The sequence below is a fragment of the Actinomadura kijaniata NBRC 14229 genome, from assembly GCF_001552175.1.
Classification (GTDB): Bacteria; Actinomycetota; Actinomycetes; order Streptosporangiales; family Streptosporangiaceae; genus Spirillospora; species Spirillospora kijaniata.
In genome coordinates this window covers 1-43,606 of sequence record NZ_BCQR01000101.1, presented here as the reverse complement: position 1 = coordinate 43,606, position 43,606 = coordinate 1, and the positions used below count along the sequence as shown (strand labels likewise).

The window sequence follows — 43,606 nt, the reverse complement described above, 5'->3', positions numbered from 1 at the left end:
GGGCCCCGGCGCGGCCGCCGCGAGCGTCGGGGCGTCCCCGGCGGCGACCGCCGCCTGGCTCGACCCCGCCGCGCCCCATCCCGCCGCGCTGCGCTACCTGGAGGAGTGCGTCCGCCCGTACGGCGGCCCGGTGCCCGTCGCCGCCCCGATCACCCATTTCGAACGCGGCTGGGTGCTGGGCTGGCTGGTCCGCGCCGGGTTCCCGGTGGAGGTGCCCGCCACGCTGGTCGCCGAGATGCGGACGGCGCTGGGCCCGGCGGGCGCCCCCGGCGGGCCGGGGCTGCCCCACGACGCCGACTCCTCCTCGGGGCTGCTGTACACGCTGTCGCTGCTCGGCTCCCCGCACCCGCCCGACCTGCTGTGGAACTACGAGACCGACACGCACTTCTTCACCTGGCGCGGCGAGAACGGCCGGTCGGTCACGACCAACGCGCACGTGCTGGAGGCGTTCGGCCACTACCTGCGCAGCACCGGTGGCGGGGAACCGGCCGCCCACTACGCGGCGACGGTCGCGAAGGTCACCTCCTGGCTGTGCTCGGCGCAGGAGGACGACGGCCGCTGGCAGGACCGCTGGCACGTCTCGCCGTACTACGCGACGTTCTGCGTCGCGCTCGCGCTCGACGGGTTCGGCGGCGCGGCGGCGGTCCCGGCGGTCGAACGCGCCGTCCGCTGGATTCTGGACACCCGTAACGCCGACGGATCCTGGGGCGTCCTGGGCGGGTCGGCCGAGGAGACCGCCTACGCCGTGCAGACGCTGTCGCTCGCGCGCGGCGTCCCCGCCGGGGCTCGGCGGGCGGTGCGGGAGGCGGTCGCGTCCGGCACGGCGTTCCTGCGCGCGGTCCCGCTCACCAGCGACATCGATGCCGATCGGCCGCCGCTGTGGCACGACAAGGACCTCTACCGGCCTCTCGCGATCGTGCGGGCCGCCGTTCTGGGGGCGCTGCGACTGGGCGGAAGAATCATCTGAACGCGAGGCGGAAGGGAAGCGACGTTTTCACAAACGCGCATTACCGGAACACGTGGCGTAACCATTCGCCTTGAGACGGAATGATCCCGTTGGTAAGGTTCATCGGTGCGCGAATGCGGTGAATCGCCGCCGCGCCCCCACCCCGCCGCCACGTGTCTCGCAACCGGTTCCACCCGCCGCGCGCCGACACCATGACAATTCGTTGGGGCGAAAAGCGATGTGTTTCCGCGACTTCCGACCGCGGGCGAAGGACACGGTGCCGCCGGTGTCGGCGAGCGTCCCGTGGACGTCCGCGGCCCGGGTGACCCCGCGCGGGGGAGCGGCCCCGTCGCGGCGCGCACACCGCCCCGGCCCCGTCCGGCCCGCCACCTCCGGCGGGCCGTCCCGCCGGGTCGCGCGGCACGGGACCGGGCCGTGCGGAACCGGGCCACACCGGGTCGAGCACCCCGACGCCGAGGAGACGCGGTCACCCGTGCCCCAGGACTCCACCCCCTCCGGGCTGCCCGTCCGGGTGCCGCAGGCCGGCCTGGCGCCGGCGCTGCGCACCGACGAGCCGCCCACCGCCGCGCGGCCCGAGCCCGAGGCCGAACCGCCCCGCTCCCCCGCCGAGGTGCGGCGGATCATGGGCTCCTACCAGCGCGGCACCCGTCTCGGCCGGTCCGCCGCCCGCCGCGCGGCGGACTCCGGCCCGTTCCAGGGCACCACCACTCCGGAAGGCGAGGACGATCAGTGATGCAGAAGACGGGCGCGTCGGCGGACCTGAGCTGGCTGCTGGACGACCTGGTCGCCCGGGTCCCGCACGCCGACAACGCCGTCGTCCTGTCGGCCGACGGCCTGCTGATGGCCGCGTCGGCCGGCATGAGCGCCGACGACGGCGAACACCTGGCGGCGGTCGCCGCGGGCATCCAGAGCCTGGCCAAGGGCGCCGGGACGCGGTTCGGCGGCGGCCCGGTCCGGCAGACCATCGTCGAGATGCGGTCGGCGTTCCTGCTGGTCACCGTGGCCGGCAAGGGCGCGTGCCTGGCGGTGCTGGCCGACGCGGAGGCCGATGTGGGCCTGATCGCCTACGAGATGGCGGTGCTGGTCAACAGCATGGGCGAGCACCTGTCCACCCCGACGCGCGCCGAGATCGCGGACGCGGAGCGGCCCGTCTCATGATGCCGCCGGAGGATCCGACACCCTACCCCCCGAGGGGGGACGTCCCGCCGGACCGGGAGCGGTGGCCCGAGACCCCGCCGGAGTGGCGGGAGCGCCCGGCTCCCGACCTCCCCGCGTTCGAGCAGCGCGCGTACGAGCCGAACGCGTTCGAGCCCCCCGGGCCGGAGGGGCCGCCGGACGAGCCGGCCGGCCCGATGCTCCGCCCGTACGTGATGACCGGCGGCCGCATCGAGCCGACCCGCGGCGAGTTCGACCTGATCACGCTGGTGCTCGCGACCGGCCCGGAGCCGGAGAACTCCGTCGGCCTCGGCCCCGAGCACCTGGCGATCTGGCGGCTGTGCCAGCAGGTCATGTCGGTCGCCGAGATCACCGGCCATCTCGACCTGCCGGTCGCCACGGTCCGGGTGCTGCTGGGCGACCTGCTCGACCACGGGCTCATCGCCCTCCAGGAACCCGAACCCGAGGCGGACATGCACGACCTCCAGCTCTACAAGGCGGTGATCGATGGGCTTCGGGCGCTCTAGGCCGGCCGACGGGCCGCGCATCCCCACCGCGGTCAAGATCGTGATCGCGGGCGGTTTCGGCGTCGGCAAGACCACCATGGTCGGCACGGTGTCGGAGACGCGGCCGCTGCGCACCGAGGAGATCCTCACCGACGCGAGCGTCGGCGTGGACGACGTCTCCGGGGTCGAGGCCAAGTCGACCACCACGGTCGCGATGGACTTCGGCCGCATCACCATCCGCGACGAGTACATCCTGTACCTGTTCGGCACCCCCGGGCAGGAGCGGTTCTGGTTCATGTGGGACGAGGTCGCGCTCGGCGCGCTCGGAGCGGTCGTGCTGGCCGACACCCGCCGCCTGGCCGACTGCTTCCCGTCGGTCGACTACTTCGAGCGGCGCGGCACGCCGTTCGTCGTGGCGGTCAACTGCTTCGAGGGCGCGCGACGGTACGACCTGGCGGAGATCCAGGCGGCGCTGAACCTGGGGCCGAACGTCCCGGTGATGCTCTGCGACGCCCGCAGCCTGGAGTCCTGCAAGGAGGTCCTCATCACCATGGTGCTGCACGCCATGAAGGCGCGGGGCCTGACGCCCGAGCCCCAGGAGGCCTGACCGCCCCGGACACGACGACGGCCCCCGCCCGTACGGGTGGGGGCCGGTCACGGTCAGGGGGTCAGCCGGTGCGCGACACCACGTAGTCGCACAGGCCGACCAGCGCCGCCCGGGCCGGGATGTCCGGCAGGGTCAGCAGCTCGTCGCGGGCGTCCTCCGCCCAGCCCCGCAGGTCCGCGCGGGCGCGGTCCATCGCCGGGTGGGCGCGCAGCAGCCGCAGGGCCTCGGCGTGCAGGTCGTCGTCGGTCAGGTCCGCGACCAGCAGCTCGCGCAGCCGCGCGTCGTCGGGTCCGGAGCCGACGCCCGCCAGCACGTGGTGCATCGGCAGGGTGCGGATGCCCTCGCGCAGGTCGGTGCCCGGGGTCTTGCCGGACTGCTCGGCCTCCGAGGCGATGTCCAGGATGTCGTCCGACAGCTGGAACGCGACGCCGATCTTCTCGCAGGCGGAGGTGACCGTGTCCACGATCCGCTGGTCCGCCCCCGACAGCAGGGCGCCGAACTGGCCCGACACCGCGATCAGCGAGCCGGTCTTGTCGGCCATCACCTGGAGGTAGTGCTTGAGCGGGTCGGCGCCCCCGGCGGGGCCGACCGTCTCCTGGATCTGGCCGCGCACCAGGCGGGCGAACGCGCGGGCCTGGATGCGCACCGCCTCCGGGCCGAGGTCGGCCAGCAGGTCGGAGGCGCGGGCGAACAGGTAGTCGCCGGTGAGGATCGCGACGGTGTTGGTCCACCGCGAGTTGGCGGAGGGCTGGCCCCGGCGGACCGGGGCCTCGTCCATCACGTCGTCGTGGTACAGCGTCGCGAGGTGGGTCAGCTCGACGACGACGGCGGCCGGGACCACGCCCGGCGCGGCCGGGTCGCCGAACTGGGCGGCCAGCAGCACCAGCATCGGCCGGAACCGCTTGCCGCCCGCCTCGACCAGGTGCTTGGAGGCCTGGGTGAGCAGCGGGTCCTCGCTCTGGACCGCCTCCAGGAGCACCCGCTCCACCGAGTCCAGTCCCACGCGGACGTCCGCCGCCAGGGACGCGTCGATCGGCAATCCGAACGGCCCCGTCGCCTGCTCCGCGGAAGCGCTACTCACCCAAACCCCCTACCGGGCCTACCGGACGAACATCTGTGACGTGGCGGTCCCCGCCAGGTCCAGGACAGGCTGGGGGAGCACGCCGAGTACCACAGTAGCCGTCAGCCCGAGCGCCACCGCAGCCGCGGTCGCCGGGGCGGCGACCACAGTCGGCCCGTCGGCCTCCGGCTCGCTGAAGAACATGACGACGATCACACGGACGTAGAAGAACGCCGCGATCGCCGACGACAGCACGCCCACCACGACCAGCGGGGTCGCGCCACCCTCGATCGCCGCCTTGAACACCGCGAACTTGCCGGTGAAGCCGCTCGTCAGCGGGATGCCCGCGAAGGCCAGCAGGAAGAACGCGAAGACGCTCGCCACCACCGGGCTGCGCTTGCCCAGCCCCGCCCACCGCGACAGGTGCGCGGCCTCGCCGCCCGAGTCCCGGACCATGGTCACCACGGCGAACGCGCCGATCGTGGTGAACCCGTAGGCCACCAGGTAGAACAGCGTGCTCGACAGACCCTCGCGGGAGGTGGCGACCAGACCGGTCAGCAGGAAGCCCGCGTGCGCGATCGACGAGTACGCCAGCAGCCGCTTGATGTCGGTCTGCGTGATCGCGATCACGGCGCCGATCACCATTGTGAGAATGGCCACACCCCACATCGCGGGCCGCCAGTCCCACTCCATCTTCTCCAGGCCGACGTAGTAGACGCGCAGCAGCGCGCCGAACGCCGACACCAGCGTGCAGGACGCCATCAGCGCGGTGACCGGGGTCGGGGCGCCCTGGTACACGTCGGGCTTCCACATGTGGAACGGCACCGCGCCGATCTTGAACAGCAGGCCGACGGTCAGCAGCGCCACGCCCGCCAGCAGCAGCGTCTCGCTGCCGGCGTCCCGGGTGATCTGCGCGGCGATCACCGACAGCCGCACCGAGCCGGCGTAGCCGTACAGCAGCGCCGCGCCGTACAGGAAGAACGCCGAGGAGAACGCGCCCAGCAGGAAGTACTTGACCGCCGCCTCCTGCGACAGCAGGCGGCGCCGCCGCGCCAGCCCGCACAGCAGGTACAGCGGCAGCGACAGCACCTCCAGCGCGACGAACATGGTGAGCAGGTCGTTGGACGCCGGGAACATCAGCATCCCGCCGACCGCGAACATCATCAGCGGGTACACCTCGGTCTGGGTGATGCCCGCCGCCATGGTCTCCTGCTCGGCGTCGCTGCCGGGCAGCGCCGACGCCTGCGCGGTGAAGTGGCTCTGCCGCCGTTCCACGATCAGCAGCAGGCTGACCAGCGCCAGCACCAGGATGGTGCCCTGGAGGAACAGGGTGGGGCCGTCCACGCCGAGCGCGCCCTCGGCGGCGACGTGGAACGGCGTCCCCCGCCAGGCCAGGGCGATCGTCCAGACGAACCCGCCGAGCAGACCGAGCACGGCCAGCGGGATCTGGACCGTGTTGCGCCAGGTGCGGCCGACGAACGCCTCGACCAGCACCCCGGCGACGGCGACGCCGAACACCAGCAGCATCGGGCCGAGCTGCCCGTACTCGATGTGCGGGGCGGGGATCTCCGCCGCCAGCACTCCTTGATTCAGCGGACTCACGGACGGGCTCCGTTCTCAGCGACGTTGCCGATCTTCGGCTGCGGGTCGCGCTGGCCCACGCGTTCCAGCGTCACCTTCACCGACGGGTTGATCACGTTGAGCACCGGCTGCGGGGCGAAGCCCAGCACGACGATCAACGCGATGACGGGGCCGACCGCCCACTTCTCCCGGGCCGACAGGTCGGGCAGGCCCTGGACCTTCTCCACGGCCGGGCCGCCCATGGTGCGCTGGTACGTCCACAGGATGTAGATCGCGGCCAGCACGACGCCGGAGGTGGCGATCAGCGCCGGGACGGGGTGGCGGGTGAACGTCCCGGTCAGCACCATGAACTCGGACACGAACGGCGCCAGGCCCGGCAGCGACAGCCCGGCCAGGCCGGAGACCAGGAACGTCCCGGCCAGCACCGGCGTGACCTTCTGCATGCCGCCGAAGTCCGGGATCCGCGCCGACCTGCGCCGCGCGATCATGAACCCGACGACCAGGAACAGCGCGCCGGTCGCGAAGCCGTGGTTCACCATGTACAGCGCCGCGCCGGACTGCCCGGCGGTGGTCATCGCGAAGATGCCCAGCACGATGAACCCGAAGTGCGACACCGAGGTGTAGGCGACCAGCCGCTTGAGGTCGACCTGCCCGATCGCCAGGATCGCGCCGTAGACGATGCTCAGCACCGCGAACGCGATGACGACCGGCGCGGCCCACTTCGCGGCCCCCGGGAACAGCTCCAGGCAGAACCGCAGCATGCCGTAGGTGCCGACCTTGTCCAGCACGCCGACGATCAGCACCAGGGCGGGCGCCGGGGACTGCTGGGCCGCGTCGGGCAGCCAGGTGTGCACCGGCACCATCGGCGCCTTGATCGCGAACGCGACGAAGAAGCCGAGGAACAGCCACTTGGCGGTGGTCGGGTCGATGTTCATCCTGGCCAGCTCGGTGAACAGGAACGTGCCCTGCCCGAGCCCGCCCTGCGCGACCGGCTTGGCCGACAGCGGGAACAGCCAGATGACGGCGACCAGCATCAGCAGGCCGCCGAACAGCGAGTACAGCAGGAACTTCACGGCCGCGTAGGACCGCCGCGGCCCGCCGTAGTACCCGATGATGAAGTACACCGGGATCAGCATCGCCTCGAAGAAGACGTAGAAGAGGAAGACGTCGGTCGCCGCGAAGACGCCGATCATCATCGCCTCCAGCGTCAGCAGCAGCGCGAAGTAGGTCTTCGCGCCGCTCCTGGCCGGAGCGTCCACGCCTCCCGAGCGGCCCGCCCCGTCCCAGGAGGCGAGGATGACCAGCGGGACGAGGATCACCGACAGCGCGACCATCGTCAGCGCGACGCCGTCCACGCCGACCGCCCAGTGGACCCCGAACTGCTTGATCCACCAGTACTGCTCGGTGAACTGGAACCGCTCGCCGTCGGGGTCGAACGCGGCCGCCATCGTCAGGGCCAGCGCCCCGACCACGAGCGACACGCCCAGCGCCGTCTGCTTGGCGAGCGCCTCGCGCCCGCGCGGCAGCAGCGCCACGCCCACCGCGCCGAGCAACGGCAGCGCGATGAGCAGGCTCAGCCAGGGAAAGTCCTGCATCAGACGTTCACCACCAGCAGCGCCGCCACGATGACCGCGGCACCAAAGAACATGGACAAGGCATAGGACCGGACGAAGCCGGTCTGGACGCGGCGGATCCGGCCCGACGTCCCGCCGACCCCGGCCGCGAGTCCGTTGACCAGGCCGTCGACGCCGCGGCCCTCGAACCACACCGCCAGGCGGGTCAGCCACTGGCCGGGCCGCATCAGCAGGGACTCGTTGAGCGCGTCGCCGTACAGGTCCCGGCGGGCCGCGACGGTGACGAACGAGCCCTTGGGGGCCTCGCGCGGAACGGCCCGCGCGCCGTACTGGCGCCAGGCCAGCCCGACGCCGACCAGCATCAGCACGAACGTGGCGATGCCCGCCGGGGTGACCGGGTTGAAGCCGTGGTGCTCCTTGGGCTCGCCCACGACCGGGGCGAGGAAGTCGGAGAACCCGCCCAGGATCAGGAACCCGCCGCCGAAGACCGAGCCGACCGCCAGCACGATCAGCGGAACGGTCATCACCTTCGGCGACTCGTGCGGGTGGACGCCCTCCTCCCAGCGCTTGGTGCCGTAGAAGGTCATGAACATGACCCGCGACATGTAGAACGCCGTGATCCCCGCGCCGACCAGCGCGCAGGACCCCAGGATGATCCCGGAGGTGCCCTCCTTGCTGAACGCCGCCTCGATGATGCCGTCCTTGGTGAACCAGCCCGACAGCCCCGGGAACCCGATGATCGCCAGGTAGCCCAGCCCGAACGTCGCCCAGGTGATCTTCATCAGACCGCGCAGCGCGCCGTAGTGCCGCATGTTCACGTCGTCGTTCATGCCGTGCATGACCGATCCGGCGCCGAGGAACAGGCCCGCCTTGAAGAAGCCGTGCGCGATCAGGTGCGCGATGGCGAACGCGTACCCGACCGGGCCGAGCCCCGCCGCCAGCGTCATGTAGCCGATCTGCGACATCGTCGAACCGGCCAGGGCCTTCTTGATGTCGTCCTTGCCGCAACCGATGATCGCACCGGCCAGCAGCGTCGCCGCGCCGACGATCGTCACGACCAGCTGCGCGGTCTCCGACATCTCGAAGATCGGGCCGGAGCGGACGATCAGGTAGACGCCGGCGGTCACCATCGTCGCGGCGTGGATCAGCGCCGACACCGGGGTCGGGCCCTCCATCGCGTCCAGCAGCCAGGACTGGAGCGGAAGCTGCGCCGACTTGCCGCACGCGCCGACCAGCAGCAGCAGGCCGATCGCGGTCGCCGTGCCGGAGCTCAGCCGGGACGCCCCGCCGACGTGCTCGGCGCCGGTGCCGAGGATCTGCTCGAACCCGACCGACCCGAACGTCGCGAACATCAGCATGATCGCCGCGAGGAACCCGAAGTCGCCGACCCGGTTGACCACGAACGCCTTCTTGGCCGCCGTCGCCGCCGTCGGCTTGTGCTGCCAGAACCCGATCAGCAGGTAGGAGGCGAGACCCACGCCCTCCCAGCCGATGAACGTGACGACGTAGTTGCCGCCCAGCACCAGCAGCAGCATCGCCGCCACGAACAGGTTCAGGTACGCGAAGAACCGCCGCCGGTCCGGGTCGTGCGCCATGTAGCCGACCGAGTAGATGTGGATCAGCGATCCGACACCGGTGATCAGCAGCACGAAGCTGATCGACAGCGGGTCGACCAGCAGGTCCACGTCGACCTTCAGCGAGCCCGCCTGGAACAGCTCCCAGAGCCGGACGGTGCGCCGCCGTTCCTCGCCCGGCGTGTAGCCGAGCATCTGCGCGAACATCGCCACGCCGACCCCGAAGGAGGCCAGCGACATCGCGCACCCGAGCAGATGGCCCCACCTGTCGGTGCGGCGTCCGCCGAGCAGCAGGACCGCCGCCCCCGCCAGGGGCAGGGCGATCAGAAGCCAGGCCAGGGCCTGGATACCTTCAGCCTTCACCCCGCGCCCCTTTAGTACTTCAGCAGGTTCGCGTCATCGACCGACGACGACCTGCGGGTTCGGAAGATGGTCATGATGATCGCGAGGCCGACCACGACCTCGGCGGCGGCCACCACCATCACGAAGAACGCGATGATCTGGCCGTCGAGGTTGCCGTGCATCCGCGCGAACGACACGAACGCCAGGTTGGTGGCGTTCAGCATCAGCTCGACGCACATGAACACGACGATCGCGTTGCGCCGGACCAGCACGCCGATCGCGCCGATGGTGAACAGCAGGGCCGACAGCGCCAGGTAGTGCCCCGGACTCATTCCTTCGCCTCGCCTTCGGTCGCGCCGCCGCCCGCGACGGGGGTGGCGGACTTGACGACGCGGCCCTCGGCCCCGGCGTCCCCGCCCTCCCGCGTCGCGGCCCGCACGGCCGCGATGTCCTCTTCGAGCGCGTGCTCCTCGGTCTCGCCGTACAGGTCGGCGTGGCGCTCGGCCGTGTCGGTGCGGGCCGCGATGACCGGGTTGACCGACAGCTCCGACGGGGTGCCGTCGGGCAGCAGGGCGGGCATGTCCACGGCGTTGTGCCGCGCGTAGGTGCCGGGCCCCGGCAGCGGGCCGGGGTGGCCGCCCTTGGCGAACCGCGCCACCGCCAGGTCCCGCTGGGTCGGCTTGGGCGTGGGGCGCTCGCGGTGCGCCAGCACCATCGCGCCCAGCGCCGCGGTGATCAGCAGGGCGCTGGTCACCTCGAACGCGAACACGTACTTGCCGAACAGCAGCACCGCGATGCCCTTGACGTTGCCGTCGTAGCGGGCGTTGGCGGCCTGGAGCCCGACCGAGTCGCCGAGCGCGGCGTTCCCGAGCCCGGCCACCAGCAGCACCGCGAACCCGAGGCCCGCGACCGCCGCCCAGAACCGCTGGCCCCGGATCGTCTCCACCAGCGAGTCGGTGGAGGCGACGCCCACCAGCATCAGCACGAACAGGAACAGCATCAGCACCGCGCCGGTGTAGACGATGACCTGCACGAACGCCAGGAACGGCGCGTCCTGCACCGCGTACAGCGCCGCCAGCGACAGCATCACCACCGCCAGCAGCAGCGCCGAGTGCACCGCCCGCCGCATGAAGATCATGCCGAGGGCCGCGCAGACCGACACGGCCGCCAGCAGCCAGAAGAGGAACGGCTCCCCCGGCTGCGCGTCGGCGACCTGCGCGAGAACCTGCGATCTCACTTCTTTCCACCCCGCTCACGCCTGGTGGCCTTCGTGACGCTCGCCCGCGCGCCGTCCTCGGACGGGATGGTCGGCGCGCTCTCCTCCGGCTGGAGACCGAGGCGGTAGTACTCCTCCTCGGTCTCGCCCAGCCGCATCGCGTGCGGCGGGGCCTCCATGCCCTCGCGCAGCGGGGCCAGCAGCATGTCCTTGGTGTAGATCAGGGACTCGCGGCTGTCGTCGGCCAGCTCGTACTCGTTGGTCATCGTCAGCGCCCGCGTCGGGCACGCCTCGATGCACAGCCCGCACAGGATGCAGCGCAGGTAGTTGATCTGGTAGACGCGGCCGTAGCGCTCACCGGGCGAGTACCGCTCGTCCTCGGTGTTGTCGGCCCCCTCGACGTAGATCGCGTCGGCCGGGCACGCCCACGCGCACAGCTCGCACCCGACGCACTTCTCCAGTCCGTCGGGCCACCGGTTGAGCTGGTGGCGGCCGTGGAACCGGGGCGCGGTCGGCTTCTTCACCTCGGGGTACTGAACGGTCTCGCTCTTCATGAACATCTGGTGGAACGAGACCCCGAACCCCTTCACCGGGTTCAGGAAGTCAGTGAATCCCATTCTGGACGACCTCCTTCCGGGAAGCTTCGGTCTGGCGCCGCGGCACCGCGGCCACGGGTCCGCCGTGGTAGTGCGGCGCGTCCATCGGCGGAACGGGGAAGCCCCCGGCCGACGATCCGCCCACCACGTCGGTGGGCCGGTCCTGCGCCGGATCCGGGACGATCTTCTTGTCCTTGCCGCCGCGCAGCGTCTCCCACAACACGGTGACCAGGAGCACCACGCCGATGGCGATGGCCGAGTAGAGCATGATCCGGTTCATCGCCAGGCCCTCGTTGCGGAGCGCCCGGATGGTCGCGACCAGCAGGATCCAGCCGAGCGAGAACGGCATCAGGACCTTCCAGCCGAGCTTCATCAGCTGGTCGTAGCGGACGCGGGGCAGCGACCCGCGCAGCCAGATGAAGAAGAAGATGAACGCCCAGAGCTTCACCATGAACCACAGCACCGGCCACCAGCCGTGGTTGGCGCCCTCCCAGAACGTGGAGATCGGCGCCGGGGCGCGCCAACCGCCCAGGAACAGGGTGGTGGCCAGCGCCGACAGGGTGGCCAGGTTGATGTACTCGGCCAGGAAGAACATCGCGAACTTCAGCGACGAGTACTCGGTGTGGAAGCCGCCGACCAGCTCGCCCTCGCCCTCGGGCAGGTCGAACGGGATGCGGTTGGACTCGCCCATCATCGTGATCACATAGACCAGGAACGAGGGCAGCAGCAGCACCACGAACCACTTGTCGGCCTGCGCGTTGACGATCCCGGTGGTGGACATCGTCCCGGCGAACAGGAACACCGCCACGAACGACAGCCCCATCGCGATCTCGTAGGAGATCACCTGCGCGGAGGAGCGGAGCCCGCCGAGCAGCGAGTAGGGCGACATCGACGACCAGCCCGCCAGCACGATCCCGTAGACGCCCATCGACGACATCGCCAGCACCAGCAGCACCGCGACCGGCAGGTCGGTGCCCTGCAGCGCGGTGTGGTGCCCGAACACCGACACCGTCGGGCCGAACGGGATGATGGCGAACGAGATGAACGCCGGCACCGCCGACATGATCGGCGCCAGGATGAAGACGATCTTGTCCACCTGGCGGGGGACGATGTCCTCCTTCAGCGCCAGCTTGATGCCGTCGGCCAGACCCTGGAGCAGACCGAACGGCCCGCACCGGTTGGGACCGACGCGCAGCTGCATCCGGCCGATGACGCGGCGTTCCACCCACATCGACATCAGCACGGTCAGCACCAGGAAGACAAAGATCACCAGGACCTTGCCGCCGATGAGCCACCACGGGTCCCGGCCGAAGCTGGACAGCGTGGGGTCGGACGGCGCGGGACCGGCGAGCACCGCGGCCTGCGCCAGCTCCGCGGTCCGCGCGAGCGCGCTCATTCCTTACCTCCAGCGGAAATCGTGACCACGCTCCCGGCCGTCGCGCCCAGGTCCCGGTACAGCGCGGCCCCGGCCGAGTTGGTCGGCAGCCACACCACCCGGTCGGGCAGGTCGGCGGTGATCTCCAGCGGCAGTGTGACGGCGCCGCGCGGCCCCGCCACCGTCACCGTGCCGTCCGGACCGGCGACCGCGCCGATCTCGGCGGCGGTCCCGGCCGACAGCCGGGCCACGGCGGGCCGGGCGGTCCCGGCCAGGAACGGCTCGCCGTCCTGCAGGGTGCCCCGGTCCAGCAGCAGCCGCCAGGTCGCCAGCAGCGCCTGGCCGGGGCCGGGGTGCGGCTGCACGGCCGAGGCGACGTTCGGGGGCTGCGGCCGTTCGCCGCGGAACGCGCCCAGCTCGGTCAGCTCGCGCCGGGCGGCCTCCGGTCCGGGCAGCCCCAGATGGACGTCCATCTCACCGGCGATCGCGTCCAGCACCCGCAGGTCCGCCATCTTCCCGACGGACTTCAGCACCACGTCGAAGGGACGGCCGCGGCCCTCCCAGTCCACGAACGTGCCGGACTTCTCGGCGACCGCCGCGACCGGCAGCACCACGTCGGCGCGGTCGGTGACGGCGCTCGGCCGCTGCTCCAGGCTCACCACGAACGGGCTGGCGTCCAGCGCCGCCAGCACCGCCTCCGGGTCGGGCATGTCGTAGGGGTCGACGCCGCCGACCAGCAGCGCGCCGCGCCCCTCGGACAGGAACACCTCGGCGTCGTGGCCCGGAACGCTCGGCAGCTCCGCCACGCCCCAGGTGCGGGCGACCTCGGCGCGCGCCTCCGGGTCGGTGGCCGGGCGGCCGATCGGCAGCAGGTCGGGCAGCGCCCCGGCCTCGACCGCGCCCCGCTCCCCGGCCCGGCGCGGCACCCACGCCAGCCGCGCGCCGGTGATGCGCGCCAGCCGCACCGCGCTGGACAGCGCGCCGGGGCTGGCCGCCAGCCGCTCACCCACCAGGATGACCGCGCCCGGCGTCTCCAGCAGCGACCGGACCTCGGGGAACAGCTCCCCGCCGCCCAGCGCGCCCAGCACGTCCGCCTCCGCGCCCGGCAGCGACGGCAGCAGCGTGCCGCCCATCTTCGCCAGGCCCCGCGTGGTGAACGGCGCGACCGAGAACACCTTCAGCTTCCCCTTGCGGAACGCCTTGCGCAGCCGCAGGAAGACGATCGGCGACTCCTCCTCCGGCTCGAACCCGGCCAGCAGCACCGCCGGGGCCCGCTCCAGGTCGGAGTAGGTCACCTCGATGGGCCGCCCCGCCACGCTGGAGGCCAGGAACTCGGCCTCCTCCCGCGACGCGGGCCGGGCGCGGAAGTCGATGTCGTTCGTGCCGAGGGCGACCCGCGCGAACTTGGCGTACGCGTAGGCGTCCTCCAGCGTGACGCGCCCGCCGACGAGCACGCCCGCGTTCCCGCGCGCCGCCGCCAGGCCGCGCGCCGCGATCGTCAGCGCCTCCGGCCAGGACGCGACCTCCAGCTCGCCGTCCTCGTTGCGCACCAGCGGATGGGTGAGCCGCTCGGGCTGGGTGGCGTAGGTGAACGCCCACCGGCCCTTGTCGCAGTTCCACTCCTCGTTGACCTGCGGGTCGTCCCCGGCCAGCCGCCGGGTGACCTTCCCGCGCCGGTGGTCGGTGCGCAGCGCGCATCCCGAGGCGCAGTGCTCGCAGGCGCTCGGCTGCGACACCAGGTCGAACGGCCGCGACCGGAACCGGTACGCCGCGCCGGTCAGCGCGCCCACCGGGCAGATCTGGACCGTGTTGCCGGAGAAGTAGGACTGGAACGGCTTGTCCTCGGCCGCGCCGACCTGCTCCTTGGCGCCCCGCTCGAACAGGTCGATGAACGCGTCCCCGGCGATCTGGTCGGAGAACCGCGTGCAGCGGGCGCACTGGATGCAGCGCTCCCGGTCCAGCAGCACCTGGCTGGACAGCGGGATCGGCTTGGGGAAGGTCCGCTTGGTCTCCACGAACCGCGACTCGCCCCGCCCGTTGGACATCGCCTGGTTCTGCAGCGGGCACTCGCCGCCCTTGTCGCAGATCGGGCAGTCCAGCGGGTGGTTGATGAGCAGCAGCTCCATCACGCCGTGCTGGGCCTTGTCGGCGACCGGCGAGGTGAGCTGGGTCTTGACGACCATGCCCGGCATCACCGTGGTGGTGCAGGACGCCTGCGGCTTGGGCATGCCGCGCCCGTTCCCGGCGTCGGGGATCTCCACCAGGCACTGGCGGCAGGCCCCGACCGGGTCCAGCAGCGGGTGGTCGCAGAACCGCGGGATCTGGATGCCCAGCAGCTCGGCGGCCCGGATGATCAGCGTGCCCTTGGGCACCTCGATCTCGAAGCCGTCGATGGTCAGCTGGACCATCTCCACCTTCTCGACCTGCTGCGGGTTCTTGTCAGTGACAGTCATCAGGCACCTGCCCAGAGGGTGGACTCGGCCGGGTCGAACGGGCAGCGGCCCCGCTCGAAGTGCTGGACGTACTCGTCGCGGAACAGCTTGATGCTCGACACCACCGGGCTGGTCGCGCCGTCGCCGAGGGCGCAGAACGAGCGGCCGAGGATGTTGTCGGACAGGTCGAGCAGCGTCTCCAGGTCCTCCTCGGAGCCCTGGCCCGCCTCCAGCCGCTTGAGCATCTGCTTGTACCAGTAGGTGCCCTCGCGGCACGGCGTGCACTTGCCGCACGACTCGTGCGCGTAGAACTCCGACCAGCGCAGCACGGCCCGCACCACGCAGACCGTCTCGTCGAAGATCTGGAGCGCGCGGGTGCCGAGCATCGACCCGGCCGCGCCGACCGACTCGAAGTCCAGCGGCACGTCCAGGTGCTCGTCGGTGAAGATCGGCGTGGAGGAGCCGCCCGGCGTCCAGAACTTCAGCCGGTGGCCCGCGCGGATCCCGCCGGCCATGTCGAGCAGCTCCCGCAGCGTGATGCCGAGCGGGGCCTCGTACTGGCCGGGCCGGGTCACGTGCCCCGACAGCGAGAAGATGCCGAACCCGGCGGACTTCTCGGTGCCCATCGAGGTGAACCAGTCGGCGCCGTTCTCCACGATCGAGGGAACCGACGCGATGGACTCGACGTTGTTGATGACGGTGGGACCGCCGTAGAGTCCCGCGACCGCCGGGAAGGGAGGCTTCAGCCGGGGCTGGCCCCGATACCCCTCCAGCGAGTCCAGCAGCGCCGTCTCCTCGCCGCAGATGTAGGCGCCGGCGCCGGTGTGCACGACCAGTTCCAGGTCGTAGCCGGAGCCGAGGATGTCCTTGCCGAGGTAGCCGGCCTCGTACGCCTCCGCGACCGCCGCCTGGAGGCGCCGGATGACGTGCAGCACCTCCCCGCGCACGTAGATGAACGCGTGGTTGGAGCGGATCGCGTAGGAGCTGATGATGACGCCCTCGACCAGGACGTGCGGGTTCGCCATCATCAGCGGGATGTCCTTGCAGGTGCCCGGCTCGGACTCGTCGGCGTTGACGACGAGGTAGCGCGGGTTGGGACTGTCGGGCGGCAGGAAGCCCCACTTCATGCCGGTGGGGAAGCCCGCGCCGCCGCGTCCGCGCAGCCCCGAGTCCTTGACCGTCTGGACGATGTCGTCCGGCTCCATGTCCAGGGCCCTGCGCAGCGTGCGGTACCCGCCCTCCCGCTCGTACCCGGCGAGGGTGAACGAGTCGGGCTGGTCCCACGTCTTCGTGAGAACGGGTGTCAGCGTCGTCACTGGTTGCGGCCCTCCTGGGATCCGGGCTTCACGTCGCCGCCGATGGGCTTGCCTGGCTCGTTGGGCGGCGGGTCGCTCACCTCGCCCGCCTGGACGGGCTCGTGCGACTGCTCGTGGTCGGCGTCGGCGGACGGCGCGGTCCAGCCGCGCTCCCGGGCCAGCTCCAGGCCGCGCAGCGACTCCGGACCGGCCTGGACGCCCTCGTGCGCCAGCCCGTCGGGGAAGCCCGCCAGCACGCGGCTGGCCTCCTTCCAGGTGCACAGCCGGCCCGGCCCGCGCGAAGGAAGCACTTGCTTACCGGCGCGCAGGTCGTCCACCAGCTCCTTGGCCTTCTCGGGAGTCATGTTGTCGAAGAACTCCCAGTTGACCGTCATCACCGGGGCGAAGTCGCAGGCGGCGTTGCACTCGATCCGCTCCAGGCTGACCTTGCCGTCCTCGGTGGCCTCGTCGTGGCCGACGCCGACGTGCGCGCTCAGCTCTTCCCAGATCTGGTCGCCGCCCATGACCGCGCACAGCGTGTTGATGCACACGCCGACGTGGTACTCGCCGACCGGGGCCTTCTTGTACTGGGTGTAGAACGTCGCCACGCCCGTCACCTGCGCCGACGTGATGTCCAGCATCTCGGCGCAGAAGTCGATCCCGGCCTGGGTGATGTGGCCGTCCACCGACTGCACCAGGTGCAGCATCGGCAGCAGCGCCGACCGCGGCTTCGGGTACCGCGCGATGATCTCCTTGGCGTCCCGTTCGAGCCGCGCCCGGACCTCCGGGTCGTACTCGGCGGCGGTCCGCCGGGTGATCTGGTAGGTCTGCTGGTCGGTCACCGGTCAACTCCCCCCATGACGGGGTCGATCGAGGCCACGGCCGCGATGACGTCAGCGATCATGCCGCCCTCCGCCATCGCCGGGGTGGCCTGCAGGTTGGTGAAGGACGGGTCGCGGAAGTGGACCCGGTAGGGACGGGTGCCGCCGTCGGACACCACGTGCACGCCCAGCTCGCCGCGCGGCGACTCCACGGTCGTGTACGCCTGCCCCGCCGGCACGCGGAAGCCCTCGGTCACCAGCTTGAAGTGGTGGATCAGGGCCTCCATCGAGGTGCCCATGATGTGCGCGATGTGGCGGGGCGAGTTGCCCATGCCGTCCGCGCCGATCGCCAGCTGCGCGGGCCAGCCGATCTTCTTGTCCTCGATCATCACCGGCCCCTTGACCGACTGCAGCCGCTCCACGCACTGCTCGACGATCTTGAGGGACTCCTCCATCTCCTTCATCCGGACCAGGTACCGGCCGTACACGTCGGCGCTGGTCTCGGTGGCGACCTCGAAGTCGTAGGTCTCGTAGCCGCAGTAGGGCTGCGACTTGCGCAGGTCCCACGGCAGGCCGGTCGCCCGCAGGACGGGGCCGGTGATCCCCATCGCCATGCAGCCCGTGAGGTCCAGGTACGCGACGTCCTTGGTCCGGGCCAGGTAGACGGGGTTGGCGTCCATCAGCTTGCGCAGCGCCTGGATCCGCTTCGGCATCCGGTCGAGATAGTCGCGGATCTTGCTGAGCGCCCCGCTCGGCAGGTCCTGGGCGACGCCGCCCGGACGCACGTAGGCCATGTTCATCCGCAGGCCCGTGATCTCCTCGAAGAGATCCAGGGTGTACTCGCGCTCGATGAAGCCGTTGAGCATGACCGTGGTCGCGCCCAGCTCCAGGCCGAACGTCGCGATGGCGACCAGGTGCGAGGAGATCCGGTTGAGCTCCATCATCATCACGCGGATGATCTGGGCCCGTTCGGGTATCTGGTCGGTGATGCCCAGCAGCTTCTCGACACCCAGGCAGTACGCCGTCTCGTTGAAGATCGGCGCGAGGTAGTCCATGCGCGTGCAGAACGTGGTGCCCTGCGTCCAGGTGCGGAACTCCATGTTCTTCTCGATGCCGGTGTGCAGGTAGCCGATGCCGACCCGGCACTCCGTCACCGTCTCGCCATCCAGCGTCAGGATGAGCCGGAGCACGCCGTGCGTGGACGGGTGCTGCGGGCCCATGTTGACGACCAGGCGCTCGTCGCCGAGGTCCTCGGCGGCGGCGACCACCTGGTCCCAGTCCTGCCCGCCGACGTCGAAGACCCTGCCCTCGGCCGCCTCCTCGGCGGCGTACGCGTCGTACTCGGTGTACTTGGTCGAGGGGCTCATACGTAACTCCTCCGCTCGTCCGGCGGCGGAATCTCAGCGCCGCGGTACTCGACGGGAATCCCGCCGAGCGGGTAGTCCTTGCGCTGCGGGTGGCCGACCCAGTCGTCGGGCATCTCGATGCGGGTGAGCGCCGGGTGCCCGTCGAACACGATCCCGAAGAAGTCCCAGGTCTCGCGCTCGTGCCAGTCGTTGGTCGGGTAGACCGACACGATCGAGGGGATGTGCGGGTCGGCGTCGGGGCAGCTCACCTCCAGCCGGATGCGCCGGTTGTGGGTGATCGACAGCAGGTGGTAGACGGCGTGCAGCTCCTCGCCGGGCTCGTCCGGGTAGTGGACGCCCGACACGCCGCTGCACAGCTCGAACCGCAGGTGCGGCTCGTCGCGCAGCTTCCGGGCGACCTCGACCAGGTGCTCCCGCCGCACATGGAACGTGATCTCGCCCCGGTGCACGACGACCCGTTCGATCGCGTCGCCGAACTCCGGCAGGACGCGCTCCAGCTCGTCGGCGACCTCGTCGAAGACCCCGGACTCGGCGGCGCCCTCCGGCCCGCCGTAGGGGCGGGGCGAGGACGCCTTCGGGGGCTTGTGCACGACCAGCCCGCCGTACCCGGAGGTGTCGCCGGTCGTCCTGGCCCCGAACATGCCGCGCCGGGCGACCGGCAGCTCGCGCGGGTCCGCGTCACGCGGCGCGGGGACCCGGTCGGCGGCCTGCTCGGCCTGCTGCTCTGGATGCTGAGAGCTCATGGCTGTGTCTCCCGCTCGGCTCCGGCACGCCTCAGGGCGCGCGCTTCCCTCGTCGCAGGCTCCTCGGTCCAGCGCGCGCCGCGCGCCTGCGCCTCGCTCATCACACCGTCCCCTGGCCCAGCAGCGGAAGCTGGCGGCGCTTCGCCTCTTCCAGCTCGGCGATCTGCTTGGCCCGCTGCGGGCCGAGCTTGGTGTTCTGGATCTTGTCGTGCAGCTTGAGGATCGCGTCCAGCAGCATCTCCGGCCGCGGCGGGCAGCCGGGCAGATAGATGTCCACCGGGACGATGTGGTCGACGCCCTGCACGATCGCGTAGTTGTTGAACATGCCGCCCGAGGAGGCGCACACGCCCATCGCGATGACCCACTTGGGCTCGGTCATCTGGTCGTAGATCTGCCGCAGGACCGGGGCCATCTTCTGGCTCACCCGCCCGGCGACGATCATCAGGTCGGCCTGGCGGGGGGTGGCCGAGGCGCGCTCCATCCCCCACCGGGAGAAGTCGTGCCGGGGGTCGCCCGTCGCCATCATCTCGATCGCGCAGCAGGCCAGGCCGAACGTCGCGGGCCACACCGAGCTCTTGCGCGCCCAGCCCGCGACCTGCTCGACCGTGGTCAGCAGAAAGCCGCTGGGAAGTTTCTCCTCTAGACCCATCGCTGTGCCCCCCGCTCGGCTCCGGCGCGCCTCAAGGCGCGCGCTTCCCTCGTCGCAGGCTCCTCGGTCCAGCGCGCGCCGCGCGCCTGCGCCTCGCTCATCAATCCCACTCCAGACCACCGCGCCGCCAGATGTAGGCGTACGCCACCAGCACGGTGAGGATGAAAAGGACCATCTCCACCAAAGCGAAAATCCCCAGGCTGTCGAAGGCGACGGCCCAGGGATAGAGGAAGATGATCTCAATGTCGAAGACGATGAACAGCATCGCCGTCAGGTAGTACTTCACAGGGAAACGCCCGCCGCCCACCGGCTGCGGGGTCGGTTCGATCCCACACTCGTAGGCGTCCAGTCGCGCCCGGTTCCACCGCTTGGGTCCCGTCATGGAGGCCATGAGCACCGAGAGTGCGGCGAACGCGAACGCCAGCAGCCCCAGCACGATGATGGGGATATAGAGATCCATCGCCTCTACTGCCTCTCCTCGGTTCGTACGTCGCTGTACGGGGCGCGACCCCGAACGACCGGCGGCCGGGCGTTCGGGGGGCACGCCTCGGCGGCTCCGCATCCGTGACGGGCGTCACGGATGAGGGTCGCCACCTTAGCCAAGGTGATCAATAGCACTCCCCTCGGGGATCGGTTACGCGGCTGGCGCCACCTTTTGCATCGCGTTGATGATGCGGTCCATTGCGTCACCGCCCTTGGGGTCGGTGAGGTTCGCCAGCAGCTTCAGCGTGAACCGCATCAACGTCGGGTGCGGCAGGCCGTGGGCGGTCAGGAACTTCATGACCCGGGGGTCCCCGATGGCCTGCACGAAGACGCGCGCCAGCGTGAAGTAGCCGCCGTGCTCGTCCTTCAGGATGCGCGGGTACTCGTACAGAGTCCGCTCGCGCTGCGCCGGTGTGCGGCGCGCCAGCGCCTGCACGATGATGTCGGCGGCGAGGTGACCGGCCTCCAGGGCGTAGTCGATGCCCTCGCCGTTGAACGGGTTGATCATGCCGCCCGCGTCCCCGACCAGCAGCATGCCGCGGGTGTAGTGGGGCTGGCGGTTGAAGCCCATGGGGAGCGCCGCGCCGCGGGTCGGCCCGGTGGCGTGCTCCTCGTCGAACCGCCACTCCTCGGGCATGTTCGCGGTCCAGCCCTTGAGCATGGCGCGGTAGTCGACGTTCTGGAACGACTTGGAGGTGTTGAGCAGGCCGAGGCCGACGTTGCAGGTGCCGTCGGCGACGGGGAACACCCAGCCGTAGCCGGGCAGGAGGCGCTGCCCGTCCCACAGCTCCAGCCACGCCTCCATGTACTCGTCGGTGTGGCGGGGGCTCTCGTAGTAGCGGCGGACCGCGACGCCCATCGGCCGGTCCTCGCGCCGCCGCAGGCCGAGGGCCAGCGACAGGCGGGAGGAGTTCCCGTCGGCCGCGACGACCAGCGGCGCGTGGAACTCGACCTCCCCGCCCTCGTGGCGGGCGGTGACGCCGGTGACGCGGTCGGTGCGGTCGTCGATGATCGGGCCGGTGACGGTGCAGCCCTGGATCAGCTCGGCCCCGGCCTTGGCGGCGTGCAGGGCGAGCAGCTGGTCCAGGTCCATGCGGGTGCGCACGAGCCCGAAGTCGGGGAAGCTCGCCAGCTCCGGCCAGGGCAGCTCGATCTTCACGCCGCCGCCGTAGATCCGCAGTCCCTTGTTGCGGCTGAAGCCGGGGTCGTCGATGTCGACGCCCATGGAGATCAGCGCCCGGACCGCGCGGGGGGTGAGCCCGTCACCGCAGATCTTGTCGCGGGGGAACGTCGCCTTCTCCAGCAGCAGCACCTTGAGACCGGCGTGGGCCAGCCAGTAGGCGGTCGACGATCCGGCGGGGCCGGCCCCGACGACGATCACGTCTGCCTGTCGGGTGGAGTCGGTCACAGCGTTCCTCTTAGCTCGTTCGCTTGTGAAGTACTTCACAAGAATCCGTTGGGGAGTCTATTCCTTTGGAGCGGCCTGTGGGTACCTCTGGGCCGCCTCGGATTTGGACCGGTCCGAATAGGGCGTACCGCCCCGCCCGAACCAGGTCAGCCGGGATTGACCGCGTGGTGCATCGCGGCAACACCGAATGTCAGGTCGCGCCAGCGGACCTTCGTCCACCCGGCGTCCCGGACGAGCCCCGCCAGGGCCGCCTGGTCAGGCCAGGCGAGCGTGGACTCGGCGAGGTAGTGGTAGGAGTCGGGGTTGGAGCTGACCTTCGCCAGCAGCGGCAGCCCGAACTTCAGGTGGGCCTTGTGCCCGAGTGCCAGCAGCCTGTTCGGAGGGTGACTGACCTCACACACGAGCAGCCGCCCGCCGGGCTTGGCGACACGGCGCATCTCCCGCAGCGCGCCGACGGTGTCGGCGACGTTGCGGAGCCCGAAGGAGATGGTGACGGCGTCGAACGAGCCGTCGGCGAACGGCAGCCGCAACGCGTCGCCAGCCACGAAGCTCAGGCGGTCGACGCCCGCTTGCCGCCGCACCCCGACCCGGAGCATGCCGAGCGAGAAGTCGCAGGCCACGGTCTCGGCACCGGCCTCGGCGAACGGGACCGAGGAGGTCCCGGTCCCGGCGGCGAGGTCGAGCACGCGCTCCCCGGGCCTGGCCCCGACGGCCCGGACGACCTCATGCCGCCACCGCCGGTCCTGCCCGCCCGTCATCAGCGTGTTGAGCAGGTCGTAGCGCTCGGCGGTGCTGTCGAACATCGCGGCCACGTCCGACGGCTGCTTATCAAGAGAGGCACGGGTCATGCCCCCACCCTAAGAGGGCGAGGCCCCGGTGGGGCCGGTGGCGTGCCCCGTTCCGCCGCCGCACCGCGCGGCAGGCGGGCGCCACCGCCCCCGGCGTCCGTCGCCTCACCTCCGGTATCGAACGCAACTTACTTCTCAGTAGCCCATGGTCACCTTCACCGGAACCAGGTAGAACCTGTTTCAGAACACAGTGTGAGGAAGATCACATGATCAAAGAGACCGGGCGTGGGGGCGCTTCCAACGGACTGACACGACGCGGATTCATCACTGGAACAGGTTCCATCCTGGGAGCCGCCACCCTGGGGTTGCCCCGGGCCTCCGCCCGGACGCGGGCCGCCTCGATCGCGCACGGTGCGCACGTTCCCGTCCTGGTGATCGGCACCGGGTACGGCGGCGCGGTCGCCGCCCTCCGCCTGGCGCAGGCGGGCGTCCCCGTCCACCTGCTGGAGATGGGCATGGCCTGGGACACCCCGGGCCCCGACGGCAAGATCTTCTGCAACACCCGGTCGCCCGACCACCGCGCCTACTGGCTGCGCACCCGCACCAAGGCGCCGCTCAACTACTTCCTCGGCTCCCCCATCGACCGTGACGTCACCCGCCACACGGGCGTCCTCGACGCCGAGGAGTTCGGCGGCATCATCGTCTACCAGGGCCGGGGCGTCGGTGGCGGCTCCCTGGTCAACGGCGGCATGGCCGTCACGCCCCGCCGCGAGAACTTCGCCGACGTCCTGCCCTCGGTGAACGCCGACGAGATGTACGGCGTCTACTACCCGCGCGCCAACGCCGAGCTGGGCGTCGGCACCGTCGACCCGGCCTGGTTCGACGCCACGCCCTACTACCAGTACGCCCGCGTCGGCCGTAAGCACGCGCAGCGTTCGGGGTTCCGCTTCACCTTCGTGCCCGACGTGTACGACTGGGACTACATGAGGCGCGAGGAGGCGGGCACCGTTCCCAAGTCGGCGCTGGCCGCCGAGATCCTCTACGGCAACAACCACGGCAAGAGGTCGCTCCAGCAGACCTACCTGGCCCGCGCCCGGGCGACCGGCCGGGTCGCGATCTCCTCGCTGCACCGGGTCACGGCCGTCGTCCCCGACGGCGCCCGGTACGCGGTCACCGCCGAGCAGCTCGACACCGCGGGCAACGTCACCGCGACCAAGACCGTGACCGCCGACCGCGTCTTCTTCGCGGCGGGCAGCGTCGGCACCAGCAAGCTGCTGGTGAAACTGAGGGCGACCGGCGCGCTGCCCCGCCTGAACGACGAGGTCGGCCGGGACTGGGGCGACAACGGCAACGTCATGTGCGGCCGGGCCAACCACATGTGGGACGCCACCGGCGCCAAGCAGTCGGCCATCCCGTGCGCGGGCATCGACAACTGGGCGGCCGGGGGCGCGTTCGCCGAGGTCGCGCCGTTGCCGGTGGGGATCGAGACCTACGCCTCGTTCTACCTGTCGATCACCCGCAACCCGCACCGCGCCCGGTTCTCCTGGAACGCCGCCGCCGGGCGGGTCGAGCTGGACTGGCAGACCGCCTGGAAGCAGCCCTCGATCGACATGGCCAAGACGATCTTCGACAAGATCAACGCCACCGAGGGCACGATCTACCGGACCGACCTGTTCGGCGTCTACAAGATCTGGGGCGACCACCTCACGTACCACCCGCTCGGCGGCGCGGTGCTGAACCGGGCGACCGACAACCACGGGCGGCTGCACGGCCACCCCGGGCTCTACGTGATCGACGGGGCGCTGATCCCGGGCAACACGACCGTCAACCCGTTCGTCACCATCACGGCGCTGGCCGAGCGCAACATCGAGAAGATCATCGCCACCGACCTGCGCTGACCGGGACGGGCCCCTCCGTCAGGAGGGGTCCTCCTTGGCGCGGGCCTGCTGGAGCCTCCGCCTGCGCTCCTGGATGCCCGTCGTCACGGTGGAGGACATCGCGTCTCGCTGGCGCGACAGCAGCACGAAGCTGATGACACCGCTGATCAGGACCGACAACAGGAGCAGCAGGAAGCCGCGGGCGCCGACGAGGAACAGCACCCCGGCGGTCGCGGCGAAGACGCCGAACCGCGCGGCTGTGTAAAGGAGTACGGAGCGCATGACGGTTCGAGCCTATCCGACGGTCTCCACGAACAGCGCCGGGTCCACGTTTCCGCCCGACAGCACCGAGACATAGGTGCCCACCTGCGGCAACGCGTCCCGGCGGAAGAGCGCGGCGGCGGTCGCCACGGCCCCGCCGGGCTCGGCCACCAGCCGCGCCTCGCGGGCCAGGCGGCGCATCGCCTCCCGGATCTGGTCCTCCGAGACGGTGACGATGTCGTCCACGTGCGCGCGGATGTGCGCGAACGTCAGGTCGCCGACGCGCTGGACGCGCAGGGCGTCGGCCAGCGTGCGGCCGGCGTCCTCGGCGGACCAGGCGACCGGGCGGCCCGCGCGCAGCGAGTCGCGGGCGTCGGCCGCCAGCTCGGGTTCCACGCCGATGACCCGGGCGCCGGGGCGCTTCGCCTTGATCGCGGCGGCGACGCCCGCGATCAGGCCGCCGCCGCCGACCGGGACCAGGACCGCCCCGGCGCCGGGGGCGTCCTCGGCGATCTCCAGGCCCACCGTGCCCTGGCCCGCGATGACCCGCGGGTCGTCGAACGGCGGGACCAGCGTGAACCCGTGGGCCTCGGCGAGCTTGGCGGCGGTGGCCGTGCGGGCCTCCATGGTCGGCTCGACGTACACGATCTCGGCGCCCAGCCGGATGCAGGCGTCCACCTTCACGGCGGGGGCGGTGTGCGGCATGACGAGGACGACCGGAATTCCGAACGCGCGGGCCGTGTGGGCGACGGCCCGGGCGTGGTTGCCGCTGGAATGGGCGACCACTCCGCGTTCGCGCACCCGTTCGGGGAGAGCCGCGATCGCGTTGTGGGCGCCGCGCAGTTTGAACGCCCCGACCGGCTGCAACGACTCGGCCTTCACCAGAAGGCGCGCGTTCCCGTCGGAGTCGTCCGCCGGGAACGGCACCAGCGGGGTGCGCAGAACCGTTCCGGAGAGCCGTTCCGCGGCCCGTTCGATCTCCCCGAGGGACACCAGTTCGGTCATGTGAGCGAGATTATTCGCTTGCGCTGTGCGGTGGTTAACGGGCCGTCCGCGACGGGGTGGTGCGTATCAGCAACGGGTCAGCAGAGAGCGGCGTGACCGGTGTGCCCAATGCCACGCTCACTTCGCGTCATAATCCCTGGTCACGCTCTCACCCTCAGTGATGTTTTCCGAAAACAAGGGAGAAATCGGTCTTGACCCGCCACACTAGGAAACAGTCCACCCGCACCGAGAGCGGGACAAAGGGGGAGAGAAAACGTGGAGACGAGCGAGCGCCTGCTGACCCCCGGAGAGGTCGCCGCCCTGTTCCGGGTCGACCCGAAGACGGTCACCCGCTGGGCCGCGGCCGGCCGGATCAGCAGCATCCGCACTCCCGGAGGCCACCGCCGCTTCCGTGAATCCGAGGTGCACGCCCTGCTGCGCGGCGACGAACCGGTAGCCGAGCACGCCCGCTGACCGTGGCGCCGGGCCCCGGTCCCCGCGACCGGCCCTCCACCCGGCGCCGCGGTCAACCACCGGCCTCCCGATCCACGTCCGACCCTCCTCCGGCATGCCGGGCCCCCTGGAACGCCGCCGCCGGCGGTCAGCCCTCGCGCTCGGCCTTCCATTCCTCGAACGTGCGCAGCAGTTCCGCGTCGCCCGCGCGCCAGGAACGGCGTTTCTCCTCCAGCTCGGCCTCGGTGATCGACTGTTCCAGCAGCCGTTCGTAGTCCGGATCGTCCGGGCCGACCTCCACATACGCCTGCGCGATGATCCGGTCCCCGCCGTCCGGCGCGGAATCCCCCAGCACGCTGTGCGGCACCCGCAGGGTGCCGTCGGGAAGCCGGATCACATACATTGCCGATCACCCTTCGCTGTGTCTTCCGGGGAGCGCCCCGGGTCCCGCGAGGCGTCAGATTCCATAGCGCCGGTTGAAGAAGAGCATGACCTCCAGGGCCAAACGGATGTTCCCGGCGAGCATATCCACCAGAGCCGGTCGTTGCCGGGCGGAGATCGCGGCGAAAGCGTCGGCGAAGAACTCGCGGCGCCCGAGCGTTCCCGACTGCCGGTGGAAGTCGCTCGCCAGATAGGGCAGGCACTGCCGGTACAGCTCCTGGAACGCCGGGCTGTCGGAGGTCCACTCCCCCTCGCCCCCGTCGATGTCGTCGAGCGCGTGCCCGACCTCGTGCATCATCACGTCCGGGGTGGGCGAGGGCCGGTCCCCCACCACGATCTTCCCGTCGCCGTAGGCGCCCGCGCAGATGTCCCAGGTCGCCCGGCCCGACGGCAGCGGACGGTCGCGCAGGTGCCCCATGTGGTCCAGGTCGGGGACGCCGCCGGGCCCGACGTAGATGCCCGCCAGGCCGTCGGCGAGCTTGCGCTTGAGCCGGTCGGGCAGCGCCGCCAGGCTCTCCACCGCCCGGATCGTCTCGGGCGGCGGCGGGCCCTGCCGGACGTCCCACTGCCGGTGGATCACCTTCTCCAGCACGCCGCAATGGCGGCGGCCGTCGGGGACGTGCGGGACGCCGGGCGGGTGCGGTTCGGCGCGCGCCGGGGCGTCATCGCCGAGTTCGAAGTCATCCCAGGTCAGGCGGGGCGGGCGGGCGTCGCCGCCGGGGTCGGGGCGCCGCCGGGGGCCGTCCCGTCCGAGGTCGCGCACCGCGGGGCCGTCGGGGTCCAGGGCGAAGTCGTCGTCGCGGCCGGCCTTGCGGAACCGCCCGAACCGGTCCCGCGGCTGGTTGCTGCGCGGCCGGACCCGACGCGGTTCGGGGACCCGTTCGACGGGTGAACCGGTGGGCGAGGTGAACGCCGTGTCCTCACCGACCGCACCGCCCCGCCGGGGTTTGCGGTGGATGCCCTTGAAGCGCATCAGGCTCCTCTGTCAGCGACCCCCGCTCCTCCGCAGGGCCCTCGGGGCAGAGTAAGCCGAGATCCGACACGGCGTCATCCCCGCCGGTCACACGCACTACCCTCGGGGCATGGCGTATGCGCTGCTCGCCCTGATCCTCGTCGGAGTATGGCTGTTCTGCCTGTTCGACGTGCTCACGACCGACGAGGCGGACATCCGCCTGCTGCCGAAGTTCGGCTGGTTCCTGGCGGTGCTGCTGTTCAGCCTGCCGGCGGCGGTGCTGTGGCTGGTGCTCGGCCGCCCCCGCCGCCCGGTGCCCGCGACGCAGGAGGGGCCGCCGCCCGGGGCCCCGAAGGGCCCGGACGACGACCCCGACTTCCTGCGCGACCTGGACCGCCGGATCCACGGCGAGGACTAGCGGCCCGGAGGGTCAGACGTTCGCCACGGTCTCCACGACCGCCGTCGGCGCGGGGGCCGCGTACGTGTGCAGGCCCTGGAACATGTAGTTCACGCCGAAGAAGTTGAACAGCAGGCACGCGAACGCGACCAGCGACAGCACCGCGGCCCGGCGGCCCCGCCACCCGGCCGTGGCGCGGGCGTGCAGGTACGCGGCGTAGGCGATCCAGGTGATGAACGACCAGATCTCCTTGGGGTCCCAGCCCCAGTAGCGGCCCCACGCCTCGTCGGCCCAGATCGCGCCCATGATGATCGCGGCGGTCCAGATCGGGAACGCGAACATCGTCACCCGCAGCGCCAGCCGGTCCAGGTTCCCGGCGGACGGCAGGTGCGCCCAGAAGCCGTCGCCCACCGCGCCGCGCGCCTCGCGGGGGGCCTTGAGCAGGTACAGGATCGTCGCCACGCCCGCCACGGTGAACGCGCCGGTCGCGATGATCGCGGCGGAGACGTGGATGGCGATCCAGTAGGAGTTCAGCGCCGGGCGGACCGGGCCGACCTCCTGGTAGAGCCAGATGTTGGCGCCGCCGAGCGCCATCACCACCGCGACCATGACGAACGCGCCGAGGAACCGGGCCTGGAAGCGCCACAGGCACACCAGGTAGGCGGTGACGGCGGCGAACGCGATGGCGGTGAGGAACTCGTACATGTTCGCCCACGGCCAGTGGCTCGCCGCCAGCCCGCGCGTGATCAGGACGCCGAGGTGGGCGGCCCAGCCGAGGACGTTCAGCAGGACCGCGAAGCGGCCCCAGTCCCGGCCCCCGGCCTGCTCGACGGCGGCGGCCGGGGCGGGGGCGCTCTCGTCCCCGCCGCCCTCGCCCCCGCCGACGGTGGCCAGGACCTTCTTCTCGGCCACCGCGTCGGCGGTCCGGCGCCTGCCGCCGAAGCCGAGGTCGGCCGCGTACGCCACCATCGCGATGATGTACAGCACGACGGTGGTCAACATGAGCTTGTCGCTCAGGTTCGCGAGGTCGGTGCTACTCAACCCTCGTCACTCCTTGGATTCGGTGTCCGGCGCGGTTTCCCCGGCACCGGATCCGTCCGGCCCGCGCTCCTCGCCGCCCCGCAGGGCGGCCACTATCTCGTCGAACTCCGGCGTCGGGTGCCCGAGGGTGAGGCCGCCGACCTCCACCACGGTACGCCCGTCGTCCCCGGCGGCCGCCCGCACCCACACCCGGCGGCGGCGCACCATGAACGAGGCGACCACGCCCACCACCGCCAGGATCGCCGCGATCAGCGCGGGCATCCGGCCGGGGTCGTGGTTGACCGACAGGGTCGTCCACTCCCGGACCCCGTCGAAGGTGATGCTGCCCGCGCCCTCGGGCAGCTTGAAGGTCTGGCCGGGCCTGAGCAGCTGGCGGCCGTCCTTGACCATCTTCAGGCTCTTGCCGAGGCCCTCCAGCTTGTAGACCGACTGCGGGGTGCCCGAGTCCAGGCCGACGTCGCCCTTGAACGAGGCGATCGACACCACCGGCCGGAGCGGGGCGGGCCACCCGGACTCGATCTGGTCGCCCTTCTTGGCGGGCACGGCGGTCGGCCACAGGACCGCGTAGAACGCCAGCTGCTCGGGCTCGGCGTCCGGGGCCTTGATCACGCCCTCGGAGGTGTAGTTGACCTGCTCCATCGGCAGGAACGGCACGGCGTCCTGGAACGCGATGTTCCCCTTGGCGTCGCGGACCGTGAAGACCGGCGCGTAGCCGTGGTTGAGCAGGTAGACCTTCGCGCCGCCGACGGAGAGCGGGTGGTTGACCTTCAGGTGGTAGGTCTTCTCCGGCCCGTCCGGGGTCTCCCGGAACCGCATCCGGGCGTCGTAGTCGGTGGCCTGCCCCTTGTTGGGGCCCTCCCTGGTCTCGTAGGTCGCCTTGAAGTCGTCCAGGGCCAGCGAGAACGGCGCGAGCCCGTCGGTGTCGAACCAGCGTCCCGGCTTGAACTGGTCGTAGTGGCTGAGCGAGTTCGCGAACGTCTTGCCCTCGGTGACCAGGATGTCGCCCCGGTAGCCGAACAGGTTGCCGACGCCGAGCGCGAACAGCAGCGCCAGCAGCGCCAGGTGGAAGAGCAGGTTGCCGGTCTCGCCGAGGTAGCCCTTCTCGGCGGCGACCGACCCGTCGCCGGCGTCGACGCGGAACCGCCGCTCGCGCAGCAGCGCGCGGGCCTCCGCCAGGACCTCCTCGGGGGAGGCGTCGGTCTCGTGGCGGGCGTGCTGCGGGAGCCGCCCGAGGTTGCGGGGGGCCGCCGGGGGCCGCGCCCGCATGGCCCGGTAGTGCTTGACCGCGCGCGGCAGCACGCAGCCCGCCAGCGACACGAACAGCAGGATGTAGATCGCCGCGAACCACGGGGCGGCGAACACGTCGAACAGCGAGAGCTTGTCCAGCCACGGGGCCAGCGTCTTGTGCTTCTCGAAGTACTCGGCGACCTTCTCGGGGGCCTGGCCGCGCTGGGGCAGGATCGACCCCGGCACCGAGCCCAGCGCCACCAGGAACAGCAGGATCAGCGCGGTCCGCATCGTGGTGAGCTGCCGCCAGCCCCACCGCAGCCAGCCGACCAGGCCGATCCCCTTGGGCCGGGGCGTCTCCGCGGCGGCCTGCCGTCCGGCGGGCGCGGCGGTGGCGGCCTCGTCGCCGGTCTCCTCCGCGGCCGTCCGTGCGGCCGTCTCCACGTTCTCGGGCGTCTTCGCCATGCTCAAATCACCGTCTCGAAGCCGCTGATCCACGACCTCATCTGGAGCGAAAGCTCGTTCCACAGTCCGGTCACCAGCAGGAGGCCCAGCAGCACGAGCATCCCGCCGCCGATCCGCGTCACGAGCAGGTAGTGGCGCCGGACCACGCCGAACGCCCCCAGCATCCGCCGGTAGGCCACCGCCGCCAGCAGGAACGGCACGCCCAGCCCCAGACAGTACGCCAGCGACAGCAGCATCCCGCGCCCGGCGCTGGCCTCGGTCAGCGACAGCCCCTGCACCGCGGCCAGCGTGGGGCCGATGCACGGCGTCCAGCCGAGCGCGAACAGCATGCCCAGCAGCGGCGCGCCCGCCATCCCGGCGGCGGGCGTCCGGCCCGACTTCACGGTCCGCTGGAGTCCCGGGACCAGCCCCATGAACACCAGCCCGAACACGATGGTCAGCACGCCCATCACGCGCGTGATGGGGTCCTGGTACTCCACCAGCAGCCGGCCGAGCCCGCCGAAGACCGCCCCGTAGGAGACGAACACCAGCGTGAACCCGGCCACGAACAGCGCGACCCCGGCCAGCAGGCGTCCCCGGCGTTCCTCGGCCAGGTCCGCGCCGCTCATCCCGGTCACGTACGACAGGTAGCCCGGCACCAGCGGGAGCACGCACGGCGAGGCGAACGACACCAGCCCGGCCAGCGCCGCCAGCGGAGCCGCCGCCAGCAACGACCCGCCGGTGACGGTCTCCTGCACCCCCGCCGCGAGAACCACTACTTCTCCGCCAGGACCTTCGCGACGAGCGGGTTCAGCTTGGAGTAGGTGGTCGCGCCGAGGATGCGCACGGCGATACGGCCCTGCTTGTCCAGGACGAGGGTGCTGGGGATGGCGTTCGGGGGCACCTCCCGGAAGCCCAGCCCGATCCTGCCGTCGGCGTCGTGGAAGCTGGGGTAGGTGACCTTGAACTTGCGCTCGAAGGCCTTGGCGTTCTCGGCGGAGTCCTTGAAGTTGACCCCGAGGAACTCCACGCCCTTGCCCTTGTTCTCGGTGTAGACCTGCTCCAGCGAGGGGGCCTCGCCGCGGCACGGCGCGCACCAGGACGCCCAGAAGTTGACGACGACGACCTTGCCCCTGAGGTCGGCGAGGCTCACCTGCCTGCCGTCCAGGGTCGCGCCGGACGCCACCGGGGCGGGCTTGCGCTCGGCGGCGGCGATCTGGGTGGTGCTCCCGTCCCCGGCGACGAAGCGGGTGCCGCCGGCGGCGGCGTCGCCGGACGCGCCGTTCCCGGCGCAGCCCGACAGCACGCCGACCAGCGCGGCGACCCCGACGGAAGCCCGTGCGAAGGAGATGCGGGGGTTCAACGGACCCTCCTACTACAAGACGTAGTACTCAATGTAGTGGCCGGGTCAGGCGCCCGCGACACCGGTCCCCTTGCCCATCCCCCCGCAGGGGTCGGCATAGGCGACCTCGACCAGCCGGTTGTCCTCGAACGTCAGGGTGGTGATGCTGGCCAGCCCGCACTCGCGGCGGCCCGGGTGGTGCCACAGCCGCTTCTTCTCGGCGAAGCACCGCAGCGTCCAGATCGGCAGCTGGTGGCTGACGCACACCGCCTCGTGCCCGCGCGCGGCCTCGCGCGCCCGGATCACGGCCGACTTCATCCGCTCCGCGATCTCCCGGTAGGGCTCGCCCCACGACGGCCGGAACGGGTTGTACAGGTGCCGCCAGTGCTCGGGGCGGCGCAGCGACCCCGCCCCCACCCCGAAGGTGAGGCCCTCGAAGTGGTTGCCGGCCTCGATCAGACGGTCGTCCACCGTCACCGGCAGCTCGAACGCGGCGGCCAGCGGCGCGGCCGTCTCCAGCGCCCGCTGCATCGGCGAGGAGAACAGCGCGGTCACGTCCCGTTCGGCGAACCACTCGGCGGCGGCCTTGGCCATCCGCACCCCGTCCTCACTGAGGCGGTAACCGGGCAGCCGTCCGTAGAGAACGCCCTGGGGATTGTGCACCTCACCGTGCCGCAGCAGGTGAACGATCGTCGTGTCACTCATGGCGTCGCCAGGGTACCCGCGCCCACCTGTGCACCGATCCCCGCCTTCGGGCGTCCTGACCTTGTTCGATCACTCGCCTCCGGCGGATCGGACATTCCCCGTCCCCTCCCGGAAAGCCCCCATGCACAAGATCATCTCTCGCGCCGCCCTCGGCACCGCCGCCGCAGCCCTCGCCGCGACGCTCCTCCCGGCCTCCCCCGCCCTCGCGGCGGACCCGAAGTGGCGGCTGTTCCAGGTGAACACCGCCAAGGTCGTCGGCTCCGACGTCAACCAGATCAACGACGTCGCCGCGGTGAACACCAAGGACGTCTGGGCCGTCGGCGACGTCGAGCGCGGCAACCTCGACCACTCGGTCGCCCAGCGCTGGAACGGCCGCAAGTGGGTCGCCACCACGCTGCCCAAGGAGTTCCGCAGGTCGAGCAGCTCCAAGTGGAACAACCAACTGCACGTGGTGACCGCCTCCAGCGCCAAGAACGCCTGGGCGTTCGGCACCAGCAGGGCGGGCGGCAGCGCCCGTCACCTGTACGCCCTGCGCTGGGACGGCAAGGCGTGGAAGTCCCAGAAGCGCTGGAAGACCGACGACTGGTTCACCGACGCGGTCACCTTCGGTCCCAAGGACGTGTGGGCGTTCGGCGAGAACCTGGATTCCGCCTGGCACTACAACGGCAGGAGCTGGACGCGGACGAAGCTCCCCGGCTTCTCCATCGAGAAGGTCAGCGCCCTGTCGCCCACCGACATCTGGGCCGTGGTGAACAGCGGCTCCAGCAAGGGCGTCGCCCGCTATGACGGCAAGACCTGGCGGCGGGTGCCGCTGCCGCAGATCGCCGACGACATGTTCAGCGGCCCCGAGTACATGACGGTCCACGCCCGGTCCGCCAAGGAGGTCTGGCTGGGCGGCGGGCGGAACGTCCGCGTGAACGGCGAGATGGTGCAGTACCCGATCGCGCTGCGCTGGGACGGCAAGACCTGGCAGCGCTTCGACGGTCCGCGCAACGGCTATTGGAACGCCGGACTGAACTCGCTGCTGCCCGACGGCAAGGGCGGCTTCTGGGCCGTGCGCAACGAGCAGGACGTCGTGCGCTTCAGCGGCGGCAAGTGGACCGCCACGGCCCTGCCCAAGGTCAAGGGCAAGCGGACCGTCGCGCGCGACCTGTTCACGATCCCCGGCAGCACCTCGCTGTGGGCCACCGGCCTGCTGAAGTGGGGCGGCTACCCGGCCACCAACGGTGTGATCCTCAAGTACTCCCGCTGATCAGGGCGTCCCGTTGGCGCGGGTCCAGTCGTGGCGTTCCAGGAAGTCGCGCTCGTCGGTGGCGTACTCCCGAAACGCCCGCTGGATCTCGGCCAGGTCCGCCACGCGGGTGCGGTAGATCACGCCCTCGCCGCTGTCCTTGTACTCCAGCTCGTAGCCGCCCTCCTCGGGCGACACCTGCACGAAGTGGCGGCCGAACACCACCAGCGCGACGAACGGGTTGCCGGGGCCGAGCCGGGCCAGCGCGTCGTGGACCAGCGGCAGGTCCGGGTCGACGACGATCATCCCGTCGCCGGTGTGCAGCTGCATGCCCTGATAGGCGCTGCGCGGGCCGAGGTTGTGCACGAGTTCGCGGTCGGGGTCGTAGGTGACCAGCCCGTGCGCGCGGGCCAGCGCGTACACCTCGGTGGAGATCTCGTCGACCTGCTCGGGCGTCATGCGCACCCGCGCGTACCGCGTCCCCGCCGACTCGACCCGCACCTCGGGCCGCAGCGCCCCGAACTCCCTGACGAACTCGCCCACCGCCGGATGCGGTTCGAGCGCGTCGGGCTCGCGCGCGGCGGCCTCCTCCCGGGTGACCGCACCGGGTTCATGCCAGACCAGCAGCTCGAACGTCATGTCCCCATGATCCCCGATCAGTAGCGGGTGGCGGACACGTGGGCGGCGACGCGCTGCACGATCCGGTCCCGGTCGGCCTTCGCCATCGGCTTCCCGGCCACCGACTGGAGGAACCAGTGGGTGAGCGCGGCGGTGCAGACGGCCTCCCTGGCCTTCGGCATCGCACAGTTGATCACGTTGGGCATGCCGTCGGAGCCCATCAGCGCCATCGTCACCGCCACGTAGGGCGAGCGCAGCTCGGGGGACGCGGCGCCGCCGAACCGGCCCGCGAGCACCGCCCGCAGCCCCGGGACGCCGGTGGGCACCCGCCGCCGCCCGGTCAGGTCCGACGTGCAGCCCGGGACCTTGGCGGCCTCCGGCGACTCGGGGAAGTAGGTGCAGGCCATCGAGGCGATGTTGCCGACGGAGAACTGCAACGGCCGGCTCACGCTCCCGGTGCGCGCGTCCCCGACCTCCACCGCGCCGCCGGTGACGCCCGTCGACTTCGAGCACCCCCGCTCCGCCGGGCCGATCAGGTACCGGCCGTCCACCCGGTACACGGCCGCGCCCTCCGGCAGCCGCACCTGCTCGGGCAGCCGGACCGGCGCGGGCCGGTCCTTCGGCGTCAGGTCCCGGCCCATCACGTCCGTGACCGTGCAGTTCTGGACGGAGACGAGCGCCGCCGCCGGCGTCGTCCGGACCGGCCGGGGCGGCGCGGTCTCGGCCGTCACCTGCCGGACGGCGACGGCCCCGCCCGCGACGAGCACCGCCGTGCCCGCGCCGACCGCGACCTTGCCGGTCACCGTCGCCAGGAACCCCTTGCCCGCGACCGCCGCCTGCCCGCCCGCCGCGGTCCCGGCGGCCCCGGCGGTGGCGCCGGTCCCGGCGGGGGCGAGGGTCCAGGCCGCCAGCGGGAACAGCGCCGCCAGCCCGGCGGCCGACACCGCCAGGGCCCGCACGCCCCGCTCCTCCCAGCCGGGGCCGTAGGTACCGGCGGCGACGCGTTCGAGCTCGGCGACGAAGTCGGCCGCGCTCGCCGGGCGCTCGCCGGGGTCCTTGGCCATGCCGTGCGCGACCAGCGGCCGGAGCGCCTCGGGAACGTCCTCGACCGGCGCCGGCCGGGCCAGGTGGGCGGCGCGGAGCTGGTCGCGCGTTCCGGCGTAGGGGCGGTGTCCCGTGACGCACTCCACGAACACGCAGGTCGCGGCGTACACGTCGGTCGCCGGGGTCGCCGTGTGCCGGGTCCACTGCTCCGGGGCCATGTAGTACGGCGTCCCGGCCCCGCCCGCCTCCCGGCCCGCCGGGGCCGCGATGCCGAAGTCGACCAGCTTGCTGCGCCCGTCGGCCGGGACGACCACGTTGGCGGGCTTGTAGTCCCGGTGGACGACCCCGAGCGCGTGCGCGGCGGCCAGGCCCAGCAGCGATCCCTTGAGGACGCTCAGCGCCGCCTCCGGGGCGAGGCTCCCCTGCCGCTCCAGCACGGTCTTCAGCGAGACGCCGTCCACCGCCTCCATGATGATCGCCGCGCCCTGCCCGCTCTCGACGAGCCGGTACAGCCGCGCCACGTGCGGGCTGTCGGCGCGGGCGAGCATCCGCGCCTCGTGCTTCAGGCGCTCCCGCGCCTCCGCGTCCGCGCCCGCCGCCACGTACTTGATCGCCACCGGGGCGCCCGACCCGTCATGCCGGGCCAGCACCACCCGTCCCTGCGCCCCCTCGCCGAGGGTCCGCACCTCGGTGTATCCGGCGACCCGCCACCGCGTCACGACCGTCCTCCTCCACCACGACGGAACGAACCTAACGAACACCGTCCGGATTGAGGTGATCGCGGACCGAGCCCCGGCGGGGCCGGGTGCGTACCACCGTGGGGAGGTCCCAGTGGAAGCAGGATTTCGGTTTGATGACCGGTACCGGCTGGAGCGGCGGATCGGGTCCACGCGGGTGTGGTGCGGACGGGACGAGCTGCTGGACCGGCGGGTCGTGGTCCGGTTCGTCGGCGACGAGCGGCCGTCGCCGGCGCTGCGGCGGCACGTCCAGGTGCGGGCGCGGTCCGTCGCCCGCCTCTCGCACCCGGGGGTGACGCGGATCTACGACTACGGCGAGGTGATGCTCCCCGGCGGCGGCGTCCGGCCCTACGTCGTCTCCGAGATGGTCGCCGGGGAGTCGCTGGAGGAGCGGCTCGGCCGCGCGGGGCTCGGCGCGGCCGAGGCCGTCATGGTGTGCGAGAGGGTCGCCGAGGCGCTGGCCGCCGCGCACGCCGAGGGCATCGCGCACGGCGGGCTGACGGCGGACGACGTCCGGCTGGCCGACGGGGGCGTGAAGCTGCTCGGGTTCGAACGCGAGGTGGCGGGGGCCTCGGTGGCCGAGGACCTGGCGGCCCTGCGGACGATCATGGGCCGCTGCTCGGCCGGGGGCGCGGAGGTCCTGGACGGGCTGCGCGAGCGGTGCCGGTCGAACGCGGTGTCCAGCGCGGAGGTCGCCGACGCGCTGGCGGAGGCGCGCGAGCGCGCCGAGCGGGCCGAGCAGGCCGAGCGCGCCGAACGCGCGGCGTGGGCGGAACGGGACGTCCCGGCGCCCGCGCCGGTGCCGCCGCGGCGGCGGTCCAGCCGGCGGTCGCGGCTGGTCACGCTCGTGGCGGCCGCGGCGCTGGTCGCGGTCGCGGCGGTGCCGCTGGCGACGGTCACCGAGACGCTGCGCGTGTCGGCCCCGATGGACGGCGCGGCGGTGCCGCCCGAGGTCTATCGGCGGGCCTCCCCGACTCCGTCCGAGACCCCCGCGGCGACGGAGACTCCGACGGAGACGCCCACGGAGACGCCCTCGGGGACGCCCACGGAGGACCCCACGCCGGAGGAGCCGGAGGAGAGCGCGGACGCCCCGCGCGACGACGTCACCGCCGAGGCCCTGGAACGGACGCTGCGCTCCATCAACATCGGCCTGGAGCGCGGCGAGATCCGGCCCCATGTCGGCAACCTGCTGGCCACCCGCGCCGGCCTGCTGCTCAACCAGGTCTCCGCCGGACAGGACCAGGACGTCGGGCGGCAGGTCGCGGTCCTGCGGGCGATCATCGCGCAGCGGACGCCGCACGACATCACGCCCGAACGCGCGCTCCGGCTGTCCGAGCCCCTGAGGGAGATCTCCACGGTTCGGCTCACCCACGCGCGGACCCCCGGCTGACCTGCCGCTGGGCTGCGGCGGCACCGGCGCGAAAAACTTTCCGGAAAAAGTCCGGCCGCGATGTCGATCAGGGCGCGGGGCGTTCGACGCAGGGGTGACGGCGGCCCGAGGGCGGGCCGCCCCGACCGAAGGAGAGCCCCATGGCCAAGTTCGCCACCGTCGCCGAGTACGTCGCCTCCCTGCCCGCCGGGCAGCAGGAGATCGCCGGGCGACTGCTGCCGGTCGTCGAGGAGGCGTTCGGCGCGGGCGCGATGTTCCACGGGCACCCGGTGTGGAAGGTCGGCGGTAACCCGGTCGTGCTGGTGAAGGCGTACGGCCGGTACGTGACGTTCGGGTTCTGGAAGGGGCAGCGGATCGAGGACGCGTCCGGGCGGCTGGAGGCGGGCGCGCGCGAGATGGCGTCGGTGAAGCTGCACTCGCCCGCCGACGTGGACGCCGAGCTGTTCCGGGGCTGGCTGGAGCGGGCCGCGGCCCTCGAAGGCTGAACGCGACCGCCCGCCGGTCCACGGGCTGGCCCACCACGGGCCGGTCCACCACGGGCCGGTCCACCACGGGCGGGTCTACAGGGCGGCGGCCACCGCGCGCAGCGCCGCCAGCGCCGCCCGGATCGCCGGGCGGCGGGCGGCCTCGGCGCGCCAGATCGCGTAGACGCGGCGGGTCAGCGCCGGTTCGAGGGGGACGATCGCCACGTCCGGCGGAACGTCGCACCGCCCCAGCCGGGGCAGGATCGCGTTGCCGAGACCGGCGGAGACCAGCGCGAGCTGGGTCGGGATCTCGTAGGCCATGTGGTCGATGCGCGGCTCGGCGTCGATCCCGCGCAGGGTGTGGCGCAGCCAGTTGCAGCAGATCGTGTCGGCCGCGGAGCTGATCCACGGGTCGCCCGCCAGCTCCTTGAGCTCGATCCTCTCGCGGTCGGCCAGGCAGTGGCCGGGCGGCAGCGCGACGTCGGCGACGTCGTCGAGGATGGAGCCCTTCTGCAGCCCCTCGGCGAGGGGGAGGAGCTCGTTGTCCCAGTCCTGCACGACGGCCATGTCCAGGTCGCCGCGCGCGACCAGGGGCATGCTCTGCAGCGGGTCCACCTCGTGCGTCAGCACCCGCAGGCCGGGATGGTCGGTGGCGAGCGAGGTCAGCGCGGCGGGCAGCAGCCCCCGGGCGGCGGTGGGGAACGCGGCCAGGGTGAGCTGCCCGACGACCGCGCCCCGGTGGGCCTCCAGGTCGGCCTGGGCCTGCTCGACCAGGGAGAGGATGCGGTCGGCGTGCTCGACGAGGAGCTGGGCGGCGTCGGTGAGGCGCACCCCGCGGCCGTTGCGCTCCAGGAGCTTCTGACCGGTCTCCCGCTCCAGCTTGGCGAGCTGCTGGGAGACGGCGGAGGTGGTGACGTGCAGGACGTCGGCGGCGGCGGAGACCGAGCCGTAGGTGGCCACCGAGTGCAGGGCGCGCAGCCGTTCCAGGTCGAGCATGAAGCGATACTAAAGCGAATTGTCAAGGAGATCTAGCTTGTCCTAAACCGTGGGGCTCGCGACGATCGGAGTCATGCATCCCCGACACGTCCTGCTGGCGGCCTGCGTCGCCGCGCTGTGGGGCTTCAACTTCGTCCCGATCAAGGTGGGCCTGGCGGACTTCCCGCCGCTGCTGTTCGCCGCCCTGCGGTTCACCGCCGCGGCACTGCCCGCCGTGTTCTTCGTGCGGCGGCCCCCGGTGGCGGCGCGCTGGCTGTGGCTGGTCGGGCTCCCCCTCGGCGTCGGCCAGTTCGGACTGCTGTTCCTGGGGATGCGCCTCGGGATGCCCGCCGGCCTGTCGTCGGTGGTGGTCCAGACGTCGGCGCTGTTCACCGCCCTGTTCGCGGCCGTGCTGCTGCGCGAGCGGCTCACCGGCCCGCTGCTCGCCGGGATGGCCGTGGCGTTCACCGGCGTCGGCATGCTGGGCGCCGCGCAGGCGGGCGGACGGGGCGGCACCGCCCTGGCGTTCGCGCTGTGCGTCGCCTCCGCCGTCATGTGGGGCCTGGCCAACATCGCCATGCGGCGCATGAGCCAGACCGCCACCGAACCCGTCGACAGCTTCGGGTTCATGGTCTGGATGTCGCTGGTCCCGCCGGTCCCGCTGTTCGCCCTGTCGCTGGTCTTCGAGGGGCCCGGGGCGATCGCGGACACGCGCGTCACCTGGGGCGGGCTCGCGTCGCTGGCCTACATCGCCTACGTGTCCACGCTGGTCGGGTTCGGGGTGTGGGGCTGGCTGATGAAGCGCTACGCGGCCGGGACCGTCGCCATGTACTCGCTGCTGGTGCCGCCGTTCGGGCTGCTGTCGGCGGTGCTGGTGCTGGGCGAGCGCGTCGACGCGTTCCGGATGCTGGCCGCCGCGCTGATCGTCAGCGGCGTCGCGATCGCCAGCGTCCGCCTCCGCCGGGTCCCCGCGCCCGCGCCCGCCGCCGTTCCCGAGCCCGCCCCCACGAGGTGACCCCCATGCACGGCATCCACGTCGCCCTGGTGACGCCCTTCACGTCCGGTGGCGGGATCGACGCCAAGTCCCTCGACCGCCTCGCCCGGCACTGCCTGGACCACGGCGCGTCCGGCCTGGTCGCGCTCGGCACCACCGGCGAGGGCCCGCTGCTCACCGACGCCGAGCGCCGCACGGTGCTGGACGTCTGCCGCGCCGTCGCGATCGAGTACGGCGTCCCGCTCACGGTCGGCGCGGGCACGATGGGCACCGCCGACACGATCGCCCAGGCCCGCGAACGCGCCCTGTACGCCGACGCGCTACTCACCGTGGTCCCCTACTACCTGCGGCCCTCCGACGACGCGGTGGTGGACCACTTCGCGGCGGTCGGCGCGGCGGTCGACGTCCCGCTGCTGGTCTACGACGTCCCGTACCGGACCGGGAAGCACCTGCCGGCCGAGACGCTGCTGCGGCTGCTGGACCTGGACGCGGTCACCGGCGTCAAGCACTGCCCCGGCGGGATCGGCCGCGACACGCTGGCACTGCTGGCCTCCGGAACGTCCAAGGCCGTCCTGTGCGGCGACGACCCGTACGTGTACCCGATGCTGCGGCTGGGAGCGGCGGGCGCGATCGCCGCGTCGGCGTGCCTGGCCCCGGCGGCGTTCGCCGCGCTCGACACCACCTGCGGCCCGTCGCTCCACCACACGCTGGTGCCGCTGACGGAGGCGCTGTTCGCCGAGCCCTCCCCGGCCGTGCTGAAGGCGTGCCTGGCGGCCCGGGGCCTGATCGACGACCCCGGCGTGCGCGCGCCGATGGCCCCGCCCCGCCAGGAGAACGTCCGGCGGGCGCTGGGCGCGCTGCGGGCGCTGGACGAGCGCTGAGACGGCCCCGGCTCCACGGGGCGGCGCGGGCCGCCCCAGCGGCCGTCTCAGCGCCTTCCCGGCGCCGTCTCAGCGCTGGGCCTCGGCGGCGGCGCGGGCCGCGTGCGGGAGGACGTCGAGGATGCGGTTGATCGCCGTGTCGTCGTGCGCCGCCGACAGGAACCACACCTCGTAGGCCGACGGCGGCAGGTACACGCCCCGCTCCAGCGCCGCGTGGAAGAACGCCGCGTACGCCTTGACGTCCTGCTTCTGCGCCGCGGTGAAGTCGCGGACCTCCTCGCCCGTGAAGAACACCGAGAACAGGTTCCCGGCGACCTGGAGGCGGTGCGCGACGCCCTCCTTCAGCAGCGCCTCCGACGCCGCGCGCGACACGACCGCGGCGGCGTTGTCGATGGCGGCGTACACGTCGTCGGTGGCGTTGCGCAGGGTCGCCAGGCCCGCCGCCGTCGCCAGGGGGTTCCCCGACAGGGTGCCCGCCTGGTACACCGGCCCGGCCGGGGCGAGGTGCCCCATGACGTCGGCGCGCCCGCCGAACGCCGCCGCCGGCAGCCCGCCGCCCATCACCTTCCCGAACGTCATCAGGTCGCCCGCCACGCCCTCGGCGCCGTACCAGCCCGACCGCGTGGCGCGGAACCCCGTCAGCACCTCGTCGACGACCAGCAGCGCGCCGTTCTGCCCGCACAGGCGCTTGAGCAGGGCGTTGAAGTCCGGCAGCGGCGGGACCACGCCCATGTTGCACGGCACCGCCTCGGTGATCACACAGGCGATCTCGTGGCCGTGCTCGGCGAACGCCTGCTCGACGGCCGCCACGTCGTTGTAGGGCAGCACGATCGTGTCGGCGGTGGTCGCGCCGGTCACGCCCGGGGTGTCGGGCAGCGCCAGCGTCGCCACGCCGGACCCGGCGGCGGCCAGCAGCGCGTCCACGTGCCCGTGGTAGCAGCCCGCGAACTTCACGACCCGGCTGCGGCCGGTGAAGCCGCGCGCCAGCCGGATCGCCGACATGGTCGCCTCGGTGCCCGAGTTGACCAGCCGCACCTGCTCGACCGGCGTGCGGTCGACGATCTCCTCGGCCAGCTCCACCTCGCCGGGGGTGGGCGCGCCGTAGGAGGTGCCGCGCGCGGCGGCCTGCTGGACCGCCTCCACCACGGCCGGGTGCGCGTGCCCGAGGATCATCGGGCCCCACGAGCAGACCAGGTCGACGTACTCGTTCCCGTCGGCGTCGGTGAGGTACGGGCCACGGGCCGAGGTGAGGAAACGCGGGGTCCCGCCCACCGCCAGGAAGGCCCGGACCGGCGAGTTCACCCCACCCGGAACCACCCGATTCGCCCGATCGAACAACTGCTGGGAGACTTCGTAGTCGGTCACCGCACCAGTCTGTCAGTTGCAGTTCGGTGACTGCCCTTGACCTCGCCTGCTACGAGCCGATATTCCACCAAAGTGGTGTGTGCGACCCATCGGTGACCGGGCTCTCGGATGGGCGTGGATCGCTGGCAGCGCAACGAGCGGGACAATAGACGGCGCAGCGGACATCACAACAGCAGAACTCAGCGGGCAGCGGGCGTCACGGCAGTGGCAGGAGCACACGACCGGGTGTGCGACGCCCCCGGCACCGGCCGTATCGGGAGGGATGGCACGCAGGTGGTCAACGGCTGGACGGTCCCGGGCTTCACGCACTCCCAGGAGCTCGGCGGCGGCACCGCGGGCCGGGTGGTGCTGGCCGTGGACGACGTCACCCAGACCCAGGTCGCGATCAAGTACCTGGACGCGCGGCTGGACGGGGACGAGGCGTTCATGTCGCGCTTCCGGCTCGTCGCGCGGCGGCTGTCGCAACTGGAGGACCCCAACGTCGTCGACTTCTTCGACTTCGTGGAGTCCCCCAACGGCACCGCGATCGTGATGGAACGCGCCGAGGGCGTCACGCTGCGCCGCGTGCTTGCCGCCAAGGGCCCCACCGGGCCGCTGGCGGCGCTGTCGGCGCTCGGCGGGGTGCTGCTGGGCCTGGCCGCCGCCCACGAGCGCGACATCGTGCACGGCGCGGTCCGGCCCGCCAACATCATGATCGACCCGACCGGCGACGAGCACGGCGGCGGGCTGCCCGCCGGCAACACCCGGCTCACCGACTTCGCGCTGGCCCCCGCCGGCGCCGAGGCCGCCAACGGGCCCGCCTACGCCGCGCCGGAGCTGTGGGACGGCGGGGCCGCGACGGTCGCCTCCGACCTGTACGCCGCCACGGCCGTGTTCTTCGAGTGCCTGACGGGACGGCCGCCGTTCACCGGCCGGTCCCAGTCGGCGCTGGCCAAGGCGCACCGCGAGGCCCCGATCCCGGTCGACGGGGTCCCCGGCCCGCTGCACGACCTGATCAACCAGGGGCTGGCCAAGGACCCCGAGAAGCGCCCGGCCTCGGCCGCCGACTTCCTCGGCATGGTCGAGGACGCCGCCGTCGAGGCCTACGGGCCCGCCTGGGAGGCGCAGGGCCGGAGCCGCCTGGTCGAGCTGGCCCGCGAGGCCGCCAAGGCGCCCGAGCCCAAGCCGTCCCGCTCCTCGGGCCGCACCGCCGTCCGCCCCGCCTCCGCGCCCGCCCGGCGCGGGCGCCGGGGCCGCGTCCTGGT

General features: G+C 72.1%; 43 protein-coding genes and 1 pseudogene. 14 read left to right on the top strand and 30 right to left on the bottom strand.

The window, feature by feature from the left end:
* The 5 genes and pseudogenes from AKI01S_RS29150 to AKI01S_RS29130 all read left to right on the top strand — a co-directional run.
* Positions 1-967: pseudogene (locus AKI01S_RS29150) on the top strand (prenyltransferase/squalene oxidase repeat-containing protein); the annotation flags it as partial.
* 472 nt (positions 968-1,439) lie between these two features.
* Complete coding sequence (locus AKI01S_RS50945) at positions 1,440-1,700, top strand: hypothetical protein (protein ID WP_157420222.1); 261 nt, start codon at positions 1,440-1,442, stop codon at positions 1,698-1,700.
* Positions 1,700-2,125, top strand: coding sequence for a roadblock/LC7 domain-containing protein (locus AKI01S_RS29140; protein WP_174567424.1), 426 nt, complete (start codon positions 1,700-1,702; stop codon positions 2,123-2,125). Before AKI01S_RS50945 ends, AKI01S_RS29140 begins: the two co-directional genes overlap by 1 nt.
* Positions 2,122-2,649, top strand: a complete 528-nt coding sequence (locus AKI01S_RS49535; RefSeq protein ID WP_084000354.1) for a DUF742 domain-containing protein — start codon at positions 2,122-2,124, stop codon at positions 2,647-2,649. The genes AKI01S_RS29140 and AKI01S_RS49535 overlap by 4 nt, the downstream gene beginning before the upstream one ends.
* The gene (locus AKI01S_RS29130; protein WP_067824933.1) at positions 2,630-3,235 is read left to right on the top strand and encodes a GTP-binding protein; all 606 of its coding nucleotides are present in this window, start codon (positions 2,630-2,632) and stop codon (positions 3,233-3,235) included. The genes AKI01S_RS49535 and AKI01S_RS29130 overlap by 20 nt, the downstream gene beginning before the upstream one ends.
* A gap of 61 nt (positions 3,236-3,296) precedes the next feature.
* On the opposite strand, the gene AKI01S_RS29125 is transcribed toward AKI01S_RS29130, so the two are convergent.
* The 17 genes from AKI01S_RS29125 to AKI01S_RS29045 form a co-directional block, all read right to left on the bottom strand.
* Entirely contained in the window at positions 3,297-4,316 is a 1,020-nt protein-coding gene (locus AKI01S_RS29125) for a polyprenyl synthetase family protein (RefSeq protein WP_067824931.1), read from the bottom strand.
* Between the two features lie 18 nt (positions 4,317-4,334).
* On the bottom strand, positions 4,335-5,897 hold the full coding sequence (gene nuoN, locus AKI01S_RS29120) for an NADH-quinone oxidoreductase subunit NuoN (RefSeq protein WP_439951689.1): 1,563 nt from the start codon (positions 5,895-5,897) through the stop codon (positions 4,335-4,337).
* Positions 5,894-7,471: an NADH-quinone oxidoreductase subunit M gene (locus AKI01S_RS29115; protein ID WP_067824928.1), complete on the bottom strand. Its 1,578-nt coding sequence runs from the start codon at positions 7,469-7,471 to the stop codon at positions 5,894-5,896. The genes nuoN and AKI01S_RS29115 overlap by 4 nt, the downstream gene beginning before the upstream one ends.
* A complete protein-coding gene (gene nuoL / locus AKI01S_RS29110; RefSeq protein WP_067824926.1) occupies positions 7,471-9,387 on the bottom strand; it encodes an NADH-quinone oxidoreductase subunit L in 1,917 nt (638 codons plus the stop codon). Before nuoL ends, AKI01S_RS29115 begins: the two co-directional genes overlap by 1 nt.
* Before the next feature lie 11 nt (positions 9,388-9,398).
* A complete protein-coding gene (nuoK, locus tag AKI01S_RS29105; RefSeq protein ID WP_067824924.1) occupies positions 9,399-9,698 on the bottom strand; it encodes an NADH-quinone oxidoreductase subunit NuoK in 300 nt (99 codons plus the stop codon).
* Positions 9,695-10,603, bottom strand: coding sequence for an NADH-quinone oxidoreductase subunit J (locus tag AKI01S_RS29100; RefSeq protein ID WP_067824921.1), 909 nt, complete (start codon positions 10,601-10,603; stop codon positions 9,695-9,697). The genes nuoK and AKI01S_RS29100 overlap by 4 nt, the downstream gene beginning before the upstream one ends.
* Entirely contained in the window at positions 10,600-11,199 is a 600-nt protein-coding gene (nuoI, locus tag AKI01S_RS29095; RefSeq protein WP_067824920.1) for an NADH-quinone oxidoreductase subunit NuoI, read from the bottom strand. Before nuoI ends, AKI01S_RS29100 begins: the two co-directional genes overlap by 4 nt.
* Positions 11,186-12,574 (bottom strand): NADH-quinone oxidoreductase subunit NuoH, encoded by a 1,389-nt coding sequence (gene nuoH, locus AKI01S_RS29090; RefSeq protein ID WP_067824917.1) that lies wholly within the window; start codon positions 12,572-12,574, stop codon positions 11,186-11,188. The genes nuoI and nuoH overlap by 14 nt, the downstream gene beginning before the upstream one ends.
* Positions 12,571-15,006 (bottom strand): NADH-quinone oxidoreductase subunit G, encoded by a 2,436-nt coding sequence (locus AKI01S_RS29085; RefSeq protein ID WP_067824916.1) that lies wholly within the window; start codon positions 15,004-15,006, stop codon positions 12,571-12,573. The genes nuoH and AKI01S_RS29085 overlap by 4 nt, the downstream gene beginning before the upstream one ends.
* Positions 15,006-16,301, bottom strand: coding sequence for an NADH-quinone oxidoreductase subunit NuoF (gene nuoF, locus AKI01S_RS29080; protein WP_067824915.1), 1,296 nt, complete (start codon positions 16,299-16,301; stop codon positions 15,006-15,008). The genes AKI01S_RS29085 and nuoF overlap by 1 nt, the downstream gene beginning before the upstream one ends.
* Positions 16,298-17,122, bottom strand: a complete 825-nt coding sequence (gene nuoE, locus AKI01S_RS29075) for an NADH-quinone oxidoreductase subunit NuoE (protein WP_439951688.1) — start codon at positions 17,120-17,122, stop codon at positions 16,298-16,300. Before nuoE ends, nuoF begins: the two co-directional genes overlap by 4 nt.
* A complete protein-coding gene (locus tag AKI01S_RS29070; protein ID WP_067824913.1) occupies positions 17,119-18,468 on the bottom strand; it encodes an NADH-quinone oxidoreductase subunit D in 1,350 nt (449 codons plus the stop codon). Before AKI01S_RS29070 ends, nuoE begins: the two co-directional genes overlap by 4 nt.
* A complete protein-coding gene (locus tag AKI01S_RS29065; RefSeq protein ID WP_067824911.1) occupies positions 18,465-19,211 on the bottom strand; it encodes an NADH-quinone oxidoreductase subunit C in 747 nt (248 codons plus the stop codon). Before AKI01S_RS29065 ends, AKI01S_RS29070 begins: the two co-directional genes overlap by 4 nt.
* Positions 19,212-19,311: 100 nt before the next feature.
* Positions 19,312-19,860 carry a NuoB/complex I 20 kDa subunit family protein gene (locus tag AKI01S_RS29060; protein ID WP_067824909.1) on the bottom strand — a complete coding sequence of 183 codons (549 nt, stop codon included), beginning with the start codon at positions 19,858-19,860 and terminating at the stop codon, positions 19,312-19,314.
* A gap of 100 nt (positions 19,861-19,960) precedes the next feature.
* Positions 19,961-20,320 carry an NADH-quinone oxidoreductase subunit A gene (locus AKI01S_RS29055; RefSeq protein WP_067824907.1) on the bottom strand — a complete coding sequence of 120 codons (360 nt, stop codon included), beginning with the start codon at positions 20,318-20,320 and terminating at the stop codon, positions 19,961-19,963.
* Between the two features lie 174 nt (positions 20,321-20,494).
* On the bottom strand, positions 20,495-21,751 hold the full coding sequence (locus tag AKI01S_RS29050; RefSeq protein ID WP_067824905.1) for a geranylgeranyl reductase family protein: 1,257 nt from the start codon (positions 21,749-21,751) through the stop codon (positions 20,495-20,497).
* A gap of 146 nt (positions 21,752-21,897) precedes the next feature.
* Positions 21,898-22,599, bottom strand: coding sequence for a demethylmenaquinone methyltransferase (locus tag AKI01S_RS29045; protein ID WP_067824903.1), 702 nt, complete (start codon positions 22,597-22,599; stop codon positions 21,898-21,900).
* A 305-nt stretch (positions 22,600-22,904) separates the two neighbouring features.
* Here AKI01S_RS29045 and AKI01S_RS29040 point away from each other — a divergent pair, with 305 nt between their 5' ends.
* Entirely contained in the window at positions 22,905-24,437 is a 1,533-nt protein-coding gene (locus tag AKI01S_RS29040) for a GMC oxidoreductase (protein ID WP_245681822.1), read from the top strand.
* Positions 24,438-24,455: 18 nt separating this feature from the next.
* Here the strand turns inward: AKI01S_RS29040 and AKI01S_RS29035 are convergent, their stop codons facing one another.
* Positions 24,456-24,698 (bottom strand): DUF4229 domain-containing protein, encoded by a 243-nt coding sequence (locus AKI01S_RS29035; protein WP_067824901.1) that lies wholly within the window; start codon positions 24,696-24,698, stop codon positions 24,456-24,458.
* A gap of 12 nt (positions 24,699-24,710) precedes the next feature.
* The gene (locus tag AKI01S_RS29030; RefSeq protein ID WP_067824899.1) at positions 24,711-25,682 is read right to left on the bottom strand and encodes a threonine ammonia-lyase; all 972 of its coding nucleotides are present in this window, start codon (positions 25,680-25,682) and stop codon (positions 24,711-24,713) included.
* A gap of 255 nt (positions 25,683-25,937) precedes the next feature.
* Between AKI01S_RS29030 and AKI01S_RS29025 the strand changes: the two genes are divergently transcribed.
* Positions 25,938-26,135 (top strand): BldC family transcriptional regulator, encoded by a 198-nt coding sequence (locus AKI01S_RS29025; protein ID WP_067824897.1) that lies wholly within the window; start codon positions 25,938-25,940, stop codon positions 26,133-26,135.
* A gap of 127 nt (positions 26,136-26,262) precedes the next feature.
* Here AKI01S_RS29025 and AKI01S_RS29020 read toward each other — a convergent pair whose 3' ends face one another.
* On the bottom strand, positions 26,263-26,517 hold the full coding sequence (locus AKI01S_RS29020; protein ID WP_067824895.1) for a hypothetical protein: 255 nt from the start codon (positions 26,515-26,517) through the stop codon (positions 26,263-26,265).
* Between the two features lie 54 nt (positions 26,518-26,571).
* Positions 26,572-27,528: a hypothetical protein gene (locus AKI01S_RS29015; RefSeq protein ID WP_067824893.1), complete on the bottom strand. Its 957-nt coding sequence runs from the start codon at positions 27,526-27,528 to the stop codon at positions 26,572-26,574.
* 109 nt (positions 27,529-27,637) lie between these two features.
* On the opposite strand from AKI01S_RS29015, the gene AKI01S_RS29010 reads away from it, so the two are divergent.
* Entirely contained in the window at positions 27,638-27,925 is a 288-nt protein-coding gene (locus AKI01S_RS29010) for a PLDc N-terminal domain-containing protein (RefSeq protein ID WP_067824892.1), read from the top strand.
* A gap of 12 nt (positions 27,926-27,937) precedes the next feature.
* Here the strand turns inward: AKI01S_RS29010 and ccsB are convergent, their stop codons facing one another.
* From ccsB to AKI01S_RS28985, 5 genes are read right to left on the bottom strand one after another with little or no spacing between them, the layout of a single operon-like run.
* Positions 27,938-28,945 carry a c-type cytochrome biogenesis protein CcsB gene (gene ccsB / locus AKI01S_RS29005; RefSeq protein ID WP_067824889.1) on the bottom strand — a complete coding sequence of 336 codons (1,008 nt, stop codon included), beginning with the start codon at positions 28,943-28,945 and terminating at the stop codon, positions 27,938-27,940.
* A gap of 6 nt (positions 28,946-28,951) precedes the next feature.
* Entirely contained in the window at positions 28,952-30,637 is a 1,686-nt protein-coding gene (resB, locus tag AKI01S_RS29000; protein WP_067824887.1) for a cytochrome c biogenesis protein ResB, read from the bottom strand.
* 2 nt (positions 30,638-30,639) lie between these two features.
* Positions 30,640-31,392, bottom strand: a complete 753-nt coding sequence (locus tag AKI01S_RS28995; RefSeq protein WP_067824885.1) for a cytochrome c biogenesis CcdA family protein — start codon at positions 31,390-31,392, stop codon at positions 30,640-30,642.
* The gene (locus AKI01S_RS28990) at positions 31,392-31,979 is read right to left on the bottom strand and encodes a TlpA family protein disulfide reductase (RefSeq protein WP_067824883.1); all 588 of its coding nucleotides are present in this window, start codon (positions 31,977-31,979) and stop codon (positions 31,392-31,394) included. Before AKI01S_RS28990 ends, AKI01S_RS28995 begins: the two co-directional genes overlap by 1 nt.
* Positions 31,980-32,024: 45 nt before the next feature.
* Positions 32,025-32,663, bottom strand: a complete 639-nt coding sequence (locus tag AKI01S_RS28985; protein WP_067824881.1) for a histidine phosphatase family protein — start codon at positions 32,661-32,663, stop codon at positions 32,025-32,027.
* Positions 32,664-32,784: 121 nt separating this feature from the next.
* Here AKI01S_RS28985 and AKI01S_RS28980 point away from each other — a divergent pair, with 121 nt between their 5' ends.
* Positions 32,785-33,915: a hypothetical protein gene (locus AKI01S_RS28980; protein ID WP_067824879.1), complete on the top strand. Its 1,131-nt coding sequence runs from the start codon at positions 32,785-32,787 to the stop codon at positions 33,913-33,915.
* On the opposite strand, the gene AKI01S_RS28975 is transcribed toward AKI01S_RS28980, so the two are convergent.
* Positions 33,916-34,533, bottom strand: a complete 618-nt coding sequence (locus tag AKI01S_RS28975) for a hypothetical protein (RefSeq protein WP_067824877.1) — start codon at positions 34,531-34,533, stop codon at positions 33,916-33,918. It abuts the gene before it with no gap.
* A gap of 17 nt (positions 34,534-34,550) precedes the next feature.
* A complete protein-coding gene (locus AKI01S_RS53740) occupies positions 34,551-36,275 on the bottom strand; it encodes a serine/threonine-protein kinase (protein ID WP_067824875.1) in 1,725 nt (574 codons plus the stop codon).
* 112 nt (positions 36,276-36,387) lie between these two features.
* Here AKI01S_RS53740 and AKI01S_RS28965 point away from each other — a divergent pair, with 112 nt between their 5' ends.
* Both AKI01S_RS28965 and AKI01S_RS28960 read left to right on the top strand, forming a co-directional pair.
* Positions 36,388-37,683, top strand: a complete 1,296-nt coding sequence (locus tag AKI01S_RS28965; RefSeq protein WP_157420221.1) for a protein kinase family protein — start codon at positions 36,388-36,390, stop codon at positions 37,681-37,683.
* A gap of 140 nt (positions 37,684-37,823) precedes the next feature.
* On the top strand, positions 37,824-38,168 hold the full coding sequence (locus tag AKI01S_RS28960; RefSeq protein WP_067824871.1) for a DUF1801 domain-containing protein: 345 nt from the start codon (positions 37,824-37,826) through the stop codon (positions 38,166-38,168).
* 75 nt (positions 38,169-38,243) lie between these two features.
* Here AKI01S_RS28960 and AKI01S_RS28955 read toward each other — a convergent pair whose 3' ends face one another.
* Positions 38,244-39,143: a LysR family transcriptional regulator gene (locus tag AKI01S_RS28955; RefSeq protein ID WP_067824869.1), complete on the bottom strand. Its 900-nt coding sequence runs from the start codon at positions 39,141-39,143 to the stop codon at positions 38,244-38,246.
* A 73-nt stretch (positions 39,144-39,216) separates the two neighbouring features.
* Between AKI01S_RS28955 and AKI01S_RS28950 the strand changes: the two genes are divergently transcribed.
* Both AKI01S_RS28950 and AKI01S_RS28945 read left to right on the top strand, forming a co-directional pair.
* A complete protein-coding gene (locus AKI01S_RS28950) occupies positions 39,217-40,137 on the top strand; it encodes an EamA family transporter (RefSeq protein WP_067824940.1) in 921 nt (306 codons plus the stop codon).
* A 5-nt stretch (positions 40,138-40,142) separates the two neighbouring features.
* Positions 40,143-40,997 (top strand): dihydrodipicolinate synthase family protein, encoded by an 855-nt coding sequence (locus AKI01S_RS28945; RefSeq protein WP_067824867.1) that lies wholly within the window; start codon positions 40,143-40,145, stop codon positions 40,995-40,997.
* A 69-nt stretch (positions 40,998-41,066) separates the two neighbouring features.
* Here the strand turns inward: AKI01S_RS28945 and hemL are convergent, their stop codons facing one another.
* Positions 41,067-42,362 carry a glutamate-1-semialdehyde 2,1-aminomutase gene (hemL, locus tag AKI01S_RS28940; RefSeq protein WP_084000352.1) on the bottom strand — a complete coding sequence of 432 codons (1,296 nt, stop codon included), beginning with the start codon at positions 42,360-42,362 and terminating at the stop codon, positions 41,067-41,069.
* A gap of 204 nt (positions 42,363-42,566) precedes the next feature.
* On the opposite strand from hemL, the gene AKI01S_RS28935 reads away from it, so the two are divergent.
* The coding region (locus AKI01S_RS28935; RefSeq protein WP_169814032.1) for a serine/threonine-protein kinase at positions 42,567-43,606 on the top strand (1,040 nt) is incomplete at its 3' end.

Excerpts from the sequence above, each read along its gene's own strand:
- AKI01S_RS28960 (WP_067824871.1), top strand. The coding sequence starts at position 37,824 with ATGGCCAAGTTCGCCACCGTCGCCGAGTACGTCGCCTCCCTGCCCGCC.
- AKI01S_RS28980 (WP_067824879.1), top strand. The coding sequence starts at position 32,785 with ATGCACAAGATCATCTCTCGCGCCGCCCTCGGCACCGCCGCCGCAGCC.
- AKI01S_RS28945 (WP_067824867.1), top strand. The coding sequence starts at position 40,143 with ATGCACGGCATCCACGTCGCCCTGGTGACGCCCTTCACGTCCGGTGGC.
- AKI01S_RS29045 (WP_067824903.1), bottom strand. The coding sequence starts at position 22,599 with ATGACCCGTGCCTCTCTTGATAAGCAGCCGTCGGACGTGGCCGCGATG.
- AKI01S_RS29030 (WP_067824899.1), bottom strand. The coding sequence starts at position 25,682 with ATGACCGAACTGGTGTCCCTCGGGGAGATCGAACGGGCCGCGGAACGG.
- nuoI (WP_067824920.1), bottom strand. The coding sequence starts at position 11,199 with ATGGGATTCACTGACTTCCTGAACCCGGTGAAGGGGTTCGGGGTCTCG.
- AKI01S_RS29020 (WP_067824895.1), bottom strand. The coding sequence starts at position 26,517 with ATGTATGTGATCCGGCTTCCCGACGGCACCCTGCGGGTGCCGCACAGC.
- AKI01S_RS29130 (WP_067824933.1), top strand. The coding sequence starts at position 2,630 with ATGGGCTTCGGGCGCTCTAGGCCGGCCGACGGGCCGCGCATCCCCACC.
- AKI01S_RS29060 (WP_067824909.1), bottom strand. The coding sequence starts at position 19,860 with ATGGGTCTAGAGGAGAAACTTCCCAGCGGCTTTCTGCTGACCACGGTC.
- AKI01S_RS29015 (WP_067824893.1), bottom strand. The coding sequence starts at position 27,528 with ATGCGCTTCAAGGGCATCCACCGCAAACCCCGGCGGGGCGGTGCGGTC.
- AKI01S_RS28975 (WP_067824877.1), bottom strand. The coding sequence starts at position 34,533 with ATGACGTTCGAGCTGCTGGTCTGGCATGAACCCGGTGCGGTCACCCGG.
- AKI01S_RS28950 (WP_067824940.1), top strand. The coding sequence starts at position 39,217 with ATGCATCCCCGACACGTCCTGCTGGCGGCCTGCGTCGCCGCGCTGTGG.
- AKI01S_RS29035 (WP_067824901.1), bottom strand. The coding sequence starts at position 24,698 with ATGCGCTCCGTACTCCTTTACACAGCCGCGCGGTTCGGCGTCTTCGCC.
- AKI01S_RS28955 (WP_067824869.1), bottom strand. The coding sequence starts at position 39,143 with ATGCTCGACCTGGAACGGCTGCGCGCCCTGCACTCGGTGGCCACCTAC.
- resB (WP_067824887.1), bottom strand. The coding sequence starts at position 30,637 with ATGGCGAAGACGCCCGAGAACGTGGAGACGGCCGCACGGACGGCCGCG.
- AKI01S_RS29065 (WP_067824911.1), bottom strand. The coding sequence starts at position 19,211 with ATGAGCTCTCAGCATCCAGAGCAGCAGGCCGAGCAGGCCGCCGACCGG.
- AKI01S_RS29085 (WP_067824916.1), bottom strand. The coding sequence starts at position 15,006 with ATGACTGTCACTGACAAGAACCCGCAGCAGGTCGAGAAGGTGGAGATG.
- AKI01S_RS29010 (WP_067824892.1), top strand. The coding sequence starts at position 27,638 with ATGGCGTATGCGCTGCTCGCCCTGATCCTCGTCGGAGTATGGCTGTTC.
- AKI01S_RS29115 (WP_067824928.1), bottom strand. The coding sequence starts at position 7,471 with ATGCAGGACTTTCCCTGGCTGAGCCTGCTCATCGCGCTGCCGTTGCTC.
- AKI01S_RS28985 (WP_067824881.1), bottom strand. The coding sequence starts at position 32,663 with ATGAGTGACACGACGATCGTTCACCTGCTGCGGCACGGTGAGGTGCAC.
- AKI01S_RS29140 (WP_174567424.1), top strand. The coding sequence starts at position 1,700 with ATGCAGAAGACGGGCGCGTCGGCGGACCTGAGCTGGCTGCTGGACGAC.
- AKI01S_RS29070 (WP_067824913.1), bottom strand. The coding sequence starts at position 18,468 with ATGAGCCCCTCGACCAAGTACACCGAGTACGACGCGTACGCCGCCGAG.
- nuoK (WP_067824924.1), bottom strand. The coding sequence starts at position 9,698 with ATGAGTCCGGGGCACTACCTGGCGCTGTCGGCCCTGCTGTTCACCATC.
- AKI01S_RS29055 (WP_067824907.1), bottom strand. The coding sequence starts at position 20,320 with ATGGATCTCTATATCCCCATCATCGTGCTGGGGCTGCTGGCGTTCGCG.
- nuoH (WP_067824917.1), bottom strand. The coding sequence starts at position 12,574 with ATGAGCGCGCTCGCGCGGACCGCGGAGCTGGCGCAGGCCGCGGTGCTC.
- AKI01S_RS49535 (WP_084000354.1), top strand. The coding sequence starts at position 2,122 with ATGATGCCGCCGGAGGATCCGACACCCTACCCCCCGAGGGGGGACGTC.